This is a genomic window from Vibrio sp. 1CM23M (assembly GCF_023161755.1).
Classification (GTDB): Bacteria; Pseudomonadota; Gammaproteobacteria; order Enterobacterales; family Vibrionaceae; genus Vibrio; species Vibrio coralliirubri.
On sequence record NZ_JALNTR010000002.1, the window covers coordinates 57,672 to 115,342 of the forward strand.

Annotated in this window: 52 protein-coding genes, 1 pseudogene and 1 riboswitch (2 of these 54 cut by a window edge); of the genes and pseudogenes, 30 read left to right on the top strand and 23 right to left on the bottom strand. The window is 43.4% G+C overall.

The annotated features are described in order from the left end of the window. Window positions 1-1,675 carry the 3' portion of a transporter gene (locus MSG35_RS05580; protein ID WP_017061461.1) on the top strand. The gene continues 98 nt to the left of window position 1, outside the view, so only the last 1,675 of its 1,773 coding nucleotides appear in the window; its start codon lies beyond the left edge, outside the window; it ends in the stop codon at window positions 1,673-1,675. Window positions 1,676-1,760: 85 nt separating this feature from the next. Next, on the top strand, window positions 1,761-3,377 hold the full coding sequence (locus tag MSG35_RS05585; protein WP_248383285.1) for a polysaccharide lyase 6 family protein: 1,617 nt from the start codon (window positions 1,761-1,763) through the stop codon (window positions 3,375-3,377). Window positions 3,378-3,558: 181 nt separating this feature from the next. Here MSG35_RS05585 and MSG35_RS05590 read toward each other — a convergent pair whose 3' ends face one another. Continuing rightward, entirely contained in the window at window positions 3,559-4,071 is a 513-nt protein-coding gene (locus MSG35_RS05590) for a peptide-methionine (S)-S-oxide reductase (protein WP_248383287.1), read from the bottom strand. 239 nt (window positions 4,072-4,310) lie between these two features. Here MSG35_RS05590 and MSG35_RS05595 point away from each other — a divergent pair, with 239 nt between their 5' ends. The 3 genes from MSG35_RS05595 (at window position 4,311) to tnaA (ending at window position 9,304) form a co-directional block, all read left to right on the top strand. Further along, the gene (locus MSG35_RS05595; RefSeq protein ID WP_248383288.1) at window positions 4,311-5,423 is read left to right on the top strand and encodes a GTPase; all 1,113 of its coding nucleotides are present in this window, start codon (window positions 4,311-4,313) and stop codon (window positions 5,421-5,423) included. Then, window positions 5,410-7,086: a GTPase gene (locus MSG35_RS05600; protein ID WP_248383290.1), complete on the top strand. Its 1,677-nt coding sequence runs from the start codon at window positions 5,410-5,412 to the stop codon at window positions 7,084-7,086. The genes MSG35_RS05595 and MSG35_RS05600 overlap by 14 nt, the downstream gene beginning before the upstream one ends. A 745-nt stretch (window positions 7,087-7,831) precedes the next feature. Further along, the gene (tnaA, locus tag MSG35_RS05605; protein WP_248383291.1) at window positions 7,832-9,304 is read left to right on the top strand and encodes a tryptophanase; all 1,473 of its coding nucleotides are present in this window, start codon (window positions 7,832-7,834) and stop codon (window positions 9,302-9,304) included. A 126-nt stretch (window positions 9,305-9,430) separates the two neighbouring features. Here the strand turns inward: tnaA and MSG35_RS05610 are convergent, their stop codons facing one another. Then, a complete protein-coding gene (locus MSG35_RS05610) occupies window positions 9,431-10,315 on the bottom strand; it encodes a LysR family transcriptional regulator (protein ID WP_248383293.1) in 885 nt (294 codons plus the stop codon). Between the two features lie 254 nt (window positions 10,316-10,569). Here MSG35_RS05610 and MSG35_RS05615 point away from each other — a divergent pair, with 254 nt between their 5' ends. Both MSG35_RS05615 and MSG35_RS05620 read left to right on the top strand, forming a co-directional pair. After that, entirely contained in the window at window positions 10,570-10,809 is a 240-nt protein-coding gene (locus MSG35_RS05615; protein WP_248383295.1) for a hypothetical protein, read from the top strand. A 213-nt stretch (window positions 10,810-11,022) separates the two neighbouring features. Then, on the top strand, window positions 11,023-11,340 hold the full coding sequence (locus MSG35_RS05620; protein ID WP_081090259.1) for a Dabb family protein: 318 nt from the start codon (window positions 11,023-11,025) through the stop codon (window positions 11,338-11,340). A gap of 92 nt (window positions 11,341-11,432) precedes the next feature. On the opposite strand, the gene MSG35_RS05625 is transcribed toward MSG35_RS05620, so the two are convergent. After that, window positions 11,433-12,644, bottom strand: a complete 1,212-nt coding sequence (locus MSG35_RS05625) for a DUF3103 domain-containing protein (protein WP_248383296.1) — start codon at window positions 12,642-12,644, stop codon at window positions 11,433-11,435. 611 nt (window positions 12,645-13,255) lie between these two features. Between MSG35_RS05625 and MSG35_RS05630 the strand changes: the two genes are divergently transcribed. Continuing rightward, window positions 13,256-14,725 carry a transporter substrate-binding domain-containing protein gene (locus MSG35_RS05630; protein WP_282449828.1) on the top strand — a complete coding sequence of 490 codons (1,470 nt, stop codon included), beginning with the start codon at window positions 13,256-13,258 and terminating at the stop codon, window positions 14,723-14,725. A 133-nt stretch (window positions 14,726-14,858) separates the two neighbouring features. Here MSG35_RS05630 and MSG35_RS05635 read toward each other — a convergent pair whose 3' ends face one another. After that, window positions 14,859-15,401 (bottom strand): DUF3332 family protein, encoded by a 543-nt coding sequence (locus MSG35_RS05635; protein ID WP_048613988.1) that lies wholly within the window; start codon window positions 15,399-15,401, stop codon window positions 14,859-14,861. A 310-nt stretch (window positions 15,402-15,711) separates the two neighbouring features. Here MSG35_RS05635 and MSG35_RS05640 point away from each other — a divergent pair, with 310 nt between their 5' ends. Continuing rightward, window positions 15,712-16,590: a LysR family transcriptional regulator gene (locus MSG35_RS05640; protein ID WP_048607017.1), complete on the top strand. Its 879-nt coding sequence runs from the start codon at window positions 15,712-15,714 to the stop codon at window positions 16,588-16,590. 107 nt (window positions 16,591-16,697) lie between these two features. On the opposite strand, the gene MSG35_RS05645 is transcribed toward MSG35_RS05640, so the two are convergent. Continuing rightward, window positions 16,698-18,521 carry a M4 family metallopeptidase gene (locus MSG35_RS05645; protein WP_248383297.1) on the bottom strand — a complete coding sequence of 608 codons (1,824 nt, stop codon included), beginning with the start codon at window positions 18,519-18,521 and terminating at the stop codon, window positions 16,698-16,700. 638 nt (window positions 18,522-19,159) lie between these two features. Between MSG35_RS05645 and MSG35_RS05650 the strand changes: the two genes are divergently transcribed. Further along, window positions 19,160-20,146, top strand: a complete 987-nt coding sequence (locus MSG35_RS05650; RefSeq protein ID WP_248383298.1) for a hypothetical protein — start codon at window positions 19,160-19,162, stop codon at window positions 20,144-20,146. Window positions 20,147-20,168: 22 nt separating this feature from the next. Here the strand turns inward: MSG35_RS05650 and MSG35_RS05655 are convergent. Continuing rightward, window positions 20,169-20,480, bottom strand: a pseudogene (locus MSG35_RS05655) (transposase); the annotation flags it as partial. A 35-nt stretch (window positions 20,481-20,515) separates the two neighbouring features. Here MSG35_RS05655 and MSG35_RS05660 point away from each other — a divergent pair. From MSG35_RS05660 to MSG35_RS05680, 5 genes are all read left to right on the top strand, one after another. After that, window positions 20,516-20,965, top strand: coding sequence for a GNAT family N-acetyltransferase (locus MSG35_RS05660; RefSeq protein WP_082242229.1), 450 nt, complete (start codon window positions 20,516-20,518; stop codon window positions 20,963-20,965). Between the two features lie 39 nt (window positions 20,966-21,004). Beyond that, window positions 21,005-21,901 (top strand): hypothetical protein, encoded by an 897-nt coding sequence (locus MSG35_RS05665; protein ID WP_248383299.1) that lies wholly within the window; start codon window positions 21,005-21,007, stop codon window positions 21,899-21,901. A 343-nt stretch (window positions 21,902-22,244) separates the two neighbouring features. Further along, the gene (locus MSG35_RS05670; RefSeq protein ID WP_248383301.1) at window positions 22,245-23,663 is read left to right on the top strand and encodes an SLC13 family permease; all 1,419 of its coding nucleotides are present in this window, start codon (window positions 22,245-22,247) and stop codon (window positions 23,661-23,663) included. A 6-nt stretch (window positions 23,664-23,669) separates the two neighbouring features. Further along, the gene (locus tag MSG35_RS05675) at window positions 23,670-25,025 is read left to right on the top strand and encodes an ATP-binding protein (protein ID WP_248383302.1); all 1,356 of its coding nucleotides are present in this window, start codon (window positions 23,670-23,672) and stop codon (window positions 25,023-25,025) included. Then, entirely contained in the window at window positions 25,012-25,485 is a 474-nt protein-coding gene (locus MSG35_RS05680; protein ID WP_017070648.1) for a response regulator, read from the top strand. The genes MSG35_RS05675 and MSG35_RS05680 overlap by 14 nt, the downstream gene beginning before the upstream one ends. 105 nt (window positions 25,486-25,590) lie before the next feature. On the opposite strand, the gene MSG35_RS05685 is transcribed toward MSG35_RS05680, so the two are convergent. Further along, window positions 25,591-25,752 carry a hypothetical protein gene (locus MSG35_RS05685; RefSeq protein ID WP_248383304.1) on the bottom strand — a complete coding sequence of 54 codons (162 nt, stop codon included), beginning with the start codon at window positions 25,750-25,752 and terminating at the stop codon, window positions 25,591-25,593. A gap of 138 nt (window positions 25,753-25,890) precedes the next feature. Here MSG35_RS05685 and MSG35_RS05690 point away from each other — a divergent pair, with 138 nt between their 5' ends. From MSG35_RS05690 to MSG35_RS05720, 7 genes are all read left to right on the top strand, one after another. Then, complete coding sequence (locus MSG35_RS05690) at window positions 25,891-26,391, top strand: opioid growth factor receptor-related protein (protein ID WP_248383305.1); 501 nt, start codon at window positions 25,891-25,893, stop codon at window positions 26,389-26,391. Between the two features lie 200 nt (window positions 26,392-26,591). Beyond that, window positions 26,592-27,032, top strand: a complete 441-nt coding sequence (locus MSG35_RS05695) for a hypothetical protein (protein WP_248383307.1) — start codon at window positions 26,592-26,594, stop codon at window positions 27,030-27,032. Between the two features lie 61 nt (window positions 27,033-27,093). After that, the gene (locus MSG35_RS05700) at window positions 27,094-27,594 is read left to right on the top strand and encodes a hypothetical protein (RefSeq protein ID WP_248383308.1); all 501 of its coding nucleotides are present in this window, start codon (window positions 27,094-27,096) and stop codon (window positions 27,592-27,594) included. A gap of 69 nt (window positions 27,595-27,663) precedes the next feature. Then, window positions 27,664-28,113 carry a GNAT family N-acetyltransferase gene (locus MSG35_RS05705; protein ID WP_248383310.1) on the top strand — a complete coding sequence of 150 codons (450 nt, stop codon included), beginning with the start codon at window positions 27,664-27,666 and terminating at the stop codon, window positions 28,111-28,113. Continuing rightward, on the top strand, window positions 28,106-28,498 hold the full coding sequence (locus MSG35_RS05710) for a hypothetical protein (RefSeq protein ID WP_248383311.1): 393 nt from the start codon (window positions 28,106-28,108) through the stop codon (window positions 28,496-28,498). The genes MSG35_RS05705 and MSG35_RS05710 overlap by 8 nt, the downstream gene beginning before the upstream one ends. Before the next feature lie 89 nt (window positions 28,499-28,587). Next, window positions 28,588-29,139, top strand: a complete 552-nt coding sequence (gene cyaB, locus MSG35_RS05715) for a class IV adenylate cyclase (RefSeq protein WP_248383312.1) — start codon at window positions 28,588-28,590, stop codon at window positions 29,137-29,139. A 27-nt stretch (window positions 29,140-29,166) separates the two neighbouring features. Next, window positions 29,167-29,649, top strand: coding sequence for a tetratricopeptide repeat protein (locus MSG35_RS05720; protein ID WP_017087841.1), 483 nt, complete (start codon window positions 29,167-29,169; stop codon window positions 29,647-29,649). 99 nt (window positions 29,650-29,748) lie between these two features. On the opposite strand, the gene MSG35_RS05725 is transcribed toward MSG35_RS05720, so the two are convergent. Both MSG35_RS05725 and MSG35_RS05730 read right to left on the bottom strand, forming a co-directional pair. Further along, the gene (locus tag MSG35_RS05725) at window positions 29,749-30,777 is read right to left on the bottom strand and encodes a methionine synthase (RefSeq protein WP_017082702.1); all 1,029 of its coding nucleotides are present in this window, start codon (window positions 30,775-30,777) and stop codon (window positions 29,749-29,751) included. Window positions 30,778-30,822: 45 nt separating this feature from the next. Continuing rightward, entirely contained in the window at window positions 30,823-31,800 is a 978-nt protein-coding gene (locus MSG35_RS05730; protein ID WP_050650628.1) for a DUF1852 domain-containing protein, read from the bottom strand. A 343-nt stretch (window positions 31,801-32,143) separates the two neighbouring features. On the opposite strand from MSG35_RS05730, the gene MSG35_RS05735 reads away from it, so the two are divergent. The 3 genes from MSG35_RS05735 to MSG35_RS05745 all read left to right on the top strand — a co-directional run bounded on the left by MSG35_RS05735 (window position 32,144) and on the right by MSG35_RS05745 (window position 36,013). Further along, window positions 32,144-32,953 carry a sulfite exporter TauE/SafE family protein gene (locus MSG35_RS05735; protein WP_248383314.1) on the top strand — a complete coding sequence of 270 codons (810 nt, stop codon included), beginning with the start codon at window positions 32,144-32,146 and terminating at the stop codon, window positions 32,951-32,953. 226 nt (window positions 32,954-33,179) lie between these two features. Further along, a complete protein-coding gene (locus MSG35_RS05740; RefSeq protein ID WP_248383316.1) occupies window positions 33,180-34,184 on the top strand; it encodes a metal-dependent hydrolase in 1,005 nt (334 codons plus the stop codon). A 209-nt stretch (window positions 34,185-34,393) separates the two neighbouring features. Continuing rightward, window positions 34,394-36,013 carry an endonuclease gene (locus MSG35_RS05745; protein ID WP_248383317.1) on the top strand — a complete coding sequence of 540 codons (1,620 nt, stop codon included), beginning with the start codon at window positions 34,394-34,396 and terminating at the stop codon, window positions 36,011-36,013. A 392-nt stretch (window positions 36,014-36,405) separates the two neighbouring features. Here the strand turns inward: MSG35_RS05745 and MSG35_RS05750 are convergent, their stop codons facing one another. The 3 genes from MSG35_RS05750 to MSG35_RS05760 all read right to left on the bottom strand — a co-directional run bounded on the left by MSG35_RS05750 (window position 36,406) and on the right by MSG35_RS05760 (window position 38,459). After that, window positions 36,406-36,912 carry a GNAT family N-acetyltransferase gene (locus tag MSG35_RS05750; protein WP_059020440.1) on the bottom strand — a complete coding sequence of 169 codons (507 nt, stop codon included), beginning with the start codon at window positions 36,910-36,912 and terminating at the stop codon, window positions 36,406-36,408. Window positions 36,913-37,027: 115 nt separating this feature from the next. Continuing rightward, window positions 37,028-38,062: a ribosome small subunit-dependent GTPase A gene (gene rsgA / locus MSG35_RS05755; RefSeq protein ID WP_086969728.1), complete on the bottom strand. Its 1,035-nt coding sequence runs from the start codon at window positions 38,060-38,062 to the stop codon at window positions 37,028-37,030. Next, on the bottom strand, window positions 38,046-38,459 hold the full coding sequence (locus tag MSG35_RS05760) for an RNHCP domain-containing protein (protein ID WP_086969730.1): 414 nt from the start codon (window positions 38,457-38,459) through the stop codon (window positions 38,046-38,048). Before MSG35_RS05760 ends, rsgA begins: the two co-directional genes overlap by 17 nt. 534 nt (window positions 38,460-38,993) lie before the next feature. On the opposite strand from MSG35_RS05760, the gene MSG35_RS05765 reads away from it, so the two are divergent. Continuing rightward, window positions 38,994-39,560: a TetR/AcrR family transcriptional regulator gene (locus MSG35_RS05765; protein WP_059020434.1), complete on the top strand. Its 567-nt coding sequence runs from the start codon at window positions 38,994-38,996 to the stop codon at window positions 39,558-39,560. A gap of 32 nt (window positions 39,561-39,592) precedes the next feature. Continuing rightward, window positions 39,593-40,099, top strand: a complete 507-nt coding sequence (locus tag MSG35_RS05770) for a GNAT family N-acetyltransferase (RefSeq protein ID WP_248383318.1) — start codon at window positions 39,593-39,595, stop codon at window positions 40,097-40,099. Between the two features lie 293 nt (window positions 40,100-40,392). On the opposite strand, the gene MSG35_RS05775 is transcribed toward MSG35_RS05770, so the two are convergent. After that, entirely contained in the window at window positions 40,393-41,865 is a 1,473-nt protein-coding gene (locus MSG35_RS05775) for a carboxypeptidase M32 (protein ID WP_248383320.1), read from the bottom strand. 297 nt (window positions 41,866-42,162) lie between these two features. Between MSG35_RS05775 and MSG35_RS05780 the strand changes: the two genes are divergently transcribed. Further along, window positions 42,163-42,798 (top strand): LysE family translocator, encoded by a 636-nt coding sequence (locus MSG35_RS05780; RefSeq protein ID WP_017077131.1) that lies wholly within the window; start codon window positions 42,163-42,165, stop codon window positions 42,796-42,798. 107 nt (window positions 42,799-42,905) lie between these two features. Here MSG35_RS05780 and MSG35_RS05785 read toward each other — a convergent pair whose 3' ends face one another. The 4 genes from MSG35_RS05785 to MSG35_RS05800 all read right to left on the bottom strand — a co-directional run bounded on the left by MSG35_RS05785 (window position 42,906) and on the right by MSG35_RS05800 (window position 47,966). Further along, window positions 42,906-44,381, bottom strand: coding sequence for an aerolysin family beta-barrel pore-forming toxin (locus MSG35_RS05785; RefSeq protein WP_248383322.1), 1,476 nt, complete (start codon window positions 44,379-44,381; stop codon window positions 42,906-42,908). Between the two features lie 559 nt (window positions 44,382-44,940). Beyond that, complete coding sequence (locus MSG35_RS05790; RefSeq protein ID WP_048616408.1) at window positions 44,941-45,402, bottom strand: hypothetical protein; 462 nt, start codon at window positions 45,400-45,402, stop codon at window positions 44,941-44,943. Continuing rightward, entirely contained in the window at window positions 45,399-46,211 is an 813-nt protein-coding gene (locus tag MSG35_RS05795; RefSeq protein ID WP_048606949.1) for a winged helix-turn-helix domain-containing protein, read from the bottom strand. The genes MSG35_RS05790 and MSG35_RS05795 overlap by 4 nt, the downstream gene beginning before the upstream one ends. Window positions 46,212-46,595: 384 nt before the next feature. Further along, window positions 46,596-47,966 (bottom strand): sodium:alanine symporter family protein, encoded by a 1,371-nt coding sequence (locus MSG35_RS05800; protein ID WP_048606947.1) that lies wholly within the window; start codon window positions 47,964-47,966, stop codon window positions 46,596-46,598. 128 nt (window positions 47,967-48,094) lie between these two features. After that, a riboswitch (glycine riboswitch) is annotated at window positions 48,095-48,214 on the bottom strand. Between the two features lie 609 nt (window positions 48,215-48,823). On the opposite strand from MSG35_RS05800, the gene MSG35_RS05805 reads away from it, so the two are divergent. Then, window positions 48,824-49,558 (top strand): chromosome partitioning protein ParA, encoded by a 735-nt coding sequence (locus MSG35_RS05805; RefSeq protein ID WP_048606944.1) that lies wholly within the window; start codon window positions 48,824-48,826, stop codon window positions 49,556-49,558. A gap of 322 nt (window positions 49,559-49,880) precedes the next feature. Continuing rightward, the gene (locus tag MSG35_RS05810) at window positions 49,881-50,054 is read left to right on the top strand and encodes a hypothetical protein (protein ID WP_164091120.1); all 174 of its coding nucleotides are present in this window, start codon (window positions 49,881-49,883) and stop codon (window positions 50,052-50,054) included. 186 nt (window positions 50,055-50,240) lie between these two features. On the opposite strand, the gene MSG35_RS05815 is transcribed toward MSG35_RS05810, so the two are convergent. The 6 genes from MSG35_RS05815 to MSG35_RS05840 form a co-directional block, all read right to left on the bottom strand. Next, window positions 50,241-51,782, bottom strand: a complete 1,542-nt coding sequence (locus tag MSG35_RS05815; RefSeq protein WP_017059723.1) for an alanine/glycine:cation symporter family protein — start codon at window positions 51,780-51,782, stop codon at window positions 50,241-50,243. Between the two features lie 572 nt (window positions 51,783-52,354). Then, on the bottom strand, window positions 52,355-53,527 hold the full coding sequence (locus MSG35_RS05820) for an ABC transporter permease (protein WP_248383323.1): 1,173 nt from the start codon (window positions 53,525-53,527) through the stop codon (window positions 52,355-52,357). Beyond that, entirely contained in the window at window positions 53,524-54,825 is a 1,302-nt protein-coding gene (locus MSG35_RS05825) for an ABC transporter permease (RefSeq protein ID WP_248383325.1), read from the bottom strand. The genes MSG35_RS05820 and MSG35_RS05825 overlap by 4 nt, the downstream gene beginning before the upstream one ends. Before the next feature lie 7 nt (window positions 54,826-54,832). Beyond that, window positions 54,833-55,807 carry an efflux RND transporter periplasmic adaptor subunit gene (locus MSG35_RS05830; protein ID WP_248383327.1) on the bottom strand — a complete coding sequence of 325 codons (975 nt, stop codon included), beginning with the start codon at window positions 55,805-55,807 and terminating at the stop codon, window positions 54,833-54,835. A gap of 3 nt (window positions 55,808-55,810) precedes the next feature. Next, window positions 55,811-57,268, bottom strand: a complete 1,458-nt coding sequence (locus MSG35_RS05835; protein WP_248383328.1) for a TolC family protein — start codon at window positions 57,266-57,268, stop codon at window positions 55,811-55,813. A gap of 215 nt (window positions 57,269-57,483) precedes the next feature. Continuing rightward, window positions 57,484-57,671, bottom strand: partial view of a hypothetical protein gene (locus MSG35_RS05840; RefSeq protein ID WP_009846577.1) — the 3' portion only. Its footprint extends 40 nt past the window's final position; the window shows 188 of its 228 coding nt (coding positions 41-228); its start codon lies off the right edge, out of view; the stop codon is at window positions 57,484-57,486.

Below are 57,671 nucleotides of genomic sequence, written 5' to 3' on the forward strand. Positions count from 1 at the left end.
CCGTGGGGGAGGTAATATGCTGTGGTGGATGGTAGGTGCAACCGCATTTATGACCCAGTTCAGTGCTTGGACATTTACTGGTGCAGCAGGTAAAGCCTTTACCGATGGCTTTGCCGTAGCGATTATCTTCATCGCGAACGCATTCGGTTACCTAATGAACTACCTTTACTTCGCTCCGAAGTTCCGCCAACTGCGCGTTGTGACGGTAATTGAAGCGATTCGTATGCGTTTTGGTAAGGTGAATGAGCAAGTATTTACTTGGTCTGGCATGCCAAACAGCGTTATCTCTGCTGGTATCTGGTTGAACGGCCTTGCGATCATCGCATCAGGTATCTTCGGCTTTGATATGACAACAACGATTGTCCTAACGGGTCTGGTTGTACTGGTGATGTCAGTAACGGGCGGCTCTTGGGCGGTAATCGCATCTGACTTTATGCAGATGGTTATCATCATGGCGGTAACGGTGACGTGTGCAGTGGTTGCTATTTACCACGGTGGCGGCGTTACGCAAATCGTTAACGACTTCCCAACAGATTCATTCATCACGGGTGACAACCTTAACTACATGAGCATCTTCAGCATCTGGGCTGTGTTCATCTTCTTAAAGCAGTTCAGCATTACCAACAACATGCTTAACTCTTACCGCTACCTTGCTGCGAAAGATTCAAACAACGCACGTAAAGCAGCACTGCTTGCTTGTGTACTAATGACGCTTGGTCCAATCATCTGGTTCATGCCTTCTTGGTTCATGGCTGGTCAAGGTGTTGATTTAGCAGCTGCTTACCCAGAAGCTGGCAGCAAAGCCGCTGACTTCGCTTACCTTTACTTTGTTCAAGAATACATGCCTGCAGGTATGGTTGGCCTTCTGATTGCCGCTATGTTTGCTGCGACTATGTCTTCAATGGACTCTGGTCTAAACCGTAACTCAGGTATCTTCGTTAAGAACTTCTACGAGCCGATTCTTCGCCCTAAAGCGACAGAGAAAGAGCTAATGGTTGTTTCTAAGCTAACGTCTACTTTCTTCGGCATCGCGATCATCTTGGTTGCTCTGTTCATCAACTCTCTTAAAGGTTTGAGCCTTTTCGACACCATGATGTACGTGGGCGCATTGATCGGCTTCCCAATGACAATTCCAGCATTCTGTGGCTTCTTCATCCGTAAAACACCGGATTGGGCAGGTTGGGGTACGCTAGTTGTAGGTGGTGTAGTTTCTTACTTCGTTGGTTTCGTTATCACAGCGGACATGATCCAAAACTGGTTCGGTCTAAATGAACTAACAGGCCGTGAGTGGGCTGACCTGAAAGTGGCTATCGGCCTTATCGGTCACATCATATTTACTGCTGGCTTCTTTGTTCTTTCAACATTGTTCTACAAGCCTCTTGCTGAGCACCGTGAGAAAGACGTAGACAAGTTCTTCAACAACCTTGCGACACCACTAGTTGCTGAAAGTAATGAACAGAAGAAACTGGATAACAAGCAACGTCGTATGTTGGGTTCACTTATCGCGGTAGCGGGTGTGGGCGTAATGACTATGTTCGTACTGCCAAACCCAATGTGGGGACGCATGGTATTCGTTCTGTGTGGCTTGATTGTGTTCTCTGTTGGTCTGTTACTTGTTAAAGCAGTCGATGACAAAGTCGAGCAACAAGACGAAGTGACTCCAGCCGAAGGCTAATCTAATTCGCATCCTAAATAACATCACGGCCACCTGAACGGGTGGTCGTCATTTTTATAATCCAATATACAACGTGAGATGTACGATGAACAAAAAACTATTATCGGTAAGCATTATTAGCGCGTTCACGCTCGCTTTTGCAACTGGCTGTACAACACAAGAAAAAACAGCGCCAGTAGTCAGTGTCGCTGAACAAGCTGCGCCAGCTATTAGCGAAATCGACCGTAGTTACCTATTGAGCAGTGACCGCTTAACTGAGGTAGATGGCGACACTTTAGCCGTTGCTTCAGAAGAACAAGTGGCTGCGCTTAAAGCACAATTTGAAAACCTAAAAGATGGCGACCAAGTGGTGATCCCTGCCGGTAAATACGCGAACTTAGGTCAAGTGACTATTACGGCGAATGACATCACTATCAAAGCTGAGCAAGCAGGTTCTGCGTGGATCACTGGCTTGATCCAGTTCGAATTGAAAGGTGATGACATCACGCTTGATGGCCTAGTGTTTACCGAAGGCGGCCCTAACGAGCGTTTTGGCGCAGTACGTATGATGGGTAATGGCAACACGCTACAAAACTCAACATTCTACTACTTCAACCATGATTACACTTACGAGCCAGACGAGCGTCGTTCTGAGTATCCAAAGTACCTATGGGTTTCTCTATGGGGTAAAGACGGCAAAGTCATCAACAACCGTTTCGAAGGTAAGCAAAAACGCGGCACTTTGATTGGTGTGCAAAAAGATGACACGGCTGATAACCACCTGATCGCAAATAACATCTTCATGGATCAAAAGCCTAACCAATTCAACGAATTCGACATCAAAGAAGCGATTCGTTACAACGGCAACAGCTGGGAAGCGATCCGTATTGGTGATTCTAAAGCTTCACAGTGGGATTCAAGTTCTAAGTTCGTGAACAACCTAATGATCGATATGGATGGTGAGCGCGAGCTTATCTCGATTAAGTCGGGCGACAACACGATCTCAGGTAATACTATTTTCCAAAGCACCGCGCTTATTTCACTGCGTCACGGAAAAGGCAACACGGTTGAGAACAACATGATTCTTGGCAATGGAAAGCGCCTAACGGGCGGCGTCCGCATCTACGATGAAGATCATGTGATTCGTAACAACTACATTGCAAACACTCGAGGCCGCGATGGCTTGATTGAAGGCAACGCTGACCTACGTGGCGGCATTGTTATCAACACAGGCATCATCGACGTAGCGAATGGTGAGCAGTTAGATCAATCGGTGAAAGGCAAAGAGCTTAACAAGCAGTGGACACCGAAAAACATCACCATTGAGAACAACTCTCTAGTCGATACTGAGTGGGGCATTGTTTACGGCAACCAAAGCCACCGTGTAAGTTTGTTTGACAACGCAGAAGTGGAAGGCATTTATGCGGGCGTTGATGTGGCGTTTAAACACAACGTGGTCGATAATTCGCAGTCACCTGAGTTTGTAAGTGTACGTGCAACGCAAGACTTCCCATTAGTTGGCGCAACTTACACAGACGAAACTTACGTGGGTCAAGTGACGGATTCTGAACTGATCGAAAGCTACTCGGTAGAACTACCAAAAGTCGTTGTAGAAAATGGCATTAACGCTTATCAAGGTGAAGGCGCAGACGTGTCTAAACTTGCGGTCGTGACGGCTGAAACAGCGGGTCCGGACTACGTGCTTGAGAATACGACTAAGTAAGTTATTAGTTAATGGCTAATGGCTAATGGCTAATGGCTAAAGGTCAATGGCTTAATGGCTTGAGCTATCAAATCAATTCACGATAGCTGTCCTGACCATAACACTTAAAAAGCCTCAACGGATAATATCTGTTGAGGCTTTATCGATCTTAGGTCGTGATCATCTCAATCTTACGTCGTGACTATTGTGATTTATACTTATGCAGCAGATCCCAAGGGATATGACATAAGTGGTGATCTTCAGGGAAGTGACTTAAGTGATGCTGGTGGATGTCATCGCTGGCAACATAATTGGTCAATGGCAACACCTCAACAGCGATGCGGTCGGCATCATCTCTTGAAGAAATATAGTGCTTAGCTTCTGTTAAGTGTGCTGCGTTGGTGCTGTAAACGCCTGTGCGGTATTTCTCTCCGACATCGACACCTTGTTTATTCACGCTGTAAGGGTCAATAATCTCAAACAAGTGTTCCATCAAAATCGTTACTGACGTGATGTTTGGATCAAACTCTATTCGTACGCACTCTGCGTAGCCATCGTAATCGCTTTGTGTGCTGTTGCTTTGTGTTGTAGCGTTCACTGTTGGCTGGGCGCTTCCATTTGCACGGCCTGCTTCTGTGCTGATAACGCCAGGAACGTACTTAATAAATTCTTGTACACCCCACAAGCAACCGCCAGCTAAATAAATTTGCTCCATACTTCTCTTTGAGCTCTCTGTGTTTGTTGATGTTCGTTAGGTACCTGAATTAATACGATGATACCCGCACGTATAAAAAAGCGTCTATAAAAATGAGCGCGCAAATAAAAACAAGCGTTTAGGCATTGTAAACCGGTGCGACTGAACAAACATAAGTTTAATATGATTTGTGATTATATAAGTCAGTATTGCTTTGTCATCAACTCGAATCTCAACATCAAGTGAGCGTTACTCTAAACATGTTTGATCAAATAAAAGACTTCATTAATCCGGGCAGGAACCCAGACTTGACTCAGGCCCATGAATATCAGCGCAAACATCTTCCTACATTGTGGCTGTTGGGCAAAACGGGGGCGGGCAAGTCATCGTTTATTCAAGCGGTTACTGGCGACTCTTCTGTCGAAGTGGGCAATGGTTTTGCGCCCTGTACCATGACAGCGATGTCGTATGAGTTTCCGCAAGACAAACCTGTGATGCGCTTTCTCGATACCAGAGGTTTAAGTGAAGCGAATTACGATGCGAAAGAGGATCTGGAAGAGATTGGTCAGGCAGGTAATGCGTTAGTCGTTGTGATGAAAGCCGACGAGCCTGAACAATCCGCAGTGCTTACGGCTCTAAAACAGATTAAGAAACAGAAGAAGATTAAACACTTGCTGCTGGTTCATACGGCGGTGTTGTCTTCCAGTGAACCAGATCGAGCAAGGCAAATTCAGTTCAACACTAACCAAGTAGAGAAGACGTGGGGTAAAGAGTTTGAATCGGTCGCGGTCGATTTCGAAACGGATGACTCGAGCAATAACAGTGGTTCAATTTACAACTATGACATCTTATTGGAAAAGCTGACCAGTATTCTTCCTGTTATTGGAATGATGGTGCAAGACAAAGAGCATTCCACCCAAGAAGAAGCCAACTTTGATCAAGTAGAAAACGAAGTGCTTTGGTATGCAGGAAGTGCGGCAGCGAGCGACTTGATTCCGGGTGTTGGGTTGGTTTCTGTACCTGCGATTCAAGCCAAAATGCTTCACAGCTTGGCGAATCAATATGGGGTCGAGTGGAACAAGCGAGTCTTCAGTGAATTGATAGGTACTCTCGGAAGCAGCTTTGCTTTGCAATACGGAATGAAGCTGGGTACTCGACAGTTGATAAAGCTGATTCCAGTTTATGGTCAAACGGTAGGTGCGGTGGCTGCAGCGGCAATGAGTTTCGGCACCTCTTATGGTTTAGGTCGCGCGGCTTGTTTTTACTTCTATCATAAGAACAAAGGTGAAGAAGTGTCTGAACAAGAGATGCAGAAGATCTACAAAGAATCCCTGAAAAAAGGAAAGGCGGCGTCGGGTTATGAAGAAAATTAGAAACCTATTTCGATTACTGGCGGTGCTATCGAGCGGCCGCTGGGGCATTGCCCTGATTTCGGCCATTTTCCCAAGCATTATCATGATGGGTTTTGGTGTCTTCTTGGCGGTCAAATACGGTTACCTACTCGAAATGTCGATTGCCATTGCCGTGAGTACCTTGGTGTTCACCATTCCTCTGTTTATTTCTAGCCGTTCTTCACGCCGATCCTCAAGTACGGAGCCCTTCTCAAATAAAGAGAGTAACGACCTTGGTGAGGATGTTTCTGAATCTGAATCACAACATACAAAAGCTGATATCAACGATGCATTGGTTAAGGCTTCGGCTGATTGGTCTCAAAAAGAACTGTTGATCTGGAATGATTCAAAACACCATGTACGCCAACAATTAATGGTCGACATAGAGTGGGGCAACCTAGACCAAACCGGTTTAGAAGTACTTGAATTCGTTGCGAAAAAGTTTGAGAAGAAATCGCTCGATTTTTCGATTCCTGAAGGGCTAAAGTTGTTCGAAGAAGTCAGCCGACGCTACAAACTGGTAGTGCGAGAGCATATACCGGGCATTGAGTATCTCAAGGTTTCTTACATCAAAGCGGGCTATGAAGCCTATGACAAATATGGCGAGCTAGGGCAGAAGATCGTTAAGGCCGCTATTTGGGGGAATCACCTTAAAAACCTCTATTTGAACCCACTAAAAGTGATTTCCGATTTGGGTCGAGAACAAGCGACCGCATCGATGACAAGAGGTGTGGTCGATGACATGCAATACGCTGCTAAACAAGCCTTGTTAGATGAAGTGGCAGCGGTGGCGATTGATCTTTATAGCGGACGGTTCAGCATTGAAGATGAAGCACTGAAAGCGTCTGATGTTTCTGAACTCGACGAACAACGCTTTGCTCCAGAGTTAGAACCCGTGCGAATCGTGCTGGTGGGGCAAACCAGTTCTGGTAAATCGTCACTTATCAATGCACTCAAGCAAGAGTTGGTTGCAGAAGTGGATGTACTGCCATCAACCGACACTTCAACGGTGTACAACGCGTTTGTCGACGATAATGATGTTCGCGTGGTTGATCTTCAAGGGCTTGATGGCAACCCTAAAACCGAAGCCTTAATGCTGAAAGAGATGACCCAAGCCGATGTGGTGCTATGGGTATTGAAAGCCAATCAATCTGCGCGTGATTTGGACAAACAGTTGAAAGATAGATTTGATGCTTTCTATGACGATCCTAAGAACATCTCACGTAAGAAGCCGATTGTGGTGTCGGTTGTCAATCAGGTAGACCGATTAAAGCCAGTAGACGAATGGCAGCCACCGTATGACTTAGACAACCCAACATCGGCCAAAGCGAAGATCATTGCTCAAGCGCTCGAATACAATCATATATTGCTGCAAACCGATATCGTGTTACCGCTGGCGATTGCGCCAGAAAAGGTACAGTTTGGTTTAGATACATTAAGGCAGACGTTGATCGAGCGTATCGCTGACGCAAATAACGTTCAGAGAAATCGCCAACGTTTAGAAGCCATGAAAAGAGGCACGTCGGTTAAAGGCCAACTGAATAAAGCGGTCAAGGCGGGTAAGAAGGTTGCCCCCAGTGCATTGAAAGCAGCGACGCCAAAACTGGCTGAAATGGCCATCAAGCAAGTCGTGAAGAAGAAGTAAGTTATTCACTGCGAATACGGTTCTGGTGAGGTTTGAGCCTCATCAGAGCTTGTCTTTTTAGCTCACTAGATTCCTAGAAGATAGCTTTTTAGAAAACAGCCATCTTCGCCCCTTATTCGAGGAAGCATTGAGTTTAAAAGAGATTTGATATTATTAAGGTTCTCGCTGAACTAGTTTAATAGTATATAAACGGCTGTGATTCACAGTTTATATAATATGCTATCGTATTTAATTATCATTCTAAATGTTGATCACATTTATACTTTTCTAAGCTGTATTTATAAAACAATTGCACTATATTTAAATTTCGGATCATCTTGATTTCAACGTAGGGATATATTGTGAACATGTATCTGAAATGGCAATCAACAACATGGCTAACCTTGTTAGCTTGGTATACCTTAGATCACCAGCTCTCGTTCCGTCTTTCTTCAGAGTAGTACCCTCTAGGCGTCACGCGCCAGCAAAGCAGCGTGCTTTGTTTACCTATCAGCAGCTTTGATAACCTTTGAACGTATGAATGTCGCACTTATTATTCCGTGCAAGGTATTCATTGTTTTGTCGTTCTCGCTAATTATCTTAGCCTCTGTTTAGGTTTGATTAATAAGTCATTATTTAATTTTTTTATTTTCACTATTAATTTTCTGTGTGTCTTTATACGGAACTATTAATTTAATGGTGAGGATTCGTGACATCTAAAGAAAATAGATTTCGATCTGATCGGAATGTATTGAAAGGTATTATTATGGAAAACTTCAAACATCTACCAGAACCGTTTCGTATTCGTGTTGTAGAGCCAGTAAAAAGAACAACTCGTGCCTATCGTGAACAAGCCATTGTCGAAGCGGGGATGAACCCATTCTTACTTGATAGTGATGATGTGTTTATCGACTTACTGACAGACAGCGGAACCGGTTCTATTACTCAGCGTATGCAAGCCGCGATGTTGATGGGTGATGAAGCTTACAGTGGTAGTCGCAGTTACTACGCATTGTCGAATGCGGTTAAGGATATCTTCGGTTACGAGTTGACGATTCCAACCCACCAAGGACGCGGTGCCGAGCAGATCTACATTCCGGTTCTTATCAAAAAGCGTGAAATGGAGAAAGGGCTCGACCGAAGCAAAATGGTCGCTCTGTCGAACTACTTCTTCGATACAACACAAGGTCACACCCAAGTGAATTGCTGCGTGGCGAAGAACGTTTATACCAAAGAAGCGTTTGATACCTCAGTGAACGCGGATTTCAAAGGCAACTTCGATGTGGTGAAGCTGGAAGAAGCGATCTTAGAAGCGGGCGCGGCCAATGTTCCTTACATCGTAAGTACCATTACCTGTAACTCTGCTGGTGGGCAGCCAGTGTCTATCGCCAATCTAAAAGCCGTGTATGAAATAGCACAGAAATACGATATTCCTGTGATCATGGACTCAGCACGCTACGCTGAAAATGCCTACTTTATTCAACAACGTGAAGCGGGTTATCAAGATTGGACAATCGAACAGATCACGCGTGAGTCTTACAAATACGCGGATGGCTTAGCCATGTCTGCCAAGAAAGATGCCATGGTCCAAATGGGTGGCTTGTTGTGCTTTAAAGATGACTCTTTCATGGATGTGTACACAGAGTGTCGAACCTTGTGTGTGGTGCAAGAGGGCTTCCCAACCTATGGTGGCTTAGAAGGTGGCGCGATGGAGCGTCTTGCGGTTGGCCTTTATGACGGTATGCGTCAAGACTGGTTGGAATATCGTATTGGTCAGGTTCAGTACTTAGTCGATGGCTTAGAAGCGATAGGTATCGTGTGCCAACAAGCGGGTGGTCATGCTGCGTTTGTCGATGCGGGTAAACTGCTTCCTCATATTCCAGCGGGTCAGTTCCCAGCACATGCTTTGGCGTGCGAGTTGTACAAAGTGGCAGGTATCAGAGCGGTTGAGATTGGTTCCTTGCTGCAAGGTCGCGATCCTGCCACGGGCGAACAGCATCCATGCCCTGCAGAGTTATTGCGCCTTACCATTCCTCGCGCGACCTACACACAAACTCACATGGACTTCATCATCGAAGCATTCGAAAAAGTGAAAGAGAATGCAGGACAAGTGAAAGGGCTCGATTTTACCTACGAACCGCCGGTGTTGAGACACTTTACCGCGCGCTTAAAAGAGGTTGAAACCGTTGAAAAACAGACAGAAAAAAAGAATGAACAAACGCTCGAAGAAGCATTTTAAAATAAAAACATAAGCGAATAGTCACTAGAAACATAATCAAAGGCTCCCTCGGGAGCCTTTTCTTTTTTGGATGGTAGGGGAGTTAGGCAGTTAAGCCTTTAAGTAGTTAACCCGCTAAAAGCTGAACTACGCTTGTTTGTTTTTCAGGGTAGATCTCAACATTTGGAATAACCACTGATTCAAAGGTGCGTCTTTTTGCGAGCGGCGACAGCTCATCACATAGCTCACATCTATGGTCAATTGTTCTGGCAAGTCCATACTGCGACAGCCTTCTGGCACGCTGCCACTGAGAGTGATACCAAAATAGTCGGATTTGAATATAACATCGTGAATCATCGCAGGGTGGTCGACTTCCACTCTTGGGTTTACGTGAAAACCGATATTTCTAAGACGCTCAAGGACCGGATATTTATTGTCATTCCATCCTGGTGTTTTAAATAGAGCAATTGGATAGTTGGCCAGTGATTCAAAGTCTTGCGCTGGATGATCGTTTCTCACGAAGAAAACCACTTTTCCTTCCCCGAACCCCTTTTGAGATATCGACTGTGGCAAGGTTTCATCAAAGTAGTGAACTGCAATGGACTCCTCACCGTCGATGAGCCTGTTCCTCGCGTTGCTTCCCCATCTAAGAAATGAATAGCGAGCATGCGGTGCAGCTTTAGTCAGAGCAAATAAGAGCTTCGAACCAAAGCGTTCCCAGAACAGAGTATTCGCGTAGATTTTGATATTGCCTTGGTAAGTCTCTGGCGAAAATACTTGATGCTTTATCGCTTCGATACTGCTGAGTATCTGCTCAAAATTTTCGATGTTGGTTTCAACAAAAGTCGTGGGTTCAAAACCGTTTTTGGTTTGAATGAACAGTGGATCGTCGAGCTGCAACTTTAACTTCGAGAGGTTCTTGCTGATCGCCCCAGAGGTTTTTCCAAGCGACTCTGCAACCAGCCCAACATTGCGAAGTTCATACATACGCTTGATAACGAGGATATTTTGAATATCTAGATTGATGTCCACATTTTCTCCAAATGATTCCTTTTATAGGCAGCAATCTCTGTGCGGTTGGCGTACAGAAATTATGTGACTCTAATATCATAGTGGCAGTGCAAAACGGATAAGACAGCACAGCGTCAGAACTTCGCTAATCCCTTGATTTTCCATTTGGTAAATCTTGCTTTTCCTCGAATGGCTCATGTTCGATTGTTAAAGTTACTTCAACAAAAACACAGATACCAAACGAACAAAGAATTAGAAATACAACGAGGTGATGTATGAACAAGTTAATCGCACTTGGATTGATGGCTTTATCTATGAACACGGCTTTCGCGGCTGACGGTACTTATGCGAGTACTCTCGATATGACGAGAAGCGAAGGTAATCAAGTAAAGGCTGAGCGTGTTGAATCTGAGCCAGTACTTGAAGGAAGAAATGACGCCACTAACGGAGGAATAAAATTCCAAAAGAGCGTTGATCAAGACCAGACGATCCAGCTTACAGGTCGTCGTGATTAACGTTAAAACGTGCTTACCATTGTCATGAGAAATGCTGCGCCCTTGGGTGCAGCATTTTTGTTTGGGGATTTGAGTTATTTTATAAACTCTAGTGTTCTAGCCTTGGCATGTTGTGTAACGTGTGGCATTTTGCTCTTCTCTAACTTAAGAACGCGACTCGGTGCTGGTTAAGCATGACAAACGAGCAAGCGAACGATTCGAAAAGGACTAGGAATGACTCGAAAAGAAACGGGAATGATTCGTCATATTTTACTGATTAAGTTTAAAGAAAATGCAGAGGCTTCAGAGGTTCAAAAACTAAAGATGTTGTTTGAAGCGATGCCAAACAAGGTTGAAGGGGTAACTGCTGTCGAGTGGGGGTTAAATGACAGCCCTGAAAACAAGAATCAAGGTTATACCCACTCGGTGTTAATGACATTTGCTGATGAAGAAGGCCGTCAGAACTACCTTCCACACCCAGAACATGATGCGCTGAAAGATGTGTTTCGTCCGCTTTTAGAAGACATCATTGTGTTTGATTACTCCCTGTAATTAGGTTCTGAGTAGGTCTCTTGTGTTTTACTTAGCTTCGATAATGAAGAGTTAGGGCCTAGCGATTAAGCCCTAACTCAATAAGAAACGAGTTACTCTGTTGGCGAAATCGTGACTGGTGCAAACGATGCGACAGCATTCCCACCTGCGCCCGGACGATCTACATAAGGTGTGTTTTGCATTAAGGTGTAGTACACATCCACGAAGTCATCATCATTCACTAATACGCCATCAGGAATCACATCGATAATCTTGCCTGTGATCTGAGGGATGATCGCGTACCCCTGAACTTCTGGATCAGGAATCATCTTCAGTATCTCTTCTGCGGCTTGAACCAAGAGTTTTGCTAGCGCTTTATAGTCAGTGCCATCATCGTGTTCCATTAAGATCATATCTGCAGCGCCCCAGCGGTAACGAGGCCAGAAGATAACGGTCTGATTTGGGTAGTACGTCTGTTTGTCGTAGTCCAGATAAGGCATCTCAACGAGGTCTATTTGGGGCTCTAAACGACTTGAATCGACACCCGTTACGATAGCGTAGATTTCCGCTTTCCCAGAGATCCAAGGTTCTTGATCAACAGCCAAGCGGATTTTGGTTAATTGCGTGGTATTCAACGGCTCAGGTTCCGACAAGGCCATCGAGCGACGAGCCCTGTTCATCAAAGACGATTTTTGAGGTTTACTTTCGTCGGCATTGGTATCGCTAATGGCATTGATTTGCGTTGTGGTGCCTAGCTTCTGCATCTCAGCCTGCATTGCCATTAAGCCGGCTTTGAGCTCTTCCGAACCATTGCTATCAACCACAAACACTGGAACGTCTGGCATTTGGTACACGTCTAATTGATGAACTTGTCCGTACACGTCATACGCTTCAATGTACTGCCAATTCGAGTCATCGCCCGATGGTTCAAATGCAAACAGCGGGTTTTCACCATTCTTCCATGCTTCAATCATCGCTTCATCAGCCATGCGAATCTCTAACACTGAGTCGCTGAAATTATTGATCCCTTTCATCTTGCGATAACCAAGATCCGCTTTCTGCATCCGACTTGAAAATGCAGAGTAGGGCTTGGCTGAGTTAAGCTTGTCTATCGGTGTAGACAGTTGCTTTTCTGTTATCTGGTCTTTTAAGGAAAGCTCAAGATCGGAGTAGCGGGAACTGATTTGCAACGCCAGAGATTGCTTTTGCGCTGCGCTACTTTCTGCAATACCTAATGAATCCGTTGTCTCAATATTTTGCGCAAAAGACTGGAAGCCAACCACTGTCGTTGCAAGCACCATACTGATCGAAATAGATGGTCTCATAAATAATCCTTATTTTAATTTTTATCATTAATAGAGCATTTGCCCTATAAGGATTAACCTATCAGTAACGTGAATGTGTTCAAAAGTTAGGCAACCATTTTTACTTCGTTGTGCAGCACAGGATCTCAATTTAAACAATTTATAAAATATTAAAATAGTGCTGGCTTGATATATCTGAATTTATAAACCAATCAATAACTGAATGATGAAATTATTAACTGCTGAGTGGTATTTTGTCTATTTGGGGATTTATTCGAGACTGCGAAGAGTGACTTCTGATGGCGCTTCTAGAGGGGGAAGATCTATAGGAACACCCTATATCTACTATAGCCACTGCGTTATTTCGGACTTGATGGTTTCCGGTATAATTCGCTTCCCTTGATAAAAAGTAACGAATCAAAGCAACGCCTAAACGGTCCACAACGCTCACCAGATTGCTCTGAACATCAAACGCACTTTATACATCAACGTACTCTGTCCAACAACGTAGATTGCAATCGTACAACGTTAAGAAATGTTCCTTTACGTTGAATCGCTTCTAGCCCGATAGCTCACATGCAGCACCTAGCATTATTGAGGGCTTTGGCTTAAACGCATTAGGAATAATGAATATGACGAAATTTAATGGCGCTTCACGTTTATCGAAGGTGTTGGTTTTTCTTTCACTTATTTCCAAATCGACTCTTGGTTTTGAAATACCCGACAACGCGCTCGAATCCTATGTGGGTGACTTCTCTGCGTTGCGTGAAAAAGGCGTTGTGCGTGTCTTAGTGTCTGGTGATATGGGGTTCTATCATATTGAAAATGGTAAGCCGAAAGGGATTCTTGCCGAGCAGATTTATTACTTTGATCAAGAGCTAAAGCTGCGTGACCCTTTACTGCGCGTTAAGGTGATTCCGGTTGAACGGAGCGAATTGCTCAATGCTTTGAATCAGGGGCAAGGTGATATTGCCGTCGCCAACCTAACCGTGACCAAACAGCGTGAGCAATTGGTCGATTTCAGTATTCCCATTCGTAGCGACATTGATGAATTGCTAGTGACAGGCCGTTCGACACCTTTGATTAACGACATCACCCAGTTACAGGGTAAAGAGGTATGGCTAAAGCAAAACTCCAGTTATATCAGCAGCGTCCACTCAGTGAATAAACAGTTAGAGAAGAACGGTTTAGCACCCATCTATATCCACTTGTTAAGTGACAACCTCCAAGATCTTGAATTGCTCGATTTGATTAAACGTGGACAAATTACCGCAACCATAGTGGATAGCCACAAGCTTGAACTGTGGGGTAACTTAGAGCAAGACATCAGAATCCATCACAATCTTGCCTTTAGACACAATGGCGATATTGCTTGGGCGATTCGCAAAAACAGCCCGCAACTGAAAGCCAAAATCGACCAATATTTGGAATATTCAAAGCAGGGCACGTTGCTGGGTAATGTCATCGACAATCGTTATCTCGAAAGCACGTCATGGATGAATAGAGCCTCTAACCCAATGCAAAATGAAGAGCGGGACAAGCTAGAAAAGCTGTTCATGGTTTATGGGGAAAAGTTCGAGATCGATTGGTTTATTTTGCTAGCGATGGCTTTTCAAGAATCAGGCTTGGATAACTCAAAAATATCGCATCGTGGTGCGGTGGGTATTATGCAAGTGATGCCTAAAACCGCAAAAGATTGGTATGTCGATATTGATAATGTTTACGACTTAGAAAGCAATATTCATGCAGGCAGCAAGTATCTGCGTTTTATCTATGACCGATATTTCGATTTGCCGGAAATCTCGGATATCGACAAAGTTCATTTTAGCTTAGCCGCTTATAATGCTGGACCAGCTAAGATCAGACGAATGCGTGTGCTTGCCGCCAAGCAAGGTTACAACCCAAATAAATGGTTTAATCATGTTGAAGTGGTTGCAAGACAAAATATTAGCCAAGAGCCTGTAAAATACGTCGCCAACATCAATCGATACTTCACTATTTACCAGCGATTGGATGAGTTTCAAGATACCCGAGAAGCGCAGCTGAGTAATATGACTCGTCAGCTAAACGTGAAACGTTTCTCTCCTTATTTTGCTTATTAGTGGCGGTTATTCGCCATAAGCCAAAACAAAAACGACAAACAAAAAAAGAGAGGTTAGCGACTAAACTAACCTCTCTTTTTATTGCTACTGACTAACTGAATTGATGGGGGTGTATCAGTTAATTCTACGTTGCTTAAGACTGCTCAGCCGAAGCCATGTACATCTGCATCTCTTCCAAGCTTGTTTTTGCAATCACTTGGTTATCAATAGAGTAATGAACTTCATCGCCGAAACGTTGACCCGTTAGAGTCGCGCGAGTACCGTCGTTGTAGGTTAGCTCAATTGCGATTTCGTCTTGGTTAAGTACTTTCATTTCACTGTGGTCAATCACATGCTTTGCCAATGGGTCGATAGGCGCTTCTGTTAGGCTGTCATCCAGTTGGTCATTAACATCAATGTAAGTATCCACCTTAGAATCGAAGATGTGTGGCTTCTTGTTGATTGGGTTCTTACCCGTCCAAAATTCCAGTGAGTTAAACACGATGTAATCGGCAGCAACGGTAATACCGTAAGCAGGGGCAAGTAACATGTTTAAGCCACCACGAGCGTAACGGTTATCAACGGCTTTAACGTTAAATTCCATTAGTTTACCAGTTACTGCGTTACTACCTACGCAGCCAAATAAAGTCACTAGGCTCGCTGAGATTATTATCGGTTTTACAAATCGGTTCATCATTCTCTATTTCTATATGTGTCTATTTAGGAATCGGGAATTATGTCAAACTCAAGCGTCTTCTAATATAACGCCATGCCTATACTAGATATCAGGAAAACCTATATCTTTATAAAAACCAGTCTGTTACCTATTTTCGAAGTTTATTCTTTAAATACTACCGTACTAGTTCGTGTCATTTTGTTTTGGCGTTTTAACAATGTTCTGTCATAACCCTAACTAAAATATGGGAATGGAAAGCGATAATTCACAGTCATTTAAACGATATTATTTTTATCGTTTATTTAAATACATGACTGCCTGAAGAGCTCGAATGAAACGATTTAACCTCAACCTCATATATTACTTTATTGCGATATATGAAGAAGGAAACCTGACGTACGCGGCAGAAAGGCTCAATATATCTCAACCTAGTCTCAGCGCGCACCTAAAGCAGCTTAGAGACGAATATCGGGATCTCCTCTTCGTTAGAAAATCATACACACTCGAGCCTACGCCAGTCGCGAACGACCTGTACCCAATCTTCAAGCAAGCACATAAGCTGGTTTCACACTCACTCCCTGAAACTCACGATTTCGACCCGAAAGAGTGTAATTACACCTTCAGAATTGCTGCGATGAGCATTTCAAGCAGCGTGATCTTGCCTCGTATCTTGGACAGGATTCAAAAAGAAGCCCCCAACTGCGTTATCGAAGTGGTGAACATCAAAGAAGACATGGCAACGGATATTCGAGAGAAGAAGATCGACCTTGTCGTCGACCTTACTAATGCCCACCCGACACTGCAGAGCCAAGAGATCTGGGGCGATGAACTGTGCGTGGTATGCAGCCAAAACCACTCGCAGATAGAAGAACAGATAACTTTAGAACGCTACTTAGCTGAAAAGCACGTGATGTTGACGCATGATAATTATCGAGTAAACCAGTTAACCGAGCTTCACAGCCCGATCTTTTCCGAAAGAAAGGTGGCGAGAAAGCTCAATTCCATCGCTGACTTTTCTGACACGATTTATAACAGTGATTGGATTGCAACTTTCCCTAAAGGGGTCGCAGACGCGTATTTTGATAAAGACAAAATAAAGCTGTTAGAGGTGCCATTTGAATACCTTACACCTTCATTGAGCGTGTATTGGCACAGCAACCGCAATGACGACATCGTGAACTTGTGGCTACGCGAACTGTTCACCAATTAAGTATGAAGTTAGCGTTGTGAAACGAAAAGCCTACTCATGAAAGAGTAGGCGTGTTGGTCTGTCTATTTCAAGACGAGCCATACAGTTTCGCTGTTAGTGTATGTCACTCAATCTAAACGTAATGTTAGGCCAGAGTAGTTTGAGTATCCGCGCAGTAACACATGATAGGTGATACCCGGTTGAGCGCTCACCCTGCACTGCTCATTGTTTCCAGGACGATAAGGACGGCAATCGTAACTCGATGTCGTTGGCTTGCTGCCCGATTTCACGTAAAGGTCGGCATCACCTGAACCACCAGACATTGAAACCATCACGCTGGATACAGAATCAACGGTGAACGTGTAGAAGGTTTCAGAGTATTGATTCCCACTTAGGTTCGCAATCGGTGTGCCTTTCGTTAGTACATTGCCAGTTGGAGGCGTGACACCACAACTCGCATTCACGCCTACGGTATTAAAAGCATCTTCAACATCGGCAACCACATAGCCCATGTCGGCTGCGGCTTTCGCTACGCCACAAGCACCGGCATCAAAGGTACTGTTTGCCGTCCAATACAATTGGTTTGCGACCGTAAAGATCTCAAAACCCTTACGCACATCCCAGCCAGACTTGTTCGCTAAAAGGTAAAACGCGCGGTTATAAACACCGCTAGATAAGTGAACGTTCAAGCCATCGTAATATTGCGAGGCGTGGTCAATCGAGCGACCATCTTTTGAAGGTTGATCAAAGTAACGCAAGCCACCTTCAGATTTGAATATATCGCTACCGACAATCCAATCCACATTGCCACGCAGGTAGTATTCAGCCGCTTCGCCCGCAATATCGGAGAAGGCTTCATTCATACCGCCCGACATGTTTCGGTACACAAGGCCGGAGTTTTGCTCGGTGAACCCGTGGCTGACTTCGTGAGCACTCACGTTGATATCGACCAATGGATAAAAGGTGTTTTTGCCATCCCCAAACGTCATGGATGAGCCATTCCAAAAGGCATTTTCATAATCGGTACCGTAATGAACTCGCATCGTCAGCTGGAAAGTTAAAGGCGATGTATTCATCCACTCTTTGTACATGTCGAATACGACATTACCAAAGTAGTGCGCATCGTTAAGAGGCGAGTAAGCACCGTTAATGTATTTGTGATCGGTGTAGTTGGTGCCGTCGGCACAGTTGTAACTGTAGGCTGCGCTGCCAGACGTTCCGTTCCTCAAATCGACTGTCTTAACAGAATCGTTTTCTAACGTACAAGTTGTGCCTGTTTTGTCGATGGGAAAGCTAGGGAAGTCGCTGCCATATTCATATCGAGTGGTTTTGATATTACCACCGGGGCCAGTGCCGGATGCTTTGGCGTGGTTTAACCCATTCCATTTTTGGAGTACATCACCAGTCTTGGCATCAATAAAGTAAAAAGGGCGCTCTGGCATAGACGAAGCGATAAAGAAATCGACCAGATACACGACTTGGGCGGTTTGGTTCTCGTCCAGTCTCACCATCAGTTTTGCATTTTTGTTTTCAATCGACTTTTTGCCGACAGTAAACGTGCGGTGAGAGGAAATAGCAGCTTCAATCGCTTGTTCCTGATTCAGCTTTGGCGCGATGCTGGATAAGTCTCCACTGATGCCTTGTGCCATTGAGCCGAATACCTGAGTGGGTTGGTTCTTGGAAAGGGTGGCGACAACGGAGGTGTCAAAGACGGGTAAACCTAGGTGAGTTTGTTGGTAGCGGACTTTGGTTTTTCCATTGGGCAATACCACCCGTTTAACTTCAGAAAAACCTAATTCTAGTGGGGCAACACTCTTCGACTGAGCGACGAGGCTCTGTTGTAGCAGTGTATCATCATCGACTCTGACCATTTCTGCAGCGTGTGCATTAAAGCCAAAAGATGTACCTAGAATGGCTGCTATTTTCCAGCTTAGTTGACGTTGTTGGTTCATTTTTCGTTCCTGATTTTAATATAAACTCCTTCTTCCCAACGGCTTTATAGGAAGTCTATATGCAACACGCTAGTGCCATGTGTTGCGAATCAAGATTGGAAGAGCATTTCGGCTTATGACAAGTTTTTTAGGGAGATTAAATTTTAGAGTATGTAATTCAAAGTTTACAAAAAATATTATTGATCAAATTGTTTTTATAAAATCTAATTTTATTATTTATCGTAACTTGATGATGGGGTAGGAGTTATTAAAATCCGCTTTGTTTGAATCTATAGAATGAATTTCTCTAAGCTAATTTCGATATTTTCCTGATTTCAACTTAATTACAAATGAGTAAATAAGTAGGTTTTTGGAAGTGTAAATATTGTCATTATTATCAATAGTAATCTTGTTTTAACAATACCACTAAGTACAGAACTCACCTTTTTTAACACTTAGTCTCGTTAGATAGGAAAACATCTACATTTTCATGTTCAATCACAAACTAAGAACGATAAGTCGTTGTTATGAATAAAGTAAGTCGCTTAAGATAAGCTGCATAAGAAACTAGACAGAAAAACCCTGCATTTAAATACAGAATTTCTCTGTCTAATAGCTGTTATATTTTTAATTGGCTAGGTTAGGCTCTAAGGATAAAGATGTATATTGAGTCACAAGAAAAAATTTACTATAGCAACAAAGAACCAATTCCGTTGGATGATGTTATCGCATCATTACAAGGGTATTCAGAATTAATAAAAATGCTTCCAACGGTGCTTGAACATCTTGATGACAGCCTCGTTATCGAAGACATCAAGGTTTACGTTGACGAGGTCAGTAAAGGTAGCCTTTGGGAGGTCTTACTAATTGGTTTAGCTTTTGGTAGTCAGCAATCACTAGACTGCCATTTGACTGGTGTAAACGACTGGGCTCATGAAAAACTTATGAATGCAGGAATAACTAACAAGAATATTCGAAACGGCTTGATTGTACTAGTAGCAATACTTGCTGTAACAGGAGCCTCTATGGCTCTTGATCATATGAAAAAGTTGCTTGGTGGGCGCGACGAGAGCACTGCTACAATCCAAGCAAACAATAATATATTCATTAATATAGGAGCTGAAGCATACGGTACAACGCCAGATGCAATTCAGTCTGTAATTGCTCATGCAATTGAGGTGCATGGTCAAACAAAGGTTGCTAAAGAAGCAAGAAAAATTATTGCACCAGCTAAGTTAGAGCAGGGAGCTGAAGTTAAGTTTTTCTCTGGTGCCAATGCATCTGATGCACCAATAGTAACTTTTGATAGTGAGTTGGTGGAGGCTCTTCCAAGTTATGATTTCAATGAGGGCGATGTATCTATCCCTCAAAATAACGTCGATGTTTACATTACTAGCATGGATCTGGAGCGTCATAAAACTGGCTGGGCTGCTCATATTCCTTCGATCTCCGAAAACAAAAGGATTCCAATTAGCTTTAACTCAGACGAGAATCTTGAGCAAATTGCTTTTGAGCGAAACTATAAAGCCAATATTACAGTCGTATATGGGCGTGACAAAAAGTCTGGAGACTTAAAACCAAAGCGTGCACTGATCACTTCATTAGGACAGAAGCTCGAAAAAGGTTTTAAAGACAAAAAAATATAACAAACGACTATGGCGTCAATGATTAGTTTTTGGCTGTATTTTCATCCCACATGGCGTCATCTCTCAGCATAGAGTTAAGGGTCACAACCATCTTTCGATCACACGCGATTATTGCGACTTTCTTAGGCTTTCCGGCAGCTAAAAGCCGAGCATAAGTCGCTTTGAATAGGGTGTTACATTGCATGGCTGCCATCATCACCATATATAAAACGGTTCGTACTTGCGCTCTACCGCCTTGGATTACGCGCTTACCTTTGTAGCGTCCACTTTCACGTGTAATTGGAGCTACGACAATATTTCCTATTTTGGGGACGCTCTGCAATATTGTATTTTTGATCATGCTGATTGAGTTGGCATTATGTGGCAGGTATGGAATTCGAATATAGAAAAGTAGAACCGAATCATAGAGATTTTCAGTTATTAATCGCTGAGCTGAATTTGTCACTTCGCCAGATTACTAATGACACAGGCGAAAGCTCTTTTGTATCTGACGCTTTTGACCCATCAAAAGATGGATGTATCGTGGTGTATCTAAATGATAGCGCTGTGGCATGTGGGGTATTTAGATATCATGAAAGTAATGTTTGTGAACTTAAGCGGATGTACTCTAACAAAGCCGGTGCGGGCTCATATTTATTGAAACAACTCGAATGTCTTGCGATTGAAAAAGGGTATCGAAAAGCTATTTTATCGACACGTAGAGTTAACTCAAAAGCGGTGGCCTTTTATTGTCGCCACTCTTACTCAGAATCCAGTGCATATGGTAAATATGTCGGTGTAGACCGTTCGATTTGCTTCTCAAAGATGCTAGTCACATAAACAACCAAATCTATACGGTCTTAGTTTCACGGAGGAAACATGACAAGCGACCAACTATTAGAAAAGGCACTTTATAGCAGTGCCAGCATCCACCAACCTCATTCTTTAAAAGCTTATTTGGCTGCGAATTATCTGAATGCTTATTTCGCTAAATCAGACAATGTGTGGCTTAAAACGAGTGAGCTGATAGACCAAACTGAGATTGAAGTTTTAGGCGAGTACTCTGCAACGGTGCAGGCGCCAAAGTTCTCAGATTTTCGTATTCATAGGATATTGGGAAACGGGGTATACCCAGCGGCGTATGCTGCTTTAATGCAGTGGTATGAGAATAAGGGCTTTCAAGATATCTTCTCGTATTACGTTTGGCAGGCTTCTCAAACAAGCGAATACCTTTCCCACAATGTGACTATCTTATTGGCGTTGAATCGAGTTTACCGTGAGTTAGATCCGTCTCAAGTTCCAGCATTCCTTAACCGCTTCACTGAATTTGTCACATCCACTCGTTCTGACGGCGACCGAAGCACTGACATAAGCCAAGTCGTAGAGCTCAATAGCGTATTACAAGTATGCTTAAAGCAGTTTGGTTTCTTTGGACATAACCTAATTACGCTTACGTGGATATTGCGTTGTAAGGAAGACTTATCGAAAGAGCAATATGACGCAATGCTTTCTAATCTTTATCGACAGGCCAATAGCCCTTTGGAAGATCCTGACGATGAGATTGATCAAGCTATCTTGGCGCAGTGTCAAAGCTCGGATAATTCAGATGAGCTCTATGACAATGTGCACCGATTGGTCTTTGCTTATACATTGAATCTGCATCAGATAACCCTAGCGGATGCATTGTGTTTTCTTCACGAACGATTCCCTGAACATGCAGCAGAACTAAAATGTGTCGCAGAGTATCAGTGTCGTTTGTTAGAACAGTCAATTTAGAGATAGAGCCACCCCGTATCGTGGGGTTCTAAGTCGATACGACAAGTTTCAGGCATACCTAACCCAATGAGTTTGTTCCGCGTTTTTATCAGAAGTGGCCCTCAATTTATGGACATGACTAGAAACGTAGAAATCACTCTCCTGAATTTAATTTCAACAATAAATGACATACAAACATTGAGGTAGCGCACAGAAACGAAACTGGGGGTATCGCGATCACGTAATCATTGATCTAGCCGATAGTGAGATAGCGATAAGAGCTCGATAATTCGTTGTCGGATCTAAATTAGAGCTGTAAATCTAATTTCTAAGTAGTTGTTATCTCAGGAAGAGTTTTTGTGCTATGCGCCCCTATATTAAATACATTATCCCAATTTTAATTCCTTTCATTATCCTCGTAATGCCGCTATCAGCGTTTCCATTTGAAGGCCTTACGATTATTCAACAACGCGTTATTGCGATCTTTTTATTAGCGGCATTGTGCTGGGTGTTCGAGCCTATCCCGATTTACGCGACGTCTGTTGTTATTATCGTTCTGCAATTATTGATGTTGTCGAATAAAGGGCTGATCTTTTTAAGGTTTGATCATGGGGAGGAACATTTTGGTGAGTTGTTAAAATACAGCGATATCATGGCGACATTCGCCAGCCCAATCATCATGCTGTTTTTGGGCGGTTTTTTCTTAGCGATGGCCGCCACTAAATATCGATTAGACGTAAACTTAGCTCGCGTGTTGTTGAAGCCATTTGGACAAGACCCAAAGTTTGTGATGCTCGGCTTAATGTTGATCACCGGTATCTTTTCGATGTTTATGTCTAACACGGCAACAACGGCAATGATGCTATCTATTTTAACGCCGGTACTGGCTGTGTTTGGCCCGAAAGACCCTGGTCGTGTAGCGTTTGCGCTTTGTATCCCCGTTGCCGCTAACATCGGTGGCATTGGAACCCCGATCGGTACCCCGCCGAACGCTATCGCACTTAAATATTTAGTTGGCGATAACCTCATTACGTTCGGTGAATGGATGGCATTTGGTGTGCCGTTTGTCGTCATTATGATGGCGTTAGCGTGGTTTTTAATCGGCTTTATGTACAAAGCTGACCAAAAGAAAATCGAACTAAGTATTAAAGGTAAATTCCTTAAAACACCAAAAGCCATTGCGGTATACGTCACTTTTGCGCTCACCATCATTCTTTGGTTAATGGGTTCAAGCCATGGCATGAACTCTTACACCGTCGCTCTGATTCCTGTCGCTGTGTTCTCTCTCTCCGGGATCATCAATAAAGAAGACCTGAAGAAAATTTCTTGGGACGTATTGTGGCTTGTATCAGGTGGTATTGCGCTTGGTTTAGCTCTCGATAAAACTGGCTTAGCAAGGCTCGTGGTACACAGTATTCCGTTTGATACCTACTCACCATATGTGGTGTTGTTCGGAGCGGCGTTCTTGTGCTTGGTCATGGCAAACTTTATGTCTCATACCGCAACGGCTAACTTGTTAATGCCAATTATGGCTGCATTAGGTTCGTCTATGGCTTCACTCACGCCACTAGGCGGTGAGTTAACGTTAATTCTGGTTGTGACTTTTGCCGCTTCATTAGGTATGTCGCTGCCAATCAGTACGCCACCGAATGCGCTGGCTCATGCCACTGGTCATGTGCAAAGTAATCAAATGGCCAGAATCGGTATTATTTTGGGTGTGGTTGGTGTGCTATTGAGCTTTGTTATGGTGTGGCTGCTACATTCAATTGGTCACATAGGGTAACGATACGTGTATCAACAAAAGCTAGAAGCACTGATCGAGCGCTATTTTAACCAAACAGAACGTCGGGTGACGTGCTGTGCCGGTAACACCATTATTGAACAATCAGCGTTAAACACTCGTTTATATTATGTGTTGAGTGGGGAACTGGAAGGGTTTTATTCCGAAGATAATACACCGCAAGTGCGAGTATTTAGCGCGGGTAGTGGGGCTTTTATAGGCGTTCATAGCTTCTTTTCAGGCAATTGGACTGCATCTTCAACGGTTGTTGCTAAAACCGATGTTGAGTTAGCGTGGATCGATAAAGACACGCCTGCAGAAGATGAACGTAAATTTGGTCCTCTTACCGCACAGTTCACACCTGTGATTGTCAATGAGTTGTCGCGTCGTCAACGCCGCGCAACACAAGAAGCGATAGCGAAACAAAAAGCGCTAGAGAAGTTACATACTGCTGAGCAAATGACGACCTTGGGTCAATTAGCTGCAGGGATTGCCCATGAACTTAACAACGCTATTGGTGTAGTAAATAGTAAATCTGGCCGACTTGAAACTGTCATCATGGATCTGCTTGAAGAAGTGCATCCAGAAGCCAGTCAATTTTTCGATTTTGGGTTAATGCATGGTCAGAAAACGTCGTCGTTAGAAGCACGAACACGTGGGCGACAATTTGAAAGAAAATATGGTTTAGACAAAAACATTGCACGCTCTCTTGCAAAGGCGGTTCCAATTGACGCGTTATCTGCAACAGACGTTATTTCAAAACATTGGCTGAAAAACCCAGAAGAAGCGATTCGTTTTTGGCAGATGGGCTGTGATTTACATGATCTACGTTTGGCATCTAGACACACCGTCGGCATCGTAAAATCGGTTAAACAACTTGGCAGAACGGATATCGACACCGAAGAAGCGGTTGATATTAACGACTCCATTAATCATGCCTTATCGTTGTTACAAAGTGAGTTGCGTAGAGTGTCTGTGCGATTGAGCCCTGCGGATTTACCGTCTTTTAAAGGCTCGAAAACAGAGCTCGTTCAGATTTGGGTCAACATTGTAAAGAATGCTTGTGATGCAATGTCGAATTCAGACGATGCCACAATAGAAATTCAAACCAGATTAAGTAAGAAAAGAATATTAGTTACGATCACGAATAACGGCCCTGAGATAGACGAGGCGACTCGTAGAAAGATATTTCAGCCCAACTTCACCACTAAAAAAGGTGGTCTATCGTTTGGATTGGGCTTGGGTTTATCAGTAGTTAAGCGGATTGTGGCAGGTTATGGCGGAAGTATCATTGTGAAAAGTGATGCTTCTAAAACTGTATTTAGAATCAAGTTACCAATAGAGGGTGAACATGGAGAAGCTTAATTTAATCTGTGTCGATGACCAGAGAGAAGTACTGAGCGCAGTGATACAAGATTTAGAGCCGCTGGCGAGTTGGCTGAATATTGAAGATTGTGAATCAGCGCAAGAAGTGCTTGATCTCATTGATGAACTTGACGCAGAAGGCGAACACATTACCGTCATCGTGTCTGATCATGTGATGCCAGGGAAAACGGGTGTGGAGTTACTCACTGAAGTGTTCCATGACAGCCGCTTTCCGAATACAAAGAAAATTCTTCTTACGGGGCAGGCCACTCATACTGATACCATCAATGCGATTAATGCAGCAGGCATCGACCGTTACTTTGAAAAGCCTTGGCAAGCAAGCACATTGGTTGAGTGCATTCGTACTCTTGTCACTGAGTACATATTTGATCAAGGGCTTGATTACACGGACTATCAGAATGAGCTCGACCAGCAGGTTGTGTTGAGGCGCTTGCGCTAGTCTCTTGAAATTCAATGCACCGAAGGACGCTTTCTGAAGGGTTTTTCGTTGAAAGATGTAATCCTTCGGTGCTTATTTTACCTACCTCTTTTAGTCGTTCAGGTTTTAGTACTCAGTTATTAACACACTGGTTGCTGGCTTAAGTCTAAAACTCATACGCAACGCCAACGCCAACCAAAATTGAAGTTCATGCATAGTCTTTATACACCACATTAGTGCCGTTCCTGCCTCTAGGTAACGCCAGCGGGTGCGTTGTGTTTTCTTCACGAGCGATTCCTAACGCGTGGGATGTGGAGTTCTAAGTCAGATCGGTACTTACAGCGTAAAGGACTAGGCTTTTCACGGTTTACTAGGTAATAATGCATTCGCCCACAAGTGGGGGCTTATAGTCAGTAGGATTTGAAAATGAGTGAGATTGCTCGCTTTATATCAGGTGAAGTGCCAGATAAATTTGGTCGAAATATAGAACAGTTATTGGCTTACAATCATTTTTGGTTGGAGCATGACCATAAGTACATTCAAGTATTTTTCCCAATAGATGAGGGGACTGAGTTTAATCAACATGCCCCGTTGGTTACTCAAGAAGATAAGGCGATTTTTGCTGACTCTGAAGCGCTTCGCGCTGCTCATCTACAAGTGCTTGACCTGATGCTTGAGTTTTGGGGCATGCAGCGGAACGGGAATGAAATATCTTCATCTTTACCGCTTAGCCCGGCTAATCACGTATGGTTAAAGAATCATGACCATAACCAGCTAAGACTAACGCGAGCCATTCGCAGTTTATACTTGTTAGGTAATGAAGAAGTCGCAACTCGCTTATGTGAGTTTCTAGTATCAGCGGCGAGCGAGACAGGCTCGGTGTCGGAGAAAACCGTTCAGTATTGGCGCAATGCCCTAGAAGGTTAGGCTTTTCTGTGCAGATCTTTCGGCTCTGCACATCATTGATTCTCAATGCGCGGCATTTTTGTACGATGCCGCTTTCTCTATATTCAACATTTGAATGCAATTTGTGGAATATGTCAAAATTAATTAAGTTGATGGTAAGTTATTACTTTTCATTATGTTAGGGTTCTTTTCTTAAGGTCAGTTGATTAGGGAAGAGGCTCATGAAAAAGGGATTTGTGATAGCGATATCAATCGGCTTTGTTGTCTTCTTCCTTGTTGGTCGTGAGCTTCAGTGGTTCGGGTCCAGTAATTCCGAGTCGTTTCCTAAACTTCCTGATAGTCCCCAATTTGCTCCCTCTACCGATTTCGACGGTGAGTGGCTAGGCCGTCGTATTAACACCACTGGCAATAATATGTGTGAACGCACAACCATCACCGGAACTATTCGTGAGGGTAAGGCTACTCTAAGGCTTACCTACAACGGAACACCGTTAGAGGGCTGGGTGACGGAAAGCGGCGACTTACGTTTATATGCTAAACATCGCCAATGGGATTATCGTTTTTCCGCACATGGCAGTGGCAGTAGATTTGACGGCCGATGGCACTTAACCAATGGACCGTGCCAAGGAACTTGGTTTCTAGAAAAGGTCGATGGCAAGTAGGGCTGTTACTACAAGACGCTGTTTAAAATTGACCAGCATAAGGTTCTTTTAGGAGAGATAAGTGATCAGATTAATCGCCGTGTTCATTGTGGCTTTCGGGCTAGGCGCATATGCGAGCTTACATGTTTTGACAGACTATGTTGTGAGCATTAAAGACAGTCATAAAGCTGCGGTGCGGCAAGGTTTTGAAACCTATAAATATGCCAATACAAAAGACCTTGCCCCATTAATTAAAACATCGAACTTGTTAGCTCGTTATAGTGCTTGTGAGTTAGAGGGAGATGAAGGCGATGCGATTGCATTAACCCTGTCTATTAACGCTATTTCCTTTGGGATGTTATCGAAGCAAGCGTCTGACCTCGATCAAGAGACCTTTAGGACTGGTTTGATGATGTACGGAAAACTCAAAGACAACGAGAAAGCGTCTGCTCAGTTAACTGAAATACTTACTGCGTACTGCAAAGATAGTCTTCGCTATCTATACGACTGTGAAAAGCTTTCTAATTTGTTAGGCGAAGAATGGGATACACAATGGGAGGAAGTGAAACCAGAATGTACCTAAAAGTGATTCAACATATGCGGCATTTTGCTATGCCGTATTCAGATGTGATTTGAAAACAAAGGACACAATATGGAAGTAAGGCTGGTCAAAGGTTCAGACCCTAAGTTCGCTGAATCGATCACCAAAACGAATATGGCGAGTTACTACCAAGTGCGTGGAATCACTTGGGGTCATAGTCAGTTTTTACGTAGCTGGGATGAACTAGATAACTATGAAATTTATGTCGGGGATCGCCGTATTGGTGTTATCCGCTTCAGTTACACCAGTGGTACAACGTTTCTTAGGGACTTGCAGATATTAGCTGACTACCAAGGTCGAGGTTTTGGCTCTAAGTGTCTCGATTTAGCTATTGAACATGCGAACAATCAAGCATCCACTCAGTTAGTGTTGCGCGTGTTCAGTGAGAACCCCGCGATTAAGCTTTATCAATCAAAAGGTTTTACTGAGTTGTCTGAAGTGAAAGGGCTCGTTGAAATGGAGCTGCTTTTAGGATCATCATTGAGAGAGTGCCATGGGTAACCGTATCCGATTAAATTTTGTTAGATACTTATTTTCAGAGTTACTGTTTATTGTTATTGCACTAGGTATTGTCTATTGGATATCAGACGGTGATCGTTCATCGCTGCTAACCATAGGGCTGATAATTTATGTTCCTCCACTAATTAAAATTCTAATGTTGTGGTGGAAGCTTCGCGATAGCTCATTTGAAATCACGAACGGTCATGTGCGTTTAAATGGCGTAGCTTGCGATGTGACTTTACAGCGTAGCTTTCTTCCGTTTGAAATTGGCTCATTCATCAAGCTTTCATACACGAAAGGTGCAATGCAGAAACACAATATTTACCTTTCTAAAGGCGCTATGAGCCAAGAAGAATGGCAGCGTGTGTTAGCGTGTCGAACATAGTTGCACTGCTTTAGTTTGTGTTGTGCGTCCGTTTGTATTTCGGATTTGGTTCGTGTGCTAGTATCACCTTTTTTGCACCGAGCTATCTTATGACTAACGACCATTTCAAAGGCAAATATGAGGTTGAGCTGAAGTATCGACTTAGCTCTAAGTCTGAGTTCTTGAAAACTTTGAACCTAATTCCTCATGAAGTAATGCTGCAAGACAATCAGGAATGTGATTGGTATTTTGATAGCCCTGATAGAAGCTTACAGGCTCAGAACAAAAGCTTGTGTATTCGTACTATGGAGCCGTCGGGCATTAAACTATGGATCGTAAAAGGCCCTGAGCCTGATCGATGTGAAGCGACAAACATCACGAATGCGTCGAATGCGAAGAGTATGCTTGAAAACTTGGGTTACGAAGTGACTCTTAAAGCGCAGAAAACTCGCAGTATTTACTTTGTTGGAGAGTTCCATATCACGGTCGACTCTCTTGCGGGTATTGGTGATTTTGCTGAATTTGCAATCATGACGGACGATGAATCTAAGTTGTCTGTGTATAAAAGTGAGCTTGAGTTGTTAGCCAATAAATTCGGCCTGACTCAATCGGCACTGCAAACTCAGTCTTACAAACAGATGTTCGAAGAAATGAACGCATAGCACAGCGCTTAAGCGACAGGGAGAGTTATGGACACCATTATCAAACAAGCTATCGAATTGCGAAAAGAAGAAAAGTATCAAGAGTCGCGTGACTTACTGGCAACGCTACTCACTGATGAAAACTATGCGGCGAAAGCTCATTTACAGATTGCTTGGTCTTACGACAACCAAGGCAAAGAGCAACAGGCGATTGATCACTATGTGCTGTCTCTGTCTGGCGTGCTTTCTTCAGTAGAGCGTTTTGATGCGCTGTTCGGTTTGGCGAGTACTTATCGAAGCCTTGGCCTTTATGCAGAGGCTTTAGGCTATTTCGAACAGACTATGGCTGAGTATCCTGACTCGATAGAAGTGAAACCTTTCTACGCAATGTGTTTGTACAATTTAGGTCGCCATAAAGAGGCGACATCGCTGTTACTTGAGCTTTTAGTTTCCACGACGAATAGCGAAGCGATCAAAGAGTACCAACGAGCGATCTCTTTATATGCTCAAGACTTAGATAAAACCTGGTAAACAGCCCTGTATAAAGCTCCTTAACTCACATAACAAAAAGCCTAAGCATCAATGTGATACTTAGGCTTAAAGACATAGTTTTTGTTCGTTAGGGAAGCGTTACGCTGAAAGCTCTTTACGAACGATCTCTGCGCCAGCACTGAGCGCATTAAGCTTCGCTGAGGCAATTTCGCGAGGCAGGGGAGCCATGCCACAGTTGGTGCAAGGGTAGAGCTTATCGGCATCAACGTACTTAAGTGTTTCTCGTAGAGTGTTAGCCACTTCTTCCGGTGTTTCAATAGAGTCTGTAGCAACATCAATCGCACCGACCATCACTTTCTTACCTCGTACCAGTTCAAGTAGCTCAAGAGGTACATGAGAGTTGTGACACTCTAAAGAGATAATATCGATATTCGATTGCTGCAGCTTAGGAAATACTTCTTCGTATTGGCGCCACTCGGTGCCTAATGTCTTTTTCCAATCCGTATTCGCTTTAATGCCGTAGCCATAACAGATATGCACTGCTGTTTCGCACTTTAGCCCTTCAATGGCTCTTTCCAAACAAGCAATGCCCCAATCGTTCACTTCATCAAAAAACACGTTAAACGCAGGTTCATCGAACTGAATAATATCAACGCCTGCTGCTTCTAGCTCTTTCGCTTCTTCGTTGAGGATCTTGGCAAACTCCCACGCCAGTTTTTCACGGCTTTGGTAATGCGCATCGTAAAGTGTATCTATCATGGTCATAGGCCCCGGAAGAGCCCACTTAATAGGTTGGTCGGTTTGCTGACGTAAGAATTTCGCATCTTCGACAAACACGGATTTTTGGCGAGAAACAGGGCCAACCACTGTAGGCACACTTGCATCGTAACGGTCGCGGATTTTAACAGTTTCACGCTTTTCAAAATCAACGCCATTCAGATGTTCAATGAAGGTCGTTACAAAGTGCTGACGTGTTTGTTCGCCGTCACTCACAATATCAATGCCTGCTTGCTGTTGCTCGTGCAGAGAGACACGCAGCGCATCTTGTTTACCGTCTGTGAGTTCATCGCCTTGAAGTTTCCATGGCGACCAAAGCGTCTCTGGTTGTGCAAGCCAAGACGGTTTCGGCAAGCTGCCCGCTGTTGAAGTCGGTAATAGTGTTTTCATAATAATACTGCCTATCCTTGGGTGGTTTGAGAGCGCAATAGACGATTAAAGTGCGTAATTTGCCGACCAGTTCTCTAGAACTGATTGGTATGGCTTAATGAACTTCTCTTCTGCGAATTTACCTTGTTCAACCGCTAGCTGGCTTCGTTCTTCACGGTCATACACGATTTGAGTCAGCGAGTGATCCAAGTTTTTCAAGTTTGGTTGGTAACAGTTGCCTGCAACCGCGTTCGCGTTGTAAATCTCAGGACGGTAGATTTTCTGGAACGTGCCCATGGTACTGATGGTGCTGATAAGCTCTAGGTTCGAGTAATCGTTCAATAGATCACCAAAGAAATAGAAAGCCAAAGGTGCAACACTGTTTGGCGGCATGAAATAACGAACCTGTAAGCCCATCTTCTTGAAATATTGTTCAGTTAAAGAAGACTCATTCGGTTGGTATTCAAAACCTAATACTGGATGTTGGTTTTCAGTGCGGTAATAGGTTTTATTATCTGACACGCTTAAGCAAATAACAGGTGGTTTATTAAAGTTCTTTTTGTAAGCGTCAGAGTTAACGAAATATTTAAAAAGCTTGCCGTGTAAATCACCAAAATCTTCTGGAATGCTGAATTTATCTTGGTCTTTATTATGATCCAATAGACGTACGCTAAAGTCATAATCTCGAACATAAGAAGAGAAGTTATTTCCGATAATGCCTTCTATACGCTCGTTAGTTTTACGGTCTAGAATATTGGTTTTCAGCACTTCAATTGAAGGGAATGCTTCGCCGTTGCTTTCAATGTCCATATCAACAGAAATGATTTCAAGCTCAACAGAGTAGCGGTCGCCCTTCGGGTTATCCCAGTGTGCTAAAGCGTTGAAACTGTTATCGATCATCTGTAGTGCGTTACGTAAATTCGCTTGACGGCTATCGCCACGAGCCAGGTTAGCAAAGTTGGTTGTGATACGCGTGCTGTCTGCAGGCTGGTAGTTTTCGTCGAGGCTAATGCTCTTAATCGTAAAATTAAATTCTTTATTCATGCTGATTTGGTATCCCAATTTGTTTTCTGATTCTCTCGGTCTTTAGTATTAAAACGGCTTTTATTTTTTGCTTGTGACCGGATTAAGAATCGAAGGCTATGCTGTCTGAAATTAATGCTTAGTAGAATTAATGTCGTATAAAGTTAATCGCTTAAGGTTTTTATACGTGGATAGGTTGACCATTAACAATGGTATTACTTCACATTCAACATGAGGAATATTCATGATCTATTCTGTTTGAATATTTAAGTCGGTGTCAGTTATATTAATTAACTTGATGGAAATATGACCATATTAATAGTGTGTTATTTAAGACGATTAATTTAATTAAGAGATGGATAAAATGAGTGATTTGCTGTTGTTGATTTTCTACTGTGCGTTACTGGGCAGTGGTGTTGGGTTTCTAGCCGGTTTGTTAGGTATTGGCGGAGGGCTGATCATTGTTCCCGTGTTAAGCAGCATTTTACTGTATTTAGAAGTTCTACCGTCTGACCAAGTTGTTGTCGCGGCGATCGCTACCTCGTTGGCATCGATTCTGTTCACCTCTACTTCTTCTGCACTTGCTCACCACAAGAACGGCAACGTGCCTTGGGATTTAGCACCTTGGATCATGTTGGGTGTTGCTCTTGGTGCTTTGGTCAGTGGTTTTATGGCTGCGTTACTGCCGGAAAAGGTGGTTCGTATCGTGTTTGCTGTGAGCGTAGTGCTTATCGCAATTAAGATGTTCTTAAGCAGCAAAAATGATGCACCTAAGGAACGAAAACTGCCGAACAAAGGCGTGCTCACTGTGCTGACAACCATTACGGGTGGCTTATCTGCCATGATAGGGATTGGTGGCGGTGCATTGCTGGTTCCACTATTAACGTTCTTCTCTGTTGATATGAAAAAGGCCATTGGTTGTGCCTCGGCTTGTGGCATTGTGATCGCGTTGTTTGGCTCGATAGGTTACATCAGTTCAGGCAGCAGCCACTTTGCTCTAACCGACGGTTTTGCTGGCTTTGTTTATCTGCCTGCGCTGCTAGGTATCGTGTGCACCTCTTGGTTTACGGCTCCGTTGGGCGCAAAAGCCACCAATCATTTACCAGTTCCAACGATTAAGAAAATCTTCTCAGTACTGCTGGTGGTTATCGCAGCAAGCATGGTTGCTCGTTAATTACAGATCGTTCAAGTGTGAATATATAGGACAAAAACGAATAAATTGATCCACCACCAATAATTAGAAAAGGGCAGTTTCATAACTGCTCTTTTTTGTTTATCGGTCTATGCTTATACAGCTATGTACATGAGTATATTGATAAAACCGTTTAGTTATGAACAGTTCACCGCTATAGCTAAATGTATCTTGTTTGATTCAACGGAATGCTATCAATGAGTGGTTTATGGATCCTTTAACGCAGGGCGTGTTAGGCGCTTCTTTGTCACAATCGGCCAGCAAAAAACAACATGTGGTTGTTGCTGGGGTATTAGGGTTGCTCTCCGGGTTGGCGCCAGATTTGGATGCACTGATTAAGTCTCAAAGTGACCCTTTGTTGGCTTTGGAATTTCATCGACAATTTACCCATTCACTCTTCTTTATTCCCATTGGTAGTTTGATCTGTGCCTTAGTTCTACACCACCTGATTGCAAAAAGGCGTGGGCTTTCTTTCAAACAAAGTTGGCTGTTTTGTGCTCTGGGTTATGGCACTCATGCACTGTTAGACGCTTGTACCACTTATGGCACGCAGTTGCTTTGGCCTTTCACCAACGCGCGTTTTGCTTGGAACACTATCTCAATCATCGATCCTGCTTATACGCTTCCCATCCTAATGTTGCTTGTGTGTGCAACGTTGAAACGAGCGCCTTGGCTCGCGCGTGTCGCGTTTGCTTGGGCGCTAATTTATCCAACATTAGGGATGATTCAGCGAGACAGGGCAGAGGCGGTTGGCTGGCAATTAGCGCAAGAAAGGCAACACACGCCGATCCGATTAGAGGCAAAACCAAGCTTTGCGAATATCTTAGTTTGGAAAGTGGTGTACGAAACAGAGGCTCAATATCATGTAGACGCAGTGCGGGTTGGCACATCGGTAAACGTATACCCTGGAGAGTCGATAGCGAAACTGAATGTTAGCAGGGATTTGCCTTGGCTAGACCCAGATTCCCAACAAGCCAAAGACATTGAACGTTTCCGCTGGTTTTCAAATGGTTATATCGCTCAGGACCCAACAGACGAGCTGCGTATTATCGATGTCCGATATTCAATTGTACCAAATCAAATGAAAGCACTATGGAGCATCAAGCTATCAAAAGCAGTTGATGCAAACGCGCATGTAAAATACGAAACTCATAGAGACAACACGCCAGAGTCGAGACAGGTCTTCTTCGGTATGCTCACTGGCGATAAATGATCTAATTCTGAAAAGTACAAAGGCTGAGTCAGATAATCTGCTTAGCCTTTTTTTTCGTCTATTTAACTGGTCGATGCTATATTGCGTTACATCACATATATTAATAAAACCCATAATGCTTACATTTATAAATGTGATGCATATCTCCATTCATTTTTTGATTACTTTCTAAGCTTAGTTGGTTTTTATCCAATTAAACAGAAGGCTATATGATAAATAGAATAATAACACTAAGTGGCGTTGCATTACTTTGTTCAACGAGTGCGCATGCGCAAATGCAAAATGGAAGTTTCGAAAACTGGGAAGGAAACGTACCATCTGGTTGGAGTGTGATTGACTCCGGCATTGCACTTTCGCTCTCTACCGATCCTGTAAATAACGGCAGTCTCTCAGCACAAGTAACAGTGAATACAAGTACTCAAAGTAATACCGATTTTCTTCAAACGATACGTGTTGAACAAGGGAAAACTTATGATTTCTCTGTCGATGTTTACCACACGGAAGGCAACGTGAAAGCTCGCCTTTTTGTTGATGGCTATTTAGGTTACTCGAATAATGGTTTAACGAATCAGTGGCAAGCATTGACTCACTCGTACAACGCTACGAGCACTAAAGATATCGTTGTGGGCGTACGATTTTATGATGATGCAGGTTTTGATGGTTCGGAAGTGGTGTATTTAGATAACTTTCAGCCTACGGAGACTCCACCAACACAGAGCTGCAATGACACAAGTGCCACACTCACGCTAGTGACGGATAACTATGGTTCTGAAACCAGTTGGTCTCTCAAAAACTCAGTTTCTCAAACTCTTTTTTCTGGTTCAGATTATCAAAGTAACACCATCAATGAAGTGGAAATGTGTTTAGCGGATGGTAGCTACACCCTAGAAGTCTCAGACTCTTATGGGGATGGAATGTGCTGCAGTGTGGGGGATGGTTCATACAGTTTGTCGGTAAACGGAACCGTTGTGGCATCTGGTGGTGATTTCCAAGCAAGTCAGAGTACAGAATTTACGATTGGTGGCTCAACGACTACACCACCAACTGAACCTCCAGTGTTAGGTGAGTATTACAAAGACGCTGAAGGCAAAGTGGGCTTTGCGTTAAAAACGGCCTTATATCAAATTATTGATAATCATAGTAGTCAGGGTTACACCGCTATTTGGAGGTTGGTGTCTGAGGCTGACCTAGACGCATACTATGACACTGATGGGTCAATTCTCGATATGTATTCTGAGAAACCTTCAGGCTTAGATTCAATCCAATTTACTAAGGTGGCCGATCAATGTGGTCAATACAGCAAAGAAGGTGATTGCTACAACCGTGAGCACTCATTCCCGAAAAGCTGGTTTGGTGGGAAAGTCGAACCAATGAACTCTGACGGTCACCATTTATTTGCCACTGACGGCTACGTTAACTCGAAACGTAGTAATTGGCCATTTGGTGAGGTGAGTAGCGCGACATACACATCAAGCAATGGTTCTAAGTTAGGCAATGCAGCGAACTCTCTTGGTTATGTGGGTACGGTGTTTGAGCCAATTGATGAATTTAAAGGTGATTTCGCAAGAGCATATTTCTACATGGCAACACGCTATGAAAATGAAATCGCTAATTGGGAAGGGAACTCTACAAGCTCTGATGCGGTTCTAGATGGAACCAATACAACTGTTTTTGAACCTTGGCTACTTACTATGCTAAAGCGTTGGCATTCTGATGATCCAGTAAGTCAAAAAGAAATCGATCGGAATAAGGCGGTGCATGATTTTCAAGGGAATCGTAATCCGTTTATTGACCATCCAGAGTTTGTAAGCCAAATCTGGGGAAATTAATCGGAATATAACCACCGTGACAATGGTTTCATGATTATTGAATTGAGCCCAACCCTTTGTTTGGGCTTTTTTATTGAGAGGCAGTAGAGAACATGATTTTAAATATTTGAAAAAGCATATTGTCTGAAGACCCGTATACTTGTCAGTGATCTGCACCATCAATACTGGACGCTACGTTAAGCGACTTTCCATAACTTTAGTTATCTCTGAATTGTTGATTTAGGGGAAGCTGTAACTCATTTATGCCCCTTTAACAGTTAGACTGATTACTAATGCCCATACTATGAGTTCAGACTAGCAATAGAATTTCTAATCCATATGAGTGCGAAGCTATATCATTAATTAACTGGGATCAAAATTAGAGTAGGGCGATAATGCACCCTACTTTATAACTATACTTGCTCGCTTGGGTGACTCCACATTAGTGGGGTAGCATAAGGCCCTGTCACAGTCGATGTCGATTCTCCAATGTCGTCTAAAACGCCTTGTGTCAATTCACGAGCAAACCAACATTCCAACGGTGCTAACGTTGCTACAGGAGGTAATACATTGTGAGGGGTATTATAGCGGTTGCCATAATGACACGGATCGCCCATCACAAAAATCACGTCTGCGTCTAGCTGCTTCTCTGCTTCTTCCATTAAGCGTGTTGCGTAACCTTTTCCTTGATATTCAGGCAGTACCGACAAAGGTGCTAACACATAACATTTAAGGTGTGGTGCTGCATCAACTGTAATTGGGGTATAGCATGCATGGGCTACGCCTTCATGAACAATAGAAAAGCTGCCGTCAGCGATGAGATCATCGGCAAAGTTCGCATACAGATTTGCGTGGCGTTCGTCGTAAAGCCCACCAGCAGCAGCGAACGCTTGGTACTGTATTTCGTGAGGTGTTTTCATTATTAAAATTCCTTATTTGTATCAATTAAATTTTTAAACGAAATGCGTTAATCATCTACTTGAGTATTTAAATAGAAGTGAATGCACTCAGGATCTATAAACAACCATTCGCTTTTTATTGCATGGCTCGTCGTACTAAGCTTTTTCGACTCGATACAGCTTTAACAAGCTTGCCGAACTCTTTATCGTGTTGTCGTTCGACATGATTACCTTTTTCATTCTTCTTTCTGTCTAAATACGCAACTTCTTGTTTTAGATGCAAGTAGCTGTCGTATCGCTCAGGCGTAATATTGCCTACTTCTAACTCTTCTTGAACAGCGCATCCAGGTTCACCTTGATGTTGGCAATCTCGGTATTTACACTCATGTGAAATACTGGAAATCTCTTCAAATACAGAATCAACGTCTTCGTTATTTGCCCAGATTTGAACTTCTTTAATACCAGAAGAATCAACAATAAATCCGCCGTTTTTCAGTTCGAATAGATACGAGCCAGACGTTGTATGACGTCCTCTCATGTCCTTCACTCTAAGGCTATTGGTTGCCTGAACTTCATGTTTCAAAAGTGTATTGGTCAGTGTTGATTTACCTACGCCAGATGGACCGATAAACACACCAATCTTACCGTTACTCACGTACGACAATAGTTCTTCAATGCCCGTTCCGTCGACAGCGCTACAGTTAATAATATCAACACCAAGCGCGATCGTTTCAGCCTGTCTTTTGATCAGCTCAGCCGCCTCATTAAGATCTGATTTATTCAAAGCCACTAAAGGTGTCGCACCACTGTTCCAAGCAACGGTTAATAGCCTTTCTAACAAGCGATCAGAATAATTTCTTCCCCCATCAACACCCAAAACGATAATCACGTAATCGACGTTTGCCGCGATCGCCTGCTGAACTGTCGCACCGCCAGAAGCTCGGCGACTGACTAAGCTTTTTCTGCTTTGAATACGTTCAATAAGTATGATGTTGCCATCGTCGATAGCTTCCACCCAATCACCGACACAAGGAGACGCTTCTTTACTACTGATTGAGTAAGAGTAGCTACCTTTTAGGCGTGCCACTTTCACACCATGATTGGTTTTAACTTTATAAGTGTTAGCGTGTTTTTCAACAACACGATAAACAACTTTACTCTGTAAATACATCTTCACCACCACTATTAATACTGAGTTCTTTTAAATTTGATAACACGGTTTTCGAAGGGAAAGGCAGTGACATCAAAGGCTCTGCGGCCATAGTCACGAGTAGCAATTCGTTATCGTCTGCTGCTATTCTGTTGGTTCTGATCGTGTTGCACTTCGAGCACTTGTGAATCAGCGACCACTCCTTATCTTTCTGAACAAAGATACTGATAGGTTCCATTACGCCTCGACAACTCGATCTTCTGTCCCCAGCTTTGATATCCATGTGAACACTGCTTAAACAATGTGGGCAGTGGTTTCTGTGCTGACCGCCAAATTGAATAGGTGCGACACCAGTGCCGCAAGATGCACAGATGAATGATTCTTGAGGGTTTTCTCGTAAGATTTTGTTTCTAGACATAATGTTATTCCTCTACGACGTATCTATGTTTACGCGTGTTGCTCCTATTAAGCACAAGCCATAACTGACTGACCGTGCAGTCGGTAGTTGAGTTAAAAAATCACGCATTGTATCTATTCAATAGGGTGCGTGACTTAAGCATTTACAGGTGAGTTCATCTTTAGTTGGTAGACGACCAGATCCTAAGAGACTGTTATCGCTTAAAATTAAGCAGAAACAGCCACTCTTTGCCAGCACATATCTAAATTGACGATACAATTACTGACTGACCGTGCAGTCAGTTCATTTATCCTAAGGAAGATTAAATGAACTGTCAAATATTATTTCAAATGAATTTGAAGATCATAAAGACACCATTGCGCTCCCTAGCTTGTGGATCTCCTCTCAAAAATCTCAGTGTGTTCACAGTCTCTTTCTTCTTGAATGGCGAGCAACTTGCAAAAGAATAATTTCCTATATATAGTTCATCTAAATCGTGTTGACCGAACAGTCAGTCAGCCATCGAGAGTTAATAAGTGAGTGCAGAGAAGTCATATGGACAAGAGAAAACAAATCATTGAGTCAGCGATAGAGTTATTTGCAACTATAGGTTACGAGAAAACTTCTGTTACCGCTATTTGTGAGCACTCAAAAGTATCTAAAGGTTTGGTTTTCCATCACTTTAAAAATAAAGAAGGATTACTCAAAGAAGTCTTTACACGTATGGCTGAGATCATGAACGAAGTTGGTAGCAAGAGCGCTGATGTTGATAAAGAGCTAAGCCCCAAAGAGAAGCTGGAGAGTTACCTAGAAGAGATTTTTTTATCGATGGCTTCTCCTGAGCATAGGTTGTACTACCAATTCGATTTTCAAATATTGTGTCAGCCTTCAACAAGAGCGCTACTGAAAGATCTTTTCGACGAACGATATCAATTAATGATGACGTCATTCCAAGACATTTTATCTGATATACCAGGAGCTACGCCTGTTGTTGACAGTCATATGATCATTGCTGAAATCGATGGTATTGCGCTGAACTATTTGTTTGCAGAAGACGATTATCCGCTGACACAGATCAAAGGTCGATTCATCCAAAAACAGCTTTTATTGCTAGGGTTTTAGTCTCTAGTTCAAAAATATATTAAGAGAAAAAAATGAAAACACCGTACCAAATTCAGTATGAAACCTTCGCAACAGCAGGCGGTCTTTATGATGGGCGACACGCAAAGCTGTATGCTGAATTTGCTGACGATCTAATTGCAGACGGCAGCTACTCTATCGTTTATGAAGTCGTGGCTCATGCGTGTTACACACCCATTACTATAAATGCAGCGCCACACCTAAAATGCTACGTAGTGGCGCCTTTAGCCGTATTACCGGGTTATCAACGCCAAGGCTACGCAACGCGCTTAATGGAAGAGGCTGAAAAGCAACTAAAGCCTGATGTGGTGTTTATTATGGGTGAAATCCACCACTATGCTAAACGATACAACACGCCTCACAAGGTAGGGCTTCCAGTAGAATCATTAGCACCACTAGAGAATTGGTTCGCGCTAGCGTTAACCGAAGACGCACTAGACGGCGTGGGAGCATCGACATCAAGTATGACTGGCCCTTACACTGAACCGCATATATGGAGCCACCCTAGCGAGCAAGTTTAAAGACTATTTGGCCCCTAATTTTGGAGTTGTTAATTTTTTGTATGTGAAAGAAATTGACTAATAGTTGGTAGATAATTCGAATGAAGCTCTCAATATAAGTTATTCGAAATCTCAAAGGTTTCAAGGCTTCGTAACTCACATTTGTCCAACTCCGTGCTAGCAGGTACCAGGATATTCCGTGATTGTTAAGTTCGATGAAGGGATAAAGCCTTCAAATCAACCTAAGTATGTTTTGAAAATGTGATTAGAAAGGCTGAATCAATAAACTGATCAGCCTCTATCGATTTATTCCATTAAAGATAACGACTTCTCAAATGGTCTTTGAAGTATTGCGCATTCAAGGTTTCACCGGTTGCACCTTTCACCAAATCATCAGTAGTAAGCAGGCTACCTTTACTCCAAATGTTCGACTCCAACCAAGTGAAGATAGGGGATAGGTCACCGCTTTCAATCACAGAGTTCACATCGACCGTCTTCTTCATTGAAGCCATGAACTGAGCCGCGTACATCGCGCCTAATGTGTAAGATGGGAAGTAACCGAATGCGCCGTCTGTCCAGTGAATATCTTGCATACAACCGTTAGTGAAATTACCTTGAGTGCTTAAGCCAAGGTATGACTGCATCTTAGTATTCCATAACTCTGGCACGTCAGTGTGTTTGATCTTACCGTTGATCAAGTCACGCTCAATCTCGTAACGCAGGATAACGTGTGCAGGGTAGGTGAGTTCATCAGCATCGACACGGATGAAGTCTTTCTTCACACGCGTGTAGATCTTCTGGAAGTTCTCTTTCTCAAATTCTGAGCCTGAGAATTGCTGACCAGCCAAGTTCGCTAAGTGTCCAATGAACGGGTCGCTGCGGCCGACTTGCATCTCGAAGAATAAAGATTGAGATTCATGAATGCCCATAGAACGAGCCTCGCCCGCTGGTTGTCCTGCTAGGTGTTTTGGTAAGCCTTGTTCGTAACGTGCGTGGCCTGTTTCATGCACAATACCCATTAAGCTTTGAACGAATTCAGCTTCGTCGTAGCGAGTCGTGATACGCACGTCTGAAGGCACGCCGCCACAGAATGGGTGAACACTTTCATCCAATCGACCGTGTTCGAAATCGAACTGAAGCAGCTTCATGACTTCTAAACCTAGAGCTTTCTGTTTCTCGGTCGAATAGATGCCAGATGGTGCGTTAAATTGCTCGCTCGATTGTTTTTCGATCACTTCATCAATTAAACCTGGAAGCCAAGTTTTAACGTCTGCAAATAGGGTATCAAGTGAAGCAGAGCTGGTGCCCGGTTCATAGATATCCAGCATCGCATCATAAGGCGTTAGGTTGGCAACGTCAGCGCGAATCTGCGCTTCTTCACGAGATAGCTCAACCACTTCACGCCAGTTCTTTTCGAATCCAACCCAGTCGTTGTTACCACGTTGGCTGCGCCATGCATGTTCACATTTTGAACCTGCTAGAGATTTTGCTTCCACCAGTTTTTCAGGAAGTAGGTTAGCTTGTTGCCATTGGCGTTTTATTTCACGAAGTGACGATTGTTGATCGTTGTTCAGTGCTTCGTTTTCGGCGTCTGCAATCCAGTCACCAAGCTGTGGTTGCGTCATTAATCCGTGAATATGAACCGAAAGCTCGGCCATCGCTTCACTACGAGCTTGGTTACCACCGGCAGGCATCATTGAAGCTTGGTCCCAACCACAAATTGAGGCTAGGTGTTGAAAGCGTGAACATTTTTGAGAGTGTTCGACTAGTTTTTTGAATGCGCTCATTTGACTACTCTTAATTTGGTTTCTTTAAATGATCTTTGGGCTGCGTCAGCGTTAAGGTTCATCTTTCGTGTACTTTGATTATGGCTCTACTTTTAAAAGACGCTGACCTTCGTAGTTGAAGATATAACGAGAAAAGCATGAGGCGGTACGATGCCTTGAATTTACTATTTCTTAACAAATTAAACTGTTCTATTGTGCACAAAATCAGTGAGTTGTATAGCTGGTGGTAATTGTTGCTTGCGAATTGTTCAGATACACGGTATTGATGATAGATCGCTGAACAAGAATGACAATGATATGGATATTTTGAACTTTGAGGCATTTCTGATTGCCATCACTATTTTAACGCTAACGCCGGGTTTAGATACGGCATTGGTAATTCGCAATACCAGCCGTTCTGGCTTATCTGACGGTGTGATGACCAGCTTTGGTATCTGTAGCGGCTTGTATGTACACGCGTTTTTCTCTGCTGTGGGTATATCTGCAATCCTCGCCCAGTCCGCTGAACTCTTTCAAGCCGTTAAGATGGTGGGTGCGGTTTACCTCATCTGGCTTGGCTTAAGCAGTTTGCGAGCTTTGATGAAAAACGGTGGCGGTTTGAAGGTAGGTGAACAAGCTCAGCAGGCTTACAGTGCAAAGCGTTCTTTGCGTGAAGGCTTTCTGTCTAACGTTCTTAACCCAAAAACAGCAGTTTTCTATCTGGCCTTTTTACCTCAATTTGTAAACCCTGAAGGTTCGCCTTTATTGCAATCTATGTTGATGGCTTCGGTACACTTTATGATTGCGATGGTGTGGCAGTGTGGTTTGGCTGGTGCACTTAATTCCGCTAAAAACTTGCTCAAGAACGCGAGTTTTATGAAGTGGATGGAAGGCGTGACGGGCATGGTGCTGGTTGGGCTGGGTGTTAAGCTTCTGATGGAAGAGCCTGTGTAGTTCACCGTTTTCCAGTTGAACATGAATATATGAAAGCCCACGATGTGTCGTGGGCTTTGTGCTTTAATACTGGTAGATCTTTGTACCGATCTTATTCAACAGCGCAGTTATTCAACGACGCTAATGTTCATCTCAGCACCTTCGAAACCTAAGTCACTCAACTCATCGGCATTAAAGTTGGTGGTAACTTCGATGTCGCCAATGCGCTCAGTAGATTCGTTGACGGAATCAGTACTTCTTTTGCTGCGTAGATTGTTAGTGATTGGTGTTGCTTGTCCAATTTCGATAGTACCTGCAAATTGAGATTCAGCGTAGAAATCACCAGACACGTAAGAGTGGAATGGGCGCAAGCTTCCGCCAGTCGCGTATTGCATGCTTGATAGTCCAGCTTCTTTAATCGCCCATCCCCAATCCCACCATTTTGTTTCACCTGGGATGTAACGGTGATCCCATTGGTAGCGAATGTCGGCAGATTCACTGCTGCCACGACCCATCGTGAAGGTATGAGCCTTGTATGGGCGGTTGTCTGGATGGGAGTGCCACGCGTTGCCACCCCAACGAAGGAAGCCGTTGAATTCAACATCGTAGCTAATATCGGCGTTGAATCGGTACGGGTAAGAAATGCTTGAACGATACAGCTCAACTCGAATCGGCAGCTCCGAATTTGCAGGAACCATAGGACGCGCTTGAAGTGTTACTTGTTCGCTAGTGGAGTTGCCATTTGTTTCTGCGAAGCTTTGGTTAGCCTCGAACTTAACGGTGAGCTTAGTTTCGCCAACCAAAGGCCACTTGAAGGTGTTCTCTGTTTGAACGCTCTGTGAGAATCCGTAGCTGTTCGTTTTCGACCAGTTTGTTGATTCGTCTACTTTTAGGTCGACCACCACTTGTTGTGCGATGTTGCTGTTGTTTCTTGCCGTCGCGTAAACCGTTTTCACTAGTTCACGATCTGATTCGACAACATCACCATGCCAAAAGTTGTCATCGTTAACGGTGTAGGCAAAATTGTCGACGGTGATTTTGGTTTTTTCATCACAGCGATAGCCACTACAAGAACCATTGTTATTTCCTTGTATCACCCAACTGTTGCCAGAGCGCTTTATTGTCATGTCTTCGCCAACGTACTGACTGTTATTACCGCCAACCCATGCGTAACCTAGGTTATGAGCTAAATAGCTTAATGGGCGAACAAAGTCGTTACGGTTGTTCACTAATTCATACTGAACATCGATTTCGCTGCCTTCCTGAACCGATTTGGCGGAATAGTTAGGGATTTCAGATTGGTCGTTGTTTGGGTAACAGAACGTTGACCCACTGCTTGATTGTTTAATTTCGCCATGATAACCAGGCCCCATGATTACCCAGTTTCCTTTTAACCCGGTGATCTGCCAAGTGCCCATACGAGCGACCAAAGCACTCTTCTGCTCTTCGGCTTCATAACGGTCTATAGGACGATAACCAGAGCGACATATATCTTCACCAAGTTGGTCAAACACTATTTGGTCTGGGTAAATCTTCGCATTTACACCGGTTGATAGAACAGACAACACTGCGGTTGCTAAGAGACTTCTGTTTACTGTGATCATTAACAATTCCCTCATTTGTAATTTTTCTATTTTGATAATGTTTTGTGTGCCGTGCAGTTAACAAGACAAGTTCACTTTTTCATGTTGATAAATAGATAGATACTGAAAAGGGTTGAATTAAATTACCCAGTAAATTCAATGGTTTGTATTGTCATTAGTGTTTTTACGGTGAAAGAGTATGCAACTAAACGTAAATTGTTTGATGGGGCTCAAACCGTTTTTAGAAAAATGAAGGCCTATTATTCGGGCTTAGACGTCAAAACTATTTGACGTTATTTTTGGGACTTGTATGAATGGTTAATTAGAAGAACAGATATAACCATTCACAATGCTCGTAGTTTAAGGTGGGCACGTAGTGAGTGACAAGGAGTAAAAATCTAACTTGAATATCTTGATTTGCTATCTGGTTTAAAATGTAAACACTTAAAGTAAGGAAGACGGTAATAATTGCATTACTGATAGAACAATGAAAATAACCATCCGTTTTCTATGTGTAATATAGGTAAAGCTTGCTATTTGATAATAGGGTACTTGTTACTAGTGGCTAAACTATCTGTAATTATCGTTTGGCCAGAAGTTGCGTTCGGCCTGTATTACACGTTTTAATGATGGCAAATAAATCATTCGAACTTAAGATATCAATCTTTACCGTTAATGGGTCATTGTTGATTAACAGGTAAGGCGACAATCGGCTGTCATTCATTGTTTTATTTATTTTTTGCACAGAGACTAAGTCGATGGTGCCAGAAATAGAAAAGAAAAGTGATTGAGAAGGGCGGGCTGTTCCCCTGAATCGCAGAACAAGTGGGTCGGGCATGTTGTCATCTTGAACGGACATCAGGTGCAGCACCTTGTTGTTACTTATTTTCGTTAACCCGTCGGTACGTAATACATTGTCATTCACTATTAGGTCCACCACGCTATGTTGGTAGCGATGCTCTTCTTTTGGTTGGGGCGAAGGGATACTCCATATGCCAACCAATAAAACGAATGCAGAAATGAGCGCAACGATTGGCATCATAATTGACCTCTTTCTAGGAATAGGGCCAGCTCGGTACTGGCTTGATCTAGTTGGGTTGGCGTGTAAAAGATGTTGACGGACTGGCGTGTGGCTTTGTTGAGAATAGAGAGCTCTGAATACTCCGCTTCTTCGCTAATGTACGCCACACAATCACATTGATATTGATAGAGAATGCTTTCTAGCTCTGGCGTCATCGCCATTTCAGGGGCTTGGAAAACTTGTATTTGACCTATCCATTGCTCACTGAGCCGGTTAACGGGGTTGATATCGCTGAGGTTTCTCTCATTAACCTTAGCAAAAGCCAATAGCGCTGATGCTAACAGTAAGCAGCCAGTGGTGAAGTAGCACAACTTGTTTCGGCTTTCGGCTGTGGGGAAGTAAGCCGACGAACTTTGTTTAGGGTTAGGCTTAGGTTCGACTGCAACGGCTGCACCGATAGCAATACCATTATTGCCTACAGGTATTAGGTTGCTCGCAGCAGCAAGGGGAGTTGTGGCTCCATTATTGACGGGCGAGTCGATCACAACGCACTCATCGATAAGGCGATAGCCCACCTTAGGAACGGTGACGATTGGGGTTTCTTTGATGCCTAATCTAACGAACCCTTGGCGCAGTAAACTTATACTTTTCGCTAATGACGTATCCCCTATGAACTCGTTTCCCCAAGCGAAGCTAATAATATCTTGTTTGTTAACAATATCGGGTGAGTTTTTATGTAATAACTCCAGAACTCGAGTTTCACGGTATCCTACTTTAATAGAACGTTCATCGTTATAAATACGGTTTTTAATCGGGTCGAATCTGATCATATAGCCAACGTTTTATTTTTATTATAATTCTCTCTACAATGTAGATGACTATAAACTGACTAATATATGAATTAAAGTCACATGTTTTATTCTTCTGGTTTTTTGTGTCGTTGAAACAAAAAGAAATTTAATATGTTTGTGACAAAACGCCTGACACCAACACACAATCTGTTAAATATAAGTAATATCTAATTAAGTGTTGGTTTTATTAGTGTCCTTTTTATTAGTCTTCTATTGGCTTTATTAAATCGCATAGTAGTCGATTTAATATTCTTGTTATTTATAAGGGCATATGTGCTGCATAATAATTTAAGACGTTTCGCTATGTGATGAAAATAAAAAAGCCCGCAGTTGAGTGCGGGCTTGGTATTCAATCAATTCAGGTTACGCTTTAACTGCTTCACAATCTTTTGAAGAAGTTAACGGTTTGAAGAATAGCTTGGTTTCTTCGATAACAACGTGGCGCAGCAAGATAAGCCCGATTAAGTTCGGAATTGCCATTAGGCCGTTCACGATATCAGCTATTATCCAGATCATGTCGAGCTTCAAGAATGCACCAGAAGCCACCAAGGCGATGAAGATAATCTTGTAAGGCAAGACTGCTTTGGTGCCTAGCAAGAACACAACACAGCGCTCACCGTAGTAGTTCCAACCTAAAATTGTTGTAAACGCAAAGAAGATTAAACCAACAGAAACCAACATAGGGCCAAGGGTGTCTGCATTCAAACCAACAGCGAATGCGTGAGTGGTCATCGCAGCGCCTGAAAGATCAGTCTGCCAAGCACCCGTTAAGATAAGCGCCAAACCTGTCATCGTACAGATGATGATGGTGTCGAAGAAGGTACCTGTCATAGAGACAAGTCCTTGTTTCACACATGAGTCTGTTTTAGCCGCTGCTGCAGCCATTGGTGCGCTACCTAGGCCAGATTCGTTCGAGAACACACCACGAGCGATACCTGATTGGATAGCAAGCATGATGCTCGCGCCAAAGAAACCACCGGTTGCTGCTGTGTTGGTAAACGCAGAAGTAACAACAAGAGTAATGGCATTCAGTAGTTGGTCGGCATTTGAAATCAGAACGCTTAAACACGCGACGACGTACATAACCGCCATAGTAGGAACAACTTTCCCTGCCACTTTAGCGATAGATTGGATACCACCAAGGGTTACAACTGCCACCAATATCGTAAGAACGACAGCAGACATCTCACGAGAAGCGCCAAATGAGATTTGAGTTGCGTCTAAGATAGCGTTGACTTGTGGGAAGGTACCGATACCGAAGCAAGCAACGCCGAGCGCGAAGACAGCGAACATTACCGCTAAGATTCGTGAGCCGACACCGTATTGCAGGTAGTACATTGGGCCGCCAACCATTTCGCCATTACTATCGGTTCTGCGGTATTTAACGGCGAGTAGACATTCTGCGTATTTGGTCGCCATACCAAATACAGCGGCAAGCCACATCCAGAATAGGGCACCAGGGCCACCAATCTTGATTGCGGTCGCTACACCAACGATGTTACCTGTACCAATGGTTGCTGAAAGTGCAGTACACAAAGCCGCGAAACTCGATACGTCACCCGTACCAGATTTGTCTTTGCTGAATACCATTTTCAGTGCAGTTGGGAGGTGTCTAAACTGGAGTAAGCCTAAGCGAAAAGTAAAGTAGATACCTGTACCCACTAGCAGAATAAGCAGTGGTGGTCCCCAAACGAATTGGTTGATGGTTTGTAGTGTAGCTTGTAGGTGGTTCATAGATTCCCCTTAATAAATTAAAAATTTAAGGAGAAGAGGGAAGGCAGTGCAGATCACAGGGATCAAGAGCACTACTTAATACATACGGATTTCTAGATAGAATTCTTTTGTTAATTAAGGCTGTTGCTTTCCACTCCTCTGTCCTTTTGCCTGAGAGTTTCACTTAGCGAATCACTTATAGATAAGTAACGGGCACTAAGCTTGCTCCTTCGGCGACCGATCTAACGGTTCTCTCCAGAGGTTCCTCCAACGACAGTCCTCACTTTTCTGGATTTCTCCAGCATAAAGCACCTGAAAGATTTACTTCTTCGGCGGGTCAATCTAACTAAATGTTAATATTTAGTTAAAAACCACTCTCCTGCAGTCTTCATCGGAACAATTACCTAAATAATTAGGTAATCTGTAGGCGTATCCTAGATCATATAAAATGTGATGTCAGCTACAAAATATCTGTTTGCACAAATGTTGTTCAACTAAATGATCAAACAACGAGTCTCTGACGTAACTTGCTTATTTAAATGGTATAAAATAGAGAAACAAGGAGGAGTTATGACTCGACTAATAGCGATTGTTTTTTTATTGGCTTTGGCATTTGTACTATTTCGTTACCGGACAAACGAAAAACTGCAAAAATGGGTAGTGATAGTTATCGTTAGCAGCTTCCTTTTGTATACTGCCAGCTTGATGATTTCGGAGTTAACTCGTTAAGCGTGCCTGTAAACAGGTGGGATGAATGTGTTAGCAGAGCTTAAGTGCTTCTGGCTTGAGCGATAGGTTTAACTGAGCCTACACTATCAGTATTGGCATTCGTGTCAGTGACCGCGTAACGTTAAACAAATTTTTGGGAGTACCCGCTAGTGAACCAGCAATCTGGACAAAGCGAACAAGATGAAGTGGTTGTTATTGAAGAACGCGATAAGCGCAGTCAGCTCTATATCGGCATTGCTGCGGTTATAGGTTTAGCTCTGGGTGGCTTAATTGGTTCTACAGTTACGGCTTCTAAGTGGGAGTCCACTTATCAGGTACTCGAAACTCGTTATCAAGAACTGCATGACAGCAGAGCACAGTTGATGACATCCGTTGAAACTAAAGTGGCAAAAGTTGATACCGAAATCGATGCGAAAGTAGAAGCCGCTCTAGTGAAACAAACGGAAGAGCATCAAAAAGAACTCCAAGAATTAGCAAAACAGTCTTCGGTTTTAGAGAAGGCTAACTACTCGTTAGAGCAACAGCTAAATGAACAGAAGCAAACGTTAGAGCAAACTCAGCAAGACAACCAGAAACTTAATCGTCAGGCTGACATGCAATCGACTTTGTTTGAGCGTTCGCGTGAAGTTTTCCGAAAAGAACTGCAGATTTCCCAAGAACTTGAAAAGCTTGAGAAAGAAAGAGATCAACTCGAGCAGAACCTTGGCTCTCTTAAGAAAGCGTGTGATGTTTACTTAGATGGCACATCATGGGACGCGAAATCTGACGCGTGTGAGAAGCAAGATAACGCTAACTCTCGACTGAGTGATATCAGACAAATGATTGAAGTCCACACCATGGATCTCAAGCAGATCAAAACGCTAACCGAAGAGATGGGTCTATAAGTCGAAGGCTTTACCAACCTAACGTTAGTTTTACAGTAAATATTGAAACGCCCACATCACACACGTGATGTGGGCGTTTTGCGTTTTCTCAGGAGCATGCTTCGGTGCTTTCTCATTATTGATTATTTGCGTGTTTTCATTGTTTGCTTAGATATTTGTGAATAGTTACGTATAACCATAATGATATGTCACTTGTTGTCTATTAAATGACTTTGCATACATATTTTCAGATCAGAGTCGCTGCATAATGGTGGTGTTCAGGATGAACACGCAGTCGATTGCTAGATCGCATTTGGCTGCTTTGACGACAAGGGATGGAGTGATGCCAGAGTATCTTTGTGAGAACTGCACCATAGCTTATTGTTTCGATGATTGTCGCTCGCCATTAGCGCAAAAAGAGATGATCGAAGTAGAAGAGTTGGTTCGTCGTGTCGATGTTGAACACGATAGTGAAAAGGGCGAAAAGAGTGAGCAGGGTATTGAAGATAACAATTAACCTAATCATTCAGACATAAAAAATCCCCACAAGCCAAGCTGGTAGGGATTTTGGATAAGTTGCAGTCCTGTTCTCGCTTTCTCAAGCAAAGGGTCTTACAAAAATTTTTAGAACAGTTTCGTTTTTAGAGCTGTGTCGTTTCTTAGAATCCAGTTAGCTACTAGAGCAACATCATTCCACTAAACGTTATTTCTCATACGTTTTGATTTCGCCTGATTTCACACGAGCAACGAACGATTGCAGTTCTTTCTTCACAACTGGCATCAAGAAGTACAGACCAAGAATGTTGAAGATAGACATCGCAAAGATAGCCGCATCAGAGAAGTCGATTACCGCACCAAATTGAATCGTGGCACCAATAACAACAAACACACAGAACATCACTTTGAAAATCAGCTCCGTTGTTTTGCCTTCACCAAATAGGTAAGTCCAAGCTTTAAGACCGTAGTACGACCAAGAGATCATGGTAGAAAACGCAAACATGATTACCGCGAGAGCGAGTGTGTATTTGAATACTTCTGCCGTTTCAGTAAAAGATGCTGCAGTCAGCGTTACACCCGTTAAACCAGAACCATCGAATGGACCTACGTTTAAACCAGCGATAGTGATAACCAATGCGGTCATTGTACAAATGATTACCGTATCAACGAACGGTTCTAATAGTGATACTAGACCTTCGGTGATTGGTTCTTTTGTTTTAACCGCTGAGTGAGCGATAGCTGCTGAACCTACACCTGCTTCGTTCGAGAATGTTGCACGTTTCAAGCCTTGAATTAACGCACCAATGAATCCACCAACAACACCTTCACCAGTAAATGCACCTGTAAAGATTGCGCTGAACGCAGGGCCAACTTGATCAAGGTTAGAACCGATAACAATCAGAGCCATACCGATATACAGAGCAGCCATCCAAGGAACAACTTTTTCCGTTACCGATGCGATAGAAGGCATACCACCAACAATCACAGAGAAAACTAAAGAGGCAAGTACAAGGCCAGTGATCACACCGTATTCACTTGGTACATCAAATGCGTAAGTTAACATGGCGTGTGCTTGGTTAGCTTGGAACATGTTACCGCCGCCCAATGCGCCTAAAATACACATTAATGCGAAACCAATAGCGAGCACTTTACCTAGTCCGCCTAAACCTCTCTCACCAAGACCTTGACTTAGGTAGTACATTGGACCACCCGAAACAACACCTGAAGGTAGGATAGTTCGGTATTTCACACCTAAAGTACACTCACAGAACTTAGAAGCCATACCCAGAAGGCCACACAAGATCATCCAGAATGTCGCGCCAGGACCACCAATCGCAAGTGCAGCACCCACACCGGCAATGTTACCAAGCCCGACAGTACCAGAAAGCGCCGTTGTTAACGCTTGAAAGTGAGAAACCTCGCCGTCCTCTTTAGAGTTAGGATCGGTATACTTACCTTTGATAATGTCTATCGCCATGCCGACACGTTTAAATTGAACAAAGCCAAAATAAACAGTAAAGATGATCGCAGCGAGCAACAGCCAGCCAACAATCACGGGGAAGTTAGCTTCACCAATCGGTACACTTTTAAATATCAGCCCAACGAACCAACCTGTGTATTCGTTGAAAAACCCATCAACACTTTGACTTAAGTTGCTGATAGCTTGGTTAAATGATCCTTCTTCTGCAAATGCACTGGAACTAAACAATAATATAAACCCAAAAAATAATTCACGTATGTTTTTCATGGTTTTCCCTGTCTTTTTAATAAATTATGTTTGTTGCTGTTGTGTTTGTTTTCTATTTGATTTGTATATCTCAGTGGTTTATCTACTTCATTCGACGGCAACATAAACGGCTGTAGCTAGGTCGAAAAACGAAATAAATATAAGTACTGATCTTGCTTTGTATGGATATCCTTTTGGTATGTGCACCAATAAGACTATGGTATTCGGGCTACCAAGTCCTACTGATAATCCTATACATAAAAATAATACCGACAAAGAAATTTTTACAATAAATTTACAATTGTTCGGGTTTTGTCATCATTTGGGAATAAGTCGATGCTTTTTTTGCTGAGAAAAGCATATGCAGCAGCTGTTATAGAGGCGAATGAAGGAGAATTCAGAGTGATGGGCTGTCGGGACATAGGGGGGACATAGAGGGAACGTAGGAGAATTCGAGTATTCGATATGTTTTGGCGGTGTTTAAACATTCGAAGGCTAAAGGTGTGTTCGGATCTGAGGATATTAAAAAAGCCCTTTATCAGAGCTTTTTTTGATGACCGGAAAGCATGAATACTTTCCGCTAGAACATAAAACTAAACGGCTCGATGACTATTGCTATTGCCAACCGTGCTTTTGCTGGATTTGTGGTAGAGCTTAAGTGCCAATAACGAACCCCATAACAAAACTTGTCCCCAGAGCAATGTCCATTGAGACGCCACCTCTTGCCAAGATGCACCCATCTGATTAAGTGCTAAGAAACCTTGGATAGCCGGTGTGCTTGGGAACAGCTGTGATAATAGAACTAACCATTCAGGCATCATTTCAACTGGCCAGATAAAACCAGACGAGAAGATCAGTGGCATTGAACTGATTAATACTACAACCGTGACTAGCTCTCTTCGCGGCACTAACTCGCCAATAAAAATCCCGATCAAACAACTGGCCAGTAAGAAGGGCAGAAGTAAGGTTAAGATCTGTGTTGTTGAGGCGAGCTGGTTTATCCCATACATCGAAAAGCTAGCGCCGAAATAGTACATCGACAACAAGTAATAAATACCGACTAAGGTGCAACAGCGGGCAAGCATCAGTTTCGCTGGAGAGGTTTTGCTCCAGTAGCCAAACGTTGATTGAGCATTTTGGGTTGCACCCACTAAACCTGAAGCCATGGCCAAGGTTTGTTGCAGGATCAACACAAAGACGGCTGGAACTACGTAATCGATGTATCCCATGCGACTATTAAACGTTGGTTTCAGGTTCAAGCTGAATGCACTGTAGCCTTTGGCTGCCGATTCTAGAGGCACACCTTCGACTAACAAATGGCTGACCTTAACTTGCGCAGCTAACGTACCACCGGCCTTGGCAAGCCCTTCAACAATGGTTCCGTAGACCAAGAAGTAAGAAGCATCACCAGCATAAGAAAGTGTCGGGCTCTTACCGATCAGCAAGTCTTTATAGAAACCTTCTGGAATGACAAGGAACCCGCCAATCTCTTGGTTAAGCACAGCTTGTTTTGCATCGGCGATGGTGGAGTCTCGACGGACCAATTCGATTTGAGAGGTGGCATCCACCATTCGCTCTAATTGGTAGCTGCTTTGACTCTTATCCAAGTTCACAACCGAAGCTTTCAGTTGTTGAGGAACTTGGTTCGCGTAAGGCAATGGATACAAGAATGAATAGAAGACCACACCACCAAATACGGTAAGAAGCACGACAGGGTTGCGCAATACCGCTAAGAGTTCTTGCTTGAGCAGTTGAGTAAAGCTCATCGTTTTACTCCTTGTTGTGCTGATGCTTCTGGCTGCGTTGACGGCGTTGTTTTTGCAGATATAGCTGCTTTTGTAGATAGATCCGTTTGTGCAGTTAGAGTTGATTGCGCCAAGTGTTTCTTAATTAGCAACATCACCACCAAAGCAGGAACCGCGTACCACAACATAGAAGAGAGGCTGATCAGGGATTGTGCCGCACTCACTCCATAACTAGACTGCGCCGTTTGTACTTCGATGTAATGACTCACAGGCAAAAAGCTTCTCCAAATTTGAGCTGCCGTGTTCATGTCTGTCACCGGAAAGGTAATGCCCATGAACGCAAAACTTGGTGCCGTAAACGCGCCAGCGAAACTCATCGCCCTTGCAGGATCAAGTGTTAAGAAGAAAAACAAACAACCCATGATGATGCAACTAATCACGGTAAGCAGTTGGGCAATGGTCAATGCCACAAAGCTGCCGTTAAATGGCCAGTCTAAGAGCACATAGAACCAAAAGCTAAACGCGATACCAAACATCAAAAACAAGACAAGGTAGGGCGTTAATGTTGATGCGAGCGACTTCATAGGGGCGTTGGATAACCAAGCGTGAAGGCCGCGAGCTCTAACGTTTGCTGTCAAAACCAATATCGTGCCCACCACAATCATGATTTGCCATAGTGCAGGAATAACCGCAGACACCAAGAATTGAGCATAACTGGTGTTCTTGTTGAACAGTGGCGTGATCTGGCTTTGCACTGTTACTGCTTGGCCTAATGCGGATTGTACCGTGGTATCACCGTGTGACAGCTGCTTAACGACTTCAAGCTGTGCGTTAAAAGTCCCTTGAGCCTGCAGCAACGCAGAGTTCACTAGCTTACCGATTAAGATAAATTGGCTGTTATAGAACACAGACACTTGCGGATTCAAGCCGAGCAGAAGGTCTCGATCGAAGTGCCTTGGTATCACAACATAACCATAGATATCGCGTTCGATCATCGCTTTCGCCGCATCACTCGCAGAGCTGTATTTCTGAGTGACTTGCAGCGTTGGTGATGCATCAACAAGGCGTGTGAACTGTTGCGAGATTTGACTGTGTTCCAAGTCAACAACTGCAACCGGTAAGTCACGAGCGATCCCTTGTGAAAAAATCAGCCAGATACTGGCAGCAAGCAGCAAAGGAATCCAAGTTAGGCAAGACAACAACCATTTGTCTTTGCGGACAATCGCCCACTGCCTAAGCAAGGTATTCTTCGCTCTATGATGCTCAGTTGATTGCGAGCCTCTAGATTGCGATCCAGTATATTGAGAGTTAGCAGACATAAGTCACCTAAAGCTCAACCACTAGGCTCATGCCCATACGCAGTGTTTCGTTGGTATCGACAGGGTGCGCTTCTACTTCAAAAGTACGTAAGTCGAATCCTTGTGCAGCGTCTGTTGAGCGCCAAGTTGCGAAATCACCCATTACGGCAATGTGTGTCACTTGGAAAGTTAATGATTTATCCAGAGCCGGTAGGTACGCTTCGAACTGGCTGCCTTTCTCGAAATGCTTAAGCATGTCTTCACGGACATTGAGTACAGCCCAAGCATCCTTGGTGTCGATAACAGTCACAACAGGGAAGCCTTGTGGTGCGAGTTCACCGCTGCTTAATAGGACCTGAGAGACTTCGCCATCAAACCAACTGTGGATCTGTGTGTCTTTTGCGTAAGCTTCAACTTCCGCTACCGCGCCAGCTGCCATTAACGCTTTTTGAGCGGCTGCCACTTTGGTTTCGTCACGAGCACCTTCTTGCGCTAATTGATACATTTGGAATGCAGCGCTTTCGGTGTACTTTGCCGCTTGCCACTGTGTTTTGGCTTCATCGCGTTTTTGCTCGGCAACCACACCATCGTTGTAAAGGTTGTTTACACGTTGGTAGGTTTTGTCCATCAGATCGGCAGCTGCTTTGGCTTTCAACCATTGGTCTTTAGCCGCTTGGATCTGTTGAGTACGCGCGCCATTCTCTGCTTCTTGTGCTAATGCACCAGCGGCTTTCTGACCAGCTTTTGCTTGCTCTAGCTTCGCATCAATCTCAGGGCTTAGTAGAGAGAAGATCAATTCGCCTTTTTCAACTGAATCACCTTTACGCACGAATATTTCATCAATTCTGCCAGGTACTTTCGATGAAATGCTGTATTGCTGCGCATCGATTTGACCCTGAAGCTTAACAGGCTGTGGTTGATAAGCTTGGTAGAAACTGTATCCGACCCAGCCAATAACGCCGATACCAACTAAAGATAGAAGAAGGGGCTTAATAGGTTTCATGAATTATCCTTTTGACTGGCTATCGGTGTCTGTTTTTGAGTCGAAATCAGACGGAACAGAAGAGGTTAAGTAACTTGAGTAAGCATTCATCTCGCTAGTTAGCGCTAACAGCTTGTTGAGAGAGATTAGGTATTTGAATCGCGCAGCAGATTGCTGGGTTTTAATGCTCGCAAGATAAAGCTCGGCATCAACCACTTCTAATGAGTTAGATAACCCTTGTGTGAAGGCTTTTTTACGAAGTAATAGGTTTTCCTGAGCTAAAGACAAGCTCGAGTTTAGGCCTTGAACCTCTTCAATCGCTTGGTTTGCTTCAAGGTAAGTCTTTTGTACCAACACGGTTAAGTCTTGCTTGGCTTGTGACTTAAGGAATTGAACCTGTGATACGGCACTGTGAGCGGCGGCGACTTTGTCGGAACGGCCTGAAGTGTCAAGCAGTGGTACATTCACACCGATGCCAACCAGCCAATCGGGTTTCATTTCACTGGCTAGAGAGTCATCTTCATACAGGCTGTAATCACCATAAAGATAAACTTCTGGGTAGTATTTACCTTTCTCGGCCTTAATTAAGCTGCTTGCTTGTTTCTCTTTTGCATCAAGAATCTTAAGGCCGGGATAGGTCATGAGTGTTTGGTCAATGAACACGTCCATATGAGGCAGGTTCTTATTGATAAACAGTTGTTCAGAGGGTTCTACACTTTCACTTTGACCAAGGATCTGAGTCAGCGCCAATTGAGCAATTTTAAGATCGTTCTGAGCTTTCGCGCGTTCAACAATGGCTTTATCTAAGGAAGCATCGGCTTGTAGGCGTTCTACTCGGGCGATTTGTCCTTGCTGTTCAAGCTTGATGGCGAAATCTCGATGTTGAGTTAAGCCTGCTTCCACGGCTTGACGCGTTCTCACCACGTCTTCCGCTAAGATCACCGAGAAGTAATACTTACTTAAGTCTTCGTAACGAGCCTGTTTTTCCATTAGCAGTTGGCTTTGCGCTTCTTCGCTTTTACCTTCAGCCGCATTTTGCGCAGCGGTTATTCGACCACCAGTGAAGATAGGCCACACCGCGCGAATGGAAGAGCTAAAGATGTCTTGTTCGGTAATGGTAGAGGTGATGCCACCGAGAGATGAAGTTAACCCAGGTAACACGGCTCCAATACCAGACAAACCAGCTGGTACGCCGCTTAAGCTATCGGCAAACTGTTCACCATTAATCGTCACATCACTATCAAGGTGCGTGTAGTTAGCCCCTAAGGTAATAGAAGGAAGATTGAGGCTGCTTGTTGAGTTCTGAAGGTGTTGATAACGTTCAACGTTGGCTTGTTGAGCCGCAAGTGAGTTGTTGTTTTCTTGCAATATTTGCCACGCTTCAGAAAAAGTGAGCGGAGCTGCATAGCCTGGCGAAGCCATAGTGCCGAGAAGCATACTGGCGATCGCAAGGTATCGGAATTTTGGTTTGGTCATCTGCATTAAATACCAATTAGAGTATTAACTCTAATGTTAACAGGGCGATAGTCATTTGTCTTGAATAGATTGTCTCATATGAATAGAAATTCTCATAACTCGTTAATCAAGTGTAAATAAGATTGAGTGACGTGAATATCAAAGATAAATGAAACTTAAAAAGCACGCATAAGCGTGCTCTTTAAGTTCAGTATAGAAGTGTTTTTACAAAATGAAGTGGCTTATTTAAAGCTAGGACAATGGTGATCGGCGCGCCATACCAATTGTCTTGAACCTTGCATTGTTTGTAATAAATCTCTACCTGACATTTGCGGGAATGCTAACAATACCTTGAGATCGAGTGGGGAGGTGCCATCTTTCTCATAGGCTCTTACGTGAGTAAAAGTCGATTGTAAGTGTTTGAACAGCA

Coding starts and splice junctions, on each gene's coding strand:
- MSG35_RS05585 (WP_248383285.1), top strand. CDS start 1,761: ATGAACAAAAAACTATTATCGGTAAGCATTATTAGCGCGTTCACGCTC.
- MSG35_RS05590 (WP_248383287.1), bottom strand. CDS start 4,071: ATGGAGCAAATTTATTTAGCTGGCGGTTGCTTGTGGGGTGTACAAGAA.
- MSG35_RS05595 (WP_248383288.1), top strand. CDS start 4,311: ATGTTTGATCAAATAAAAGACTTCATTAATCCGGGCAGGAACCCAGAC.
- MSG35_RS05600 (WP_248383290.1), top strand. CDS start 5,410: ATGAAGAAAATTAGAAACCTATTTCGATTACTGGCGGTGCTATCGAGC.
- tnaA (WP_248383291.1), top strand. CDS start 7,832: ATGGAAAACTTCAAACATCTACCAGAACCGTTTCGTATTCGTGTTGTA.
- MSG35_RS05615 (WP_248383295.1), top strand. CDS start 10,570: ATGAACAAGTTAATCGCACTTGGATTGATGGCTTTATCTATGAACACG.
- MSG35_RS05620 (WP_081090259.1), top strand. CDS start 11,023: ATGACTCGAAAAGAAACGGGAATGATTCGTCATATTTTACTGATTAAG.
- MSG35_RS05625 (WP_248383296.1), bottom strand. CDS start 12,644: ATGAGACCATCTATTTCGATCAGTATGGTGCTTGCAACGACAGTGGTT.
- MSG35_RS05630 (WP_282449828.1), top strand. CDS start 13,256: ATGACGAAATTTAATGGCGCTTCACGTTTATCGAAGGTGTTGGTTTTT.
- MSG35_RS05635 (WP_048613988.1), bottom strand. CDS start 15,401: ATGATGAACCGATTTGTAAAACCGATAATAATCTCAGCGAGCCTAGTG.
- MSG35_RS05640 (WP_048607017.1), top strand. CDS start 15,712: ATGAAACGATTTAACCTCAACCTCATATATTACTTTATTGCGATATAT.
- MSG35_RS05645 (WP_248383297.1), bottom strand. CDS start 18,521: ATGAACCAACAACGTCAACTAAGCTGGAAAATAGCAGCCATTCTAGGT.
- MSG35_RS05650 (WP_248383298.1), top strand. CDS start 19,160: ATGTATATTGAGTCACAAGAAAAAATTTACTATAGCAACAAAGAACCA.
- MSG35_RS05660 (WP_082242229.1), top strand. CDS start 20,516: ATGGAATTCGAATATAGAAAAGTAGAACCGAATCATAGAGATTTTCAG.
- MSG35_RS05665 (WP_248383299.1), top strand. CDS start 21,005: ATGACAAGCGACCAACTATTAGAAAAGGCACTTTATAGCAGTGCCAGC.
- MSG35_RS05670 (WP_248383301.1), top strand. CDS start 22,245: ATGCGCCCCTATATTAAATACATTATCCCAATTTTAATTCCTTTCATT.
- MSG35_RS05680 (WP_017070648.1), top strand. CDS start 25,012: ATGGAGAAGCTTAATTTAATCTGTGTCGATGACCAGAGAGAAGTACTG.
- MSG35_RS05690 (WP_248383305.1), top strand. CDS start 25,891: ATGAGTGAGATTGCTCGCTTTATATCAGGTGAAGTGCCAGATAAATTT.
- MSG35_RS05695 (WP_248383307.1), top strand. CDS start 26,592: ATGAAAAAGGGATTTGTGATAGCGATATCAATCGGCTTTGTTGTCTTC.
- MSG35_RS05705 (WP_248383310.1), top strand. CDS start 27,664: ATGGAAGTAAGGCTGGTCAAAGGTTCAGACCCTAAGTTCGCTGAATCG.
- MSG35_RS05710 (WP_248383311.1), top strand. CDS start 28,106: ATGGGTAACCGTATCCGATTAAATTTTGTTAGATACTTATTTTCAGAG.
- cyaB (WP_248383312.1), top strand. CDS start 28,588: ATGACTAACGACCATTTCAAAGGCAAATATGAGGTTGAGCTGAAGTAT.
- MSG35_RS05720 (WP_017087841.1), top strand. CDS start 29,167: ATGGACACCATTATCAAACAAGCTATCGAATTGCGAAAAGAAGAAAAG.
- MSG35_RS05725 (WP_017082702.1), bottom strand. CDS start 30,777: ATGAAAACACTATTACCGACTTCAACAGCGGGCAGCTTGCCGAAACCG.
- MSG35_RS05730 (WP_050650628.1), bottom strand. CDS start 31,800: ATGAATAAAGAATTTAATTTTACGATTAAGAGCATTAGCCTCGACGAA.
- MSG35_RS05735 (WP_248383314.1), top strand. CDS start 32,144: ATGAGTGATTTGCTGTTGTTGATTTTCTACTGTGCGTTACTGGGCAGT.
- MSG35_RS05740 (WP_248383316.1), top strand. CDS start 33,180: ATGGATCCTTTAACGCAGGGCGTGTTAGGCGCTTCTTTGTCACAATCG.
- MSG35_RS05745 (WP_248383317.1), top strand. CDS start 34,394: ATGATAAATAGAATAATAACACTAAGTGGCGTTGCATTACTTTGTTCA.
- MSG35_RS05750 (WP_059020440.1), bottom strand. CDS start 36,912: ATGAAAACACCTCACGAAATACAGTACCAAGCGTTCGCTGCTGCTGGT.
- rsgA (WP_086969728.1), bottom strand. CDS start 38,062: ATGTATTTACAGAGTAAAGTTGTTTATCGTGTTGTTGAAAAACACGCT.
- MSG35_RS05760 (WP_086969730.1), bottom strand. CDS start 38,459: ATGTCTAGAAACAAAATCTTACGAGAAAACCCTCAAGAATCATTCATC.
- MSG35_RS05765 (WP_059020434.1), top strand. CDS start 38,994: ATGGACAAGAGAAAACAAATCATTGAGTCAGCGATAGAGTTATTTGCA.
- MSG35_RS05770 (WP_248383318.1), top strand. CDS start 39,593: ATGAAAACACCGTACCAAATTCAGTATGAAACCTTCGCAACAGCAGGC.
- MSG35_RS05775 (WP_248383320.1), bottom strand. CDS start 41,865: ATGAGCGCATTCAAAAAACTAGTCGAACACTCTCAAAAATGTTCACGC.
- MSG35_RS05780 (WP_017077131.1), top strand. CDS start 42,163: ATGGATATTTTGAACTTTGAGGCATTTCTGATTGCCATCACTATTTTA.
- MSG35_RS05785 (WP_248383322.1), bottom strand. CDS start 44,381: ATGATCACAGTAAACAGAAGTCTCTTAGCAACCGCAGTGTTGTCTGTT.
- MSG35_RS05790 (WP_048616408.1), bottom strand. CDS start 45,402: ATGATGCCAATCGTTGCGCTCATTTCTGCATTCGTTTTATTGGTTGGC.
- MSG35_RS05795 (WP_048606949.1), bottom strand. CDS start 46,211: ATGATCAGATTCGACCCGATTAAAAACCGTATTTATAACGATGAACGT.
- MSG35_RS05800 (WP_048606947.1), bottom strand. CDS start 47,966: ATGAACCACCTACAAGCTACACTACAAACCATCAACCAATTCGTTTGG.
- MSG35_RS05810 (WP_164091120.1), top strand. CDS start 49,881: ATGCCAGAGTATCTTTGTGAGAACTGCACCATAGCTTATTGTTTCGAT.
- MSG35_RS05815 (WP_017059723.1), bottom strand. CDS start 51,782: ATGAAAAACATACGTGAATTATTTTTTGGGTTTATATTATTGTTTAGT.
- MSG35_RS05820 (WP_248383323.1), bottom strand. CDS start 53,527: ATGAGCTTTACTCAACTGCTCAAGCAAGAACTCTTAGCGGTATTGCGC.
- MSG35_RS05825 (WP_248383325.1), bottom strand. CDS start 54,825: ATGTCTGCTAACTCTCAATATACTGGATCGCAATCTAGAGGCTCGCAA.
- MSG35_RS05830 (WP_248383327.1), bottom strand. CDS start 55,807: ATGAAACCTATTAAGCCCCTTCTTCTATCTTTAGTTGGTATCGGCGTT.
- MSG35_RS05835 (WP_248383328.1), bottom strand. CDS start 57,268: ATGCAGATGACCAAACCAAAATTCCGATACCTTGCGATCGCCAGTATG.